Source organism: Acrocarpospora catenulata, assembly GCF_018476525.1.
Classification (GTDB): Bacteria; Actinomycetota; Actinomycetes; order Streptosporangiales; family Streptosporangiaceae; genus Acrocarpospora; species Acrocarpospora catenulata.
On sequence record NZ_JAHCST010000001.1, the window covers coordinates 1 to 57,671 of the forward strand.

Consider the following 57,671-nt stretch of genomic DNA (forward strand, 5'->3'; position numbering starts at 1 on the left):
AGTGCACTCGGAAAGTGCCTTTCGAGTTGGTGCGGACAGGACCCTCAGCAAGTCCAATCCTTCCAGCTCAAGGCACTTTTCACGTTTAACGATCGGTTCCGGCCGCTTCCCAGGCGAAAGCCCCAGGCTAGCGGCCGAGTCCGATCACCCGACGTCGCGAAGGATGGACCATGGCTGTGCGAAGCCAGGAGCGAGGCCGCAATGTCCGGGCCACCGATGAGAACCATCGGGCAACGCCCTTCGAGCTGTTTTTCGACCTGGTCTATGTCTTCGCGATCACGCGGATCACCGGCTCGATGGCGCGCGAGCACAGCGCCCTCGGCGTCGCGCAGGGGTTGCTGACGCTCGCGCTGCTGTGGGGCACCTGGTCCGGCTACACCTGGCTGGGCAACCATTCGCGGGCCGACCAGGGCCTGCCGCGGGCGGGGATGGTAGTGGCGATGGCCGCGATGTTCGTGGTCGGACTGGCCATCCCCGAAGCGTGGGCCGACGGGCCGGGAGACCTGCACGGCCCCCTCGTCCTGGTGTGCGCCTATCTGCTGGTCCGCTGGGCGCACCTCACGGTCTACACCGTGGCCGCGGCCGGGGACACCGGGCTGCGGCGCCAGATCGCGATCACCTGGCTGCCCATGCTGGCGGGTGGGGCCCTGCTGGTGTCCGGCGCGCTGGCGGGCGGCCGGCTCCAGCTGCTGCTGTACGCGGTCGCCGTGCTGGTGGACTGGGTCGGCATCTACCACACCGCCAAGCACGGCGCCTGGCAGCTGCGCAGTCCCGCGCATCTGAGCGAGCGCCATCACCTGTTCGTCATCCTGGCCATCGGCGAGTCCGTCGTCGCCGTCGGCGTCGGCACCGCCGACCTCCCCGTCAGCACGGCCCTGGTGTTCGCGGCCGTGTTCGGCGTCGCCGTCGCGGTGTGCCTGTGGTGGCTGTACTTCGACGTGATGGCGCAGGCGGCCGAGCAACGGCTGCGCCGGACCCGCGGCCAGGCGAGGGTCCGCCTGGCCGTCGACGCCTACACCTACGGCCACTTCCCCATCATCGCCGGCATCGTGCTGGCCGCCCTGGGCGTCGAAGGCGTGATCGCGCACGCGGCCGACAGCAGGCCGCTGGGCGCGTTCTCCGCGCTCGCCCTCTACGGCGGCTTCACGCTGTACCTCGGCGGGCACCTGCTGGTGGAGCGCCGTATGCACCACGCGCTGAGCCGTCCGCGGCTGCTGGCGGTCTGCGCCCTCCTGGCGGCCGTGCCGATCGCCGTCAACCTGCCGCCGCTGGCCGGACTCGCCGGACTGCTGGCCATCCTCATCACGCTGATCGTCGTCGAGACCATCCGGTACGCGAGGCCACCTGACGATCCGCAGGAAGGAAAACCATGACAACCCGCAGCACGATTTCCCTGCGCGTCAACGACGTGACGCATCGATTGTGCCTCGACCATCGCAGGACCCTGCTCGACGCGCTCCGCGAGGATCTCGGCCACACCGGGCCGAAGAAGGGCTGCGACCAAGGGCAGTGCGGGGCCTGCACCGTGCTGCTGGACGGCAGGCGGGTGGTGTCCTGCCTGACCCTGGCGGTCGCCGCCGAGGGCGCCGAGATCACCACCGTCGAAGGGCTGGCCGCCGACGGGGAGCTGCGGCCGATCCAGGAGGCCTTCGTGCGCCTGGACGGCTTCCAGTGTGGTTACTGCACCTCCGGTCAGCTGTGCTCGGCCGTCGGGATGCTGGCCGAGCGCGCGGCGGGCTGGCCGAGCGCGGTCACCGCCGACGTCTCACCCGACGGCCCCGTCGCCGAACTGGACGCGGCGGAGGTGCGTGAGCGGATGAGCGGGAACCTCTGCCGCTGCGGCGCGTACCCGTCGATCGTGCACGCGATCCTGGAGACGGCCGCTCGCGACGGGGTGACCGGATGAAGGAGTTCGCCTACCGCCGCGTGACGGAGATCCGGGACGCGCTGGCCGCCGGGCACGGCGGCGCCCGCTACCTCGGCGGCGGCACCAACCTGGTCGACCTGATGAAGTGCGGCGTCGAGACGCCCACCCAGCTGGTGGACGTGCGGTTCCTGCCGCTCGGCGAAATCCGCGAGACACCCGACGGCGGGCTGGCCATCGGCGCGACGACCACCAACAGCGACCTCGCCGCCCACCCGGAGGTGCGGCGCCGATATCCGGCACTGAGCCAGGCGGTGCTGGCGGGCGCGTCGGGCCAGCTCCGCAACATGGCCACCGTCGGCGGCAACCTGATGCAGCGGACCCGGTGCGCCTATTTCGCCGACCCGTCGCAGGCGTGCAACAAGCGGGACCCCGGCAGCGGGTGCGCGGCGATCCGGGGAGCGCACCACAACCACGCCGTCCTCGGCTGGTCGCCAAGCTGTGTGGCGACCCATGCCTCCGACATGGCGGTGGCGCTCGCGGCCTTCGACGCGGTCGTACGCTACGAGACCCTCGACGGCGGGGCGGAGATTCCGCTGGAGCGGTTCTACCCACCCGTCGGCGACACGCCCGAACGGGAGACGGAGCTGCCCGCGGGAGCGCTGATCACCGAGGTCGTCCTGCCGGGGTCGGCGGTCGCACCGCGCTCGCGCTACCGGAAGGTCCGCGAGCGCGCGTCCTATGCCTTCGCCACCGTGTCCGTCGCGGCCCATCTGGAGGTCAGCCGGGGAACCGTCCGCAGTGTACGGATCGCCCTCGGGGGTGTCGCGTCGCGTCCCTGGCGCGCCCGCGCCGCCGAATCCTTCCTGCTGGACGGCCCCGCCACGGCCGACCGGTTCCGCGCGGCCGCCGAGACAGAGCTGGCCGCCGCCGCGCCGCTGCCCGGCAACGGCTACAAGGTGCCGCTGGCGCGCAACCTCATCGCGGCCGTCCTGGCCGACCTCGCCGAGCCGTACTGAAGGGGAGATCTTCGCATGAGCATGGCCGTACACGTCGGCGCCGTCGGCGTCGCCCGCCCACGGATCGAAGGACGGGCCAAGGTCACCGGTGCCGCCCGCTACGCCGCCGACGAGCCGATACCCGATCTGGCCTACGGGGCGCTCGTCCTGGCCACGGTCGCCCGCGGGCGCGTCCGCGACATCGACGTCGCATCCGTACGGGACATGCCGGGCGTGCTCGGCGTGATCGACCACACGAACGCGCCCCGGCTCAACCCCGAAGCCGGGAACTTCTTCGGCCCCGACGGTGGGCTGCGACTGCTGCAGGACGACCTGATCCCGCACGCGGGCCGTCCCATCGCCCTGGTGGTGGCCGAGACGCCGGAGCAGGCCCGCGCCGCGGCCCAGGCACTGCCGGTGACCTATGACGAGCAACCCCACGACACGCGCCTTTTCGCCGGTCACCCGGCGGGCCGTCCCGCGTTGACGCTCTTCGACGCACCCGCCGACATCGGCGACGTGGACGCCGAGCTCGCCGCCAGCGCGGTGGTCGTCGACGAGAGGTACGGCACGCCCGAGGAGAACTGCAGCGCCATGGAGCCGCACTCGGCGACCGCGTGGTGGGAGGGCGACCGCCTGGAGGCCGTCGACAGCAACCAAGGGCCCTTCCAGATCGCGTTCACCCTCGCCACGCTCTTCCACCTGCCCCCGGAACGGGTGCGCGTCCGCGTCGACCACATAGGCGGTGGATTCGGCGGCAAGACCATGTGCGGCCCCCAGCTCATCCTGGCCGCGATGGCCGCGACCCGGTTCGGGCGGCCCGTACGCGTCACGCTGACCCGCGCCGAGGTGTTCCTGGCCACCGCGCAGCGGCCGGCCACCGACCAGCGCATCCGGATCGGCGCCGACGCCGACGGACGCCTGCGGGCCATCCACCACGACGCCACCTACGAGATCTCACCGCTCGCCGAGTACATCGAGGGCTGCACCGAGCTCACCAAGACGCTCTACGCGGCCCCCGCGATCCGCACCGCGCTCACCGTGGTCCCGCTCGACATCCTGCCGCCGTACTCCATGCGCGCCCCCGGCGCCGCGCCCGGCTCCTTCGCGCTCGAATCGGCCATGGACGAACTGGCGGAGCGGGTGGGCCTGGATCCGCTGGAGCTGCGGCTGCGCAACGAGCCCGGCGTCGGACCGGTGTCCGGGCTGCCGTTCAGCAGCAGGAACCTGGTTGCCTGCCTGCGCGAAGGAGCGCGCCGGTTCGGCTGGGCCTCCCGCGACCACCGGCCGCGCATGCGGCGAGCGGGACCACTCCTCATCGGCACCGGCCTGGCCGCCACCTCCTTCAGCACCGGCGCCTTCCCTTCCACGGCCACGATCACCGCCGAGCCGGACGGCACGTTCACCGTGGCCATCGCCGCCGCGGACCTCGGCACGGGCGCCCGCACCGCCCTGACCGCGATCGCCGCCGACGCGCTCGCGGTCGGCACGGACAGGATCCGGCTGCGCATCTCCGACAGCGCCATCGGTCCGGCGTGGGGCGCGGGCGGCTCCCGGGGGACGGCGTCCTGGGCGTGGGCGATCACCGAGGCCGCGGCGAAGATACGCGGTCCGGAGCGGCCGATGACGGCCACGGTCGACACCACGCAGTTGCTCGGCGATTTGGCGTCCCGCGAACGGCACGCCTTCAGCGCCGTCTTCGCCGAGGTCGGTGTCGACCCGGCCACCGGCGAGGTGCGCGTACGGCGGCTGCTCGGGATGTTCGCCGTGGGCCGGGTGATCAACCCGCTCATGGCGCGCAGCCAGGTCATCGGCGGCATGATCGGCGGGCTGTCGATGGCCCTTCACGAAGAAGGCGTCCGCGATCCGGTCACCGGCCGGCACGTCAACGCCGACTTCGCCGGCTACCACATCGCCGCCCACGCCGACGTTCCCGACATCGAAGCCGATTTCGTGCCCGACGACGAACCCGGCGTCCCCTGGGGGATCAAGGGCGTCGGCGAGATCGGCAACGTCGGCACCGCGGCAGCCATCGCCAACGCCGTCTGGCATGCCACCGGGGTCCGGCAGCGCCACCTGCCGATCCGTCTGGACCGCGTACTGGAGAGCTGACGACTCCGGGCTCAGCTCGGCCCCGGACGGGGCGTGGCGCGGGCGGGCAGGCGCAGGACGAACCGGGCGCCGCGGGGGCTGTCCTCGACGGTCAGGGTGCCGCCGTGGGCCTGGGCGAGCTGCCGGGCGATCGGCAACCCGAGCCCGGTGCCGCCGGGATCCCTGGCGCGGGAGGCCTCCAGGCGGGTGAACCGCTGGAAGACGGCCTCCCGCTGCTCGGGGGCGATGCCCTCGCCGTCGTCGCACACCTCCAGCACCGCGACCCCGGCCTCCAGCGTCAGGGTGACGGTGACGGCGGAGGCGGCGTGCCGTTCGGCGTTGTCCAGCAGGTTGTTCAGCAGCCGGGCCAGCTCGATCCGTGAGCCGTCCACCACCACGCCGGGCGTGAGACGGAGGCGCAGGCCGGCCTTGGCCGGGCGGCGCTCCAGCTCGCCGGTCACCAGCTCGGCCAGGTCGATCGGCTCATGGCGGCCGGTGACCCCGGCGTCCAGCCGGGCCACCTGCAGCAGGTCGCCGATCAGGGCCTGCATGCGTTCCACGCTGTCCAGCAGCGCGTCGGCGGTTTCCGGCCAGTCGGCCTGGTACGGGTCGATCAGCGCCTCCTCGATTCGGGTGCGGATGGCGGTCAGGGGACTGCGCAGGTCGTGGGAGGCGTCCGAGGCGAAGCGGAGCTGCTGCTCCACCGCCGATTGGGCGCGTTCCAGCGTGCGGTTCGCGGTCTCGGCCAGTTCCCGCAGCTCGTCGCGGTACTTCGGCACGGGCACCCGGTGCCGCAGGTCGCTGGCGGTGATCTGGGCGAGGTTGCCGCTGATGGCGCCCACCGGCTGCAGCGTCTTGCCCACGATCCGGTAGCCGCCCGCCGCGGTCGCCGCGACCAGCAGCGCGGAGCCGGCGGCGAGCGGGACGATCAGCTTGGGGCCGACGTACCAGGGGATGTCGGGGACGGCTATGTCGAGCTGCCAGACGCTGTCCTCGCGGTGGAAGGGGTAGGCGAGCACGATCATGCACCGGTGGGGGAAGACGCCCCCGTCGCAGGAGGTGGTGGTGGCGTAGGCGTCGGGATCGGGGCGCAGGTTCGTCATCGGCGGCTTGCCCACCATGTCAGGGGTGGCCGAGACCATGGTGCCGGCCGGGTCGAATACCTGGATCGCCTGCTCCGGGCCGCCCTCGATCGGATTGGGGACGCGCTGGCGCATCTGGGCGCCCAGGATCACGGCGTTGGCGAAGAGCTGCTCGGTCCGGTAGTCGACGGCCGCCTGCCGGACCATCACCACGATGAACACCGCCACGACGGTGCACAGCAGCGCCATGACGGCGCTGGCCACCACGGCCAGGCGGGTCCGGATCGAGCGACGATGCCACCAGCTCACTCTGATCATCCCCTCGTGATCAGAAGCATCGCGATACCTCCTCTACCGATCCTTACCGGTCCTGGGAAGAGCAACGACCAAAAAGTGGCAAACCCCAGCGCCGCCGAATCGGCATGGCGGACAGCGGTGACCATCCGCCGTGAAAGCGAATCGGCCGATCGGGTGATAAAGCAGTGACAGCGTTGTCGGGCGGAGGGACGTACATGGCGGGGAGGGCACCGCGGCCCGGCGGCCGGGCCTGCGTCGCGGGGTGGGTGCCGTGACCACGATGGCCTGGGCCGGGAACCCGCGCCAGGAGGTCGAGGACGCCGAGGCCATCCGCCGGTCCCTGGACGAGGCCGAATGGTTCAGCGTGATCTTCGACGGCCACTTCGCGGAGATCCACCGGTACGTCGCCCAGCGGCTGGGCCCCGGCAGCGCCGAGGACGTGGTCGCCGAGACCTTCCTGGCCGCCTTCCGCAGGCGGGCCAGGTACGACCCGGCCAGGGCCACCGTCCGCGCCTGGCTGTACGGCATCGCCACCAACGTCATCCACCGCCACCGCCGGGTGGAGGTGCGGATGTTACGCGCGCTCGGCCGCCACGGCCCCGACCCGGACCTGCCCGGCCATGAGGAACGCGTGGCCGTACGGGTGAGCGCGCAGAGCCTGCGGCCGAGCATCGCGGCGGCCGTGGCGGGCCTGGCCCAGCGGGACCGGGACGTGCTGCTGCTGGTGGCGCTGGCCGAGCTGAGCCATGAGGAGATCGCCGAGGCGCTGGGCATTCCGTACGGCACGGTGGGGTCGCGGCTGAGCCGGGCGCGGCGGAAGTTGCGCGCGGTGCTGGGGGAGCGCAATCCGATGCTCGACCGGAGGGAGGGCGAAGATGGATGAGCTCGGGCGGGTCCGCGAGTTGTACGGCGAGCCGAGCCTGGATCCGCTGGCCAGGGCCCGGGTGCGGGAGCGGCTGACGGCCGCGCCGCGCCGCCGCAGGCGCCGGCTGACGGGGATGGTGGCGCTGGCAGGGGCCGTCGCCGTCGCCGCGGCCACCCTCATCGCCCTCCCTGATCCCGAAATTTCGGGACCTGGGCGGTCGATTCTGCTGGCGGCGGCCCACAGCGCGGAGTCCGGCGGTGAGGTGTCGGGGGCGTACTGGCGGGTCAGGAAGCTGATCCGGCGTACCTATCCGGAGCGGCTCGGCAGCGGCTACTGGATGGTGGAGTCCCGGCTGGCCGAGCTGTGGGTGGCCCGCGACGGCCGGGTCTGGGCGGGAGCCAGGTCGCTGGGTGTCCGGCCGCGCACCCCGGCCGACGAGCTGGCCTGGCGAAAGGACGGGGCGCCGACCGCCTGGCCGGGGCTGCCGGGCGACCCCGGCAAGGGCACGCTGACCGCCACCGGCGGGGTGCCGTTCAGCATGGCCGGGCAGGGCATGACGATCGACCAGATCAGGGACCTGCCCGCAGATCCCGGGCGGCTGCGCGCGCTGGTGGAGCCGCTCGGCGAGGGCCTGGTGGCCGACGCGCTGAGCGGGCTGTTGTGGAGCAAACCGTCCCCGCCGGAGGTGCGGGCCGCCGCCTACCGGGCACTGGCCGACCTGCCGGAGGTGCGCTACCTCGGGGAACGCACCGACGAGCAGGGCCGCAGGGGCGCCGCGTTCTCCTTCGCGCTGCCCGACCCGCCGGGCACCCGGCGCACGCTGATCATCGATTCGGCCACCTCCCGGGTGCTCTCCTCGGTCACCGACGCCCCCGGCATCCTCAACGATCAGACCGAACTGGTCCTGGAGGCAGGCTGGACCGACCGGAAACCGGCCGCTCCCTAAACACTCGCCCGCGCTGATCGACACCTCCCGCGTTCTCTGATTTGGAGCAAACGCTTGTTTCGTCATGCCCTTTTCCGGCACCGCCCGCCGCAGGGCCCGGTCATCCCGGCCCGCTTCCCGCGCATCGAACCGGAGGAGGTGATGGCCGGGCGGGTCAGCTTCGTCGGCCTGCCCGCCGTCGAACTCGGCCGCGACATCGACTGGGCGCTCGACCCGCACCGCAACCGCTCCTGGGCGCTCAACCTGCACGCGCTGCGCTGGATGGGCGGCCTGGTGGCGGCCTTCGAACGCTCCGGCGACCGCGGCTACCTGGACCGGGCCGCCGAGATCACCGCCGACTGGGTCCGCAAGAACCCGCGCCGCGCCGCCGCCAGCCCCTGGGCGTGGGCCGAACACCCGATCGCCCTGCGCGCGCCGGCGCTGGTGCGGCTGAGCGCGCACGTGTCGGCCGGGTGGCTGTCGGCCACCCTGGCCGAGCACGGCCGGATCCTGGCCGATCCCGCCCGCTACCGCAACGGCCACAACCACGGCCTGGACCAGGACATCGCCCTGCTGGCCATCGGCGGCCGGCTGCGCCGCCGCGCCTGGGCCGAGCTTGCCGTACGGCGCATGACGGCCTCGGCGACGGCGGCCATCGACGCCCAGGGCGCGCTGCACGAACAGGCCCCCAAATACGGTGGTTACGTGCACGCCCGGCTCGGGGTGGCCCTGGAGGCGATCGAAAGGTGCGGGCTGGCGGCGCCCGCGGTGCTGGTCGAGCGGCGGCGGCTGCTGGAGAACTACGTCAGCCACGCCACCCAGCCGAACGGGCGGCTGGTCCCCATCGGCGACACCCCCGCCGACGCCGTCCCACGCGGCTTCCGGCACGAACCGGCCACGGTCGGGGTCTTCCAGGCCGGGTACGTGTTCGGCCGGACCGCCTGGGACGACCCCCGCTCGGCGTACTATTCCATCCGTTTCGGACCCGGCCGGGCGATGCACGGCCACGAGGACCATCTCGGGGTCACCTACCATGCGCAGGGGCGGGATCTCCTGGTGGAGGCGGGATTCCACTCCTATGAGGCAACGCCCTACCCGGCCTGGACCCGCTCACCGGAGGCGCACAACGTGCCGGTGGTGGAGGGAGCGGCCTTCCGCCCGGGTACGGCCACGCGGCTGGCGCACGTCTCGGTCACACCGCACCGGCAGGAGTACCGGCTCAGCGACGAGGCGTACGGGGTGGAGCGGCGGCGCAGGGTCGTGGTCGGGCACGGCGCCGAGGTGCTGGCCGTGTTCGACGAGGTACCACCCGGGTCGCGGGTGCGGACGATCTGGCATCTGGGACCGTCGCTGCGGGTGACGGAGGTCCGGGACGGGCGCGTGGTGCTGGCCTGCGGCGAATGGCGGGCCGCGCTGGTGCAACTCGCGCTGCCGTCAGGCACCCCACTGACCGGGCAGACCGTGACCGACGAGGTCATCGCGACCGGCTACCTGAAAACGACCACCACACCCACGGTGCTGTCCCCACCGGCCGAATCGATGCTGACCATACTCGTCCCCGGCACCCCAAATCCCGAAATTTCCACCCACAACGGAAAAATCATCGTCTGTACGCCCGGCGGGCCGGTCGACCTGACCTGAGTATCCGCCGCCCAACCGCCGGGCCGGCTACAGCTGGCATGCGGGGATCCCTAATCCACCTCCGCAACCGCCTGGGCGAACTGGGCCGAGTACAGCAGGGCGTAGGCGCCGTCAGCGGCCAGCAGAGACTCGTGTGTGCCCTGCTCGACGATCTGACCGTTCTCCATGACCAGGATCAGGCTTGCGTTGCGGATCGTGGACAGCCTGTGGGCGATCACGAAACTGGTGCGTCCCTCGCGCAGCGAGCTCATCGCCCGCTGGATGATCACCTCCGTCCGGGTGTCGACCGAGCTGGTCGCCTCGTCCAGGATCAGGATCGCCGGCTCGGACAGGAACGCCCGGGCGATGGTGATCAGCTGCTTTTCACCCGCGCTGACCGTCCCACCCTCCTCGTCGATCACTGTGTCGTATCCGTCGGGCAGCGTGTGCGCGATGCGATCCACGTGGGCCGCCTCCGCGGCAGCCTCGATCCGTTCGCGGGTGGCTCCTTCCGCCCCGTAACCGATGTTCTCCGCGATCGTGCCGCCGAACAGCCAGGTGTCCTGCAGCACCATGCCGATGTCGGCGCGCAGTTCCTCCCTGGACATCTCGGCGATGTCGACGCCGTCGATCGTGATACGGCCGCCGGTCACCTCGTAGAAGCGCATGATGAGGTTCACCAGCGTCGTCTTGCCCGCTCCCGTAGGGCCGACGATGGCCACCGTCTGGCCGGGCTCCACGGTCAGCGACAGGTTCTCGATCAGCGGCCTGTCCGGCGCGTAGCGGAAGGACACGTTCTCGAACGCCACGCGGCCCCTGATCCGTGCGGGCCGCGCGGGGTCGTCGGGCTCCCCGGACTGCTCCGGAGCATCCAGTAGCTCGAAGACCCGCTCGGCCGAGGCGATCCCTGACTGCACCAGGTTCGCCATACCGGCCACCTGGGCCAGCGGCTGGCTGAACTGCCGCGAGTACTGGATGAAGGCCTGCACGTCGCCCAGCGAGATCGAGCCTGAGGCCACCTTCAGCCCGCCCACCACGGCGACCAGCACGTAGTTGAGGTTGCCGATGAACATCATCGCCGGCTGAATGATCCCGGAGATGAACTGGGCCCGGAAGCCGGAGGTGAACAGGGCCTGGTTGTGCTCGGTGAAGGTCTCGGCGGTCTCCTGCTGCCTGCCGAACACCTTGACCAGCGTGTGCCCGCCGTACATCTCCTCGATGTGGCTGTTGAGCTTGCCCGTCGCCGACCACTGCTTGATGAACTGCGGTTGCGACCGCTTACCGATGGCTGCCGTGACGTAGATCGACAGCGGCACCGTGACCAGTGCGATGAGTGCCAGGAACGGTGAGATCCAGAACATCATCGCCAGCACTCCCACGACCGTCAGCACCGACGAGATGAGCTGGCTCATCGTCTGCTGCAGTGTCTGCGCGATGTTGTCGGTGTCGTTGGTGGCGCGGCTGAGGATCTCGCCGCGCGGCTGGCCGTCGAAGTAGCTGAGCGGCAGCCGCGCCAGCTTGGCCGCGATCCGCTCGCGCAGCCGGAACGCCGCCCGCTGCACGACGATCGTGGTCAGCCGGAACTGCACGATCCCGAGCAGCGCCGCCACGAGGTAGATCGCCAGCACCCAGCCCAGCACCTGGGCCAGTGCGGTGAAGTCGATGCCGTGGCCGGGCACCATGTTCATCGACGACACCATGTCGGCGAACATGCCCCGGCCCTCGGCACGCAGCCCCGCCACGGCCTGCTCCTTGGTGATCCCCTCGGGCAGCCGGGCCCCGATGATGCCAGAGAAGATCAGGTCCGTGGCGTGGCCGAGGATCTTGGGACCCGCCACGGTCAGTGCGACGCCGGCCGTACCGAGGGCCAGGACGACGGCCAGCAGCGCACGCTCAGGCCGCAGCAGCCGCAGCAGGCGGCGGAGCGAACCGCCGAAATCCAGCGCCTTCTCGGCGGGCCCGGACATCATCCGGCCCGGGCCGAAACCGGGCTGAGGGCGGCGCGAGGGCGCCTGGGTGGTCACGCCGCGGCCTCCTGTTCGGTGAGCTGGGACAGCACGATCTCCCGATACGTCGGGCAGGTGGTCATGAGCTCGGCATGATCGCCGCTGCCGACCACGCGGCCGTCGTCGAGCACGAGGATGCGGTCGGCGTCGCGGACCGTGCTCACGCGCTGGGCCACGATGACGATGGTGGCCTCTGTGATCTTCTCGGCCAGCGTGGCGCGCAGCCGGACGTCGGTGACGTAGTCGAGGGCGGAGAAGGAGTCGTCGAACAGGTAGATCCGGGGCCGGTGCACCAGTGTCCTGGCGATGGCCAGGCGCTGGCGCTGGCCGCCGGAGACGTTCGTGCCCCCCTGGGAGATCGGCTCGTCGAGGCCGCCGGGCATCGCCTCGACGAACTCGCGGGCCTGGGCCACCTCCAGGGCCTGCCACAGTTCCTCGTCGGTGGCGTCCGGCCTGCCGTACCTCAGGTTGGATGCGACGGTGCCGGAAAACAGGTAGGGCGACTGCGGGACCAGGCCGACGGCGCGGGAGAGCGCGACCGGGTCGAGGTCGCGCACGTTGACACCGTCGACCAGCACCTCGCCGGCGGTCGCGTCGAACAGGCGGGGGATGAGGTTGAGCAGCGTCGTCTTACCGCTGCCCGTGCTGCCGATGATCGCGGTGGTATGGCCCGGCCGTGCCGTGAAGCTCACGTCGCACAGCACCGGCTCCTCGGCGCCCGGGTAGTGGAAGTCCACGGACCGCAACTCCAGCTCGCCGAGGCGTCCTTCCGGGGTGACAGGGCTTGCCGGTGGACGAACTGTCGGCTCGGTGTCGAGCACCTCCTCGATGCGCTCGGCGCAGACCTCGGCGCGGGGAATCATCATGAACATGAACATCGCCATCATCACCGACATGAGGATCTGCATCAGGTACGCGATGACCGCGGTCAGTGCGCCCACCTGCATGGTCCCGTCGGCGATGCGGTGGCCGCCGAACCACACCACGGCGACACTGGACAGGTTCACCACCAGCATGACCGTGGGGAACATCAGCGCCATCAGCCGCCCGACCCGCAGCGACACATGTGTCAGCTGGTTGTTGGCCACGCCGAAGCGCTCGCGCTCGTGCCGGTCGCGGACGAAGGCCCTGATGACCCGGATACCGGTGATCTGCTCGCGCAGCACCTGATTGATCCGGTCGATGCGCTCCTGCATCGTGCGGAAGAGCGGGCGCATCCGCATCACGATCAGGCTCACGATGACGATCATCAAGGGCAGCGCGACGAGCAGCAGCGACGACAGCGCCGTGTCCTGGCGCAGCGCCAGCACGATGCCGCCGACGCACATGATCGGCGCGGCCACCGTCATCGTGAACGTCATCAGCACGAGCATCTGGATCTGCTGCACGTCGTTGGTGGTCCGGGTGATCAGAGACGCCGGGCCGAACTTGTTGACCTCCTGGGCGGAGAAGTCCTGCACGCGGTGGAAGATCGCCGCCCGCAGGTCGCTGCCCAGGGCCGTCGAAGTCCGGGCGCCGTAGTACACGGCCACGATCGAGCAGGTGATCTGGATGAGCGTCACACCGATCATCACCAGCCCGATGCGTGCGATGTAGCCGGTATCGCCCTTGAGGACGCCGCTGTCGATGATGTCGGCGTTGAGGGTGGGGAGATAGAGCGTGGCCAGCGTCTGCACGAACTGGAAGAGGACGGCGAGCGTGATCTCTTTCCCGTACGGCCTGAGCTGGACCCGCAAGAGACGGAGCAGCATTAGGAGGCACTTTCGGTCGAAGCGGTGGGGGAGGGCCGCACGAGCAGTCCATCGAGCAGAAGGGAGACGATCTCCTCGTCGTTCAGGTCGCCGAGCTCACCGCCATGCCCGAACCCGCGGTGCACGCTCACCGCGATCAGCATGAGCAGCAGCTGTGCCGTGGCCTCGGGGGAGCGGCGCAGCCGGTCACGGTCCGGCTCGACCAGGGCGGCGAGCCCGGCCGATATCCGATGCCGGCCGTCCATCATCCGCTCGCGGAACTCGGCGTCCTCTGCCATCAGCTCCCTGGGCGCGACGACGAGGTTGGCGTTGGCGCTCATCCCTGTCCGCAGCGTCGTGACCGCCTCGCGCAGCCGCGCGCGCAACTCGATCTGCGTCCCGATGGCCACCAGCGCGTCCAGCAGCGGTTGCGGGTCGAACGCGCTCATCAGCGCAGCCCGCAGCAGGGATGCCTTGTCGGGGAAGACGCCGAAGATCGTACCCTCGGCCACGCCCGCGGCCTCGGCGATCTGGCGGGTGCTCACCGCCGTGCCGTACTCCCGCAGCAGCGTCACCGTGGCGGCGATGAGTGCGCTACGGCGGTCTTCCGGTGCCATGGCCGGCACTCTCCGCCTCTTGGTCATGCGGAGGATCCTAATGAGCGAGTACTCACTCGTTCAAGTCGTCAGGTGCCGGTGCCGACCGCGGTGCCCGGTCCCAGCGGTTCGCCTTGCGTGACCTGGCACCAGGTAAGGCGCAACATGCCATGCAGCTTGCTGACAGATCACCGCCATTGTCTTGCCGCGACCTGATTCGCCAAACTCGAAGACGGAAGGCCGGGGGCGTTCTGGCAATTCATTGAGAGTGATAAATCTGTGATTCGTCATGCCTGTGCGGACTTACCAACGAGCTCGACGGTTTGGGTTCCGCTGCATGGAATTTCCATTCGTGTGGAATTCTTTGGCTGATCGCACTGCGAAGGTGGGGCTGGCGCAGTGGTCACATTCGGATTTTCATTCCAATTACGGGGGGAGATGAAGTCATGCAGAAGAAGCCGATGCCGGTGCCGCTCGATCAGGTCCCCGAGGTCGCGGAGTTCCTCACGAGGCTCCGTCTGGGGACGCTGAGGCAGGACGCGGTCTCCGGGTTCTTCGGCCGCAACGATTCCTGGGCGGGCGTGACCGATGCGGGCAACCCCGTTTTCGTCAAACAGGTCAGCGGGGAGGCGGACATGGTCCGCCGAAGGGTGGCGCGGATCAGGGCGATGGGCGCGCTGCTCGACGCGCACACGGTGATCAACACTCCCCGTTTCCTCGGCGACGACGGCGAGTCTGGCCTGGTGGCCTTCGCCCTGCTTGAGGAGGCCAGCAGCGGAGCCGACCTCGCCGCTGAGGACGGCTTCACCTGGGAGTTCGCCCACACGGCCGGGACCCAGATCGGAACGCTGCACAGCCTCCAAGCGCCGGCACCGGTAGCCGAGGACACCTCGGAACCACCGCTCCCGCCGCTTGACCGCCTGTCCGCTCTCCCCCTGGAGACCTACGCGGCGATGAGCGGGGGAGAGCTGGAGGCGTGGCGGATCCTGCACAACGACGCCGTGGTCGTCGAGGCCATGAGAAACCTGTCCCGGCGGGAGAAAGACGGTTCCCGCGCCCTGGTCCACGGGGATCTCCGGCTCGACCAGTTCCTGCACCACGACGGCGTGCTGTATCTGGCCGACTGGGAGGAGGCCAGACTGGCCGATCCCGCCCGGGACATCGGTGCCTTCGCCGGTGAATGGCTCTACCGCGGCGTGCTCGGCATGGCGAGCGACGAGGACGCCGTCGGCGACCGCGAGCTCGTGGTCAACGGCGCTCGGCGGTTCGAAGCCCTGCGCCCGTACGTCGAGGCGTTCTGGTCGGGCTATCTGGAAGCCAGGCAGGCAGCCCGCGCCGACCGCGAACTGGCGGTCAGGGCGGCGGCCTTCGCCGGCTGGCACATGTTCGATCGGCTCCTCGCCGGCGCCTTCCAGCGCGGGCGGCTGACCCCCTTGGAGCGCGCCGCGGCGGGCGTCGGGCGCAAGGTCCTGCTCAGCCCCGCCGAATTCACGGTCACGTTGGGCCTCGGAGGTGGAAGGTGAAGCAACCACTCGATCGGGTGCGAATCAGCGCTGACCTGACCTCTGCCACGGTGGATGATCGTGAGGTCACCGCCAACGGTCCCAAGGCGCTCCGGGCCGCGCTGGCGGTCGCGCTTTACGACGTGTTCCATGCCGGCCAGGAGCCCAAGGAAGGCCCGCGGCGCAAGTCGATCCGTGACCAGGGGTTCGAGCGGACTCTCCGCGAGATGGTTCCGCACCGCGACTCCCCTGTCCTGGCCCCGGTGGAACCGGGGTCGCCGGGCGTGGTTCGTCTGCACGGCGTGCGTGTGCTGGTCCCGGAGCCACGGCTCGGCGCCGAGGTCGAGACGCCCGGCGGGCTGTCGCGATGGGTCCGGCTGCCGGCCGTCCTGCCGGTGCTGTCTCCCGGCTTTCTGGTCGCCGGCGGATCGCTCGGCCTCGGCTTGGAGGCGGGCGAGTACGTGCGGGTGTATGTGGGAGCCGAAACGGCCGACGCCGCCCCCGGATTGTGGGGCGCGGTACTCGCACGGCTGGAGGAACTCCAGGTCGCCTATCGCGCCAAGGTGCTCTCCGCTCGCGACAGCCATCCGCGCCGCGACTCCATCGTCGTTTACCTCGGGCGGCGTTCATGGCATGTCGTACCGGAGATCGTCCAGGCGGCCTCCGCCGCCGGTGGGCTCCGTCAGGACCTGTCCACCTACGTCGCCGAGCTTGACCGCGGCATCGGCTGGGCCTGGGAGCCGCGTGATTCCCGGCCCGGGATGCGAGGCCTGAGTTTCGGCGAGCACCGCTCCCACGCCATCGCCACTGGACTGCTCGCCTATGCCGAACATGGCGGCGACCGGGACGAATCGGTGAACGAGGCGCTGCGGGCCGCTGGGATCGCACCCGACGCGGTCCACCGCAACCTCGACTCGCCGACGCTTCCTTTCGAGACCTCCGGATCCGAACCCGGGTCTGGATCCTTCGAGAGCAAGGAAAGGAGGTGAACACATGTCCACTGAGCTTCTGATGGAGGGGGCCGACGCCTACACCTCGCTCGCCGAGGTCGCGACGGTTTCCGGCCCCACCGCTGAACGGTGGCCCGACCAGAGCTACCTCACCAGCCCGCTCTGCCTCATCGCCTGGACCATCGATTCCAGCTGCTGATAGCCGGGGGTGAATGGCGGTGTCGCGGGCCCCGACACCGCCAAAGCCCGCTCGAGTGCTGGTGACGGATCTGAGCGGCGGTGTCACGAGGCGCGCCCGTGACACCGCTCAGGAGAGTGGAGGTGACATGGTTCCCGGGCTACTGTTCCCGGCCCAGCAGATGCATCCCGATGCGGTCGCGCCCTTCGGGGAACTGGTGATGAACCGGCTGGCGGCCCGGCTCTGGCTGGGCCAGTCCGTGATGGCCGAGACGCATCAGACCTTCGCCTACCTGGCGGGCCGGGGAATCAAAGTGCCATGCGGGCTGGGTGTGACGCTGATGCCGCTGCGGCACCCGATGGAGGCGGCGACCCAGGCGCGCAGCCTGGCGGTGCTCACCGGCAGCCCAGTGGTGGCCGGGTACGGCGCCGCCACTCCGGAGCTGGTCAGGGCGCTTCGTGGCGCGCCGTACGAGAGGCCGGCGACGGCCGCGGCCGGGTATGCCCAGGCAGTGCGCGGCATTCTCGACGGAGAGACCGCCGCGCTTCCCCCGATGAAGCACCCGCCCGTCGAAGTAGGCCTGGGCGTCATCCGCCCGGGCATGGCGCGTGCGGCGGGCGCCGTAGCGGACGTGATCATCACGTGGATGACGCCGCCCGCCTACCTCGGCGACACGCTCCTGCCCGCCATGGCCGAGGGCGCGGCGGGCCGAGCCGTGCCGCCCCGCGTCGCCGCCGTCGTGCACGTGGCGCTGGCCGACTCCGGGCGTGATCCGCGCAAGCTCGCCCACAGCGCGGCCGGGCGGCACCTGGGGGCGCCGCACTACACCGACATGCTCAGGCGGGCCGGGGTGCCCGCCGACCCGGCGGACCCGCGTGCGGGCGCCGCGGCTCTGGTCGAGGCCGGAGTTTACGTGTACGGCACACCGGAAGAGGTCGTCGAGCGGCTGCGCGGCTATCGCGAGGCCGGCGTGAATGAGATCATCCTCAACACCGCAGGCGTGGCGCGGACCGAAGGATTCACGGCGGCCCTCGCGGATGCCGAGCGGATCCTCGGCGCCATGGCGGACGCCGATGACTGAGATCGGGCGGCCCCAGAACGCGCCGCCGTTTCACGCCGAGCGCCTGCTCCTGCTCGCCACCGGGTCGCTCAGCGCCACTTTCCTTCCGTACTGGCTGAACTGGCTGAGGCTCTCCTACCACGACCTTGAACTGAGGGTGGTGCTGACCAGAAGCGCGGAGCGGTTCGTCAGCCGGCAGTCGATCGCGGCCATCATCGGCAAGCCCGTGCCCCTCGACGTCTGGGAGGACACCCCGGAGCCGGGCTCTCCCCACGTGGACTACGCCATGTGGCCCGACACCGTGCTGGTCTACCCGGCGACCTACCACTTCCTGAGCCGGTTCGCCAACGGGTTCGGCGACACCCCCATGCTGCTGGCGCTTCAGTGCACCTCCGCGCTGATCGGAATCGCGCCCGCCCTGCCCCCCGGGGCCACCGACTCCTACGCCTACCGGCAGAACCGCGCGGCGATCGAGGCCCGGCCCAACGTCGTGGTCGTCGACCCGGTGCCCACGTTGAGCGCCCACACCAGAGAACGGGACGCCATGGCGTCCGCACCGATCACCACCCTGATCGAGCGGGTGGCCATGCTGCGCGCCGACCGGGAGAAGGAGTCCCCGTGAGTGACGCCGTCAAATCCTTCGGCACGGCCTTCGTGCTCACCACGATCGTCCGCCGCCGGGACGGGGACTACCAGTGGACCCGGCGGCCTGGGCTCCACCGGGGCAGCGCGATGGGCGCCCCTGATCCCGGCGCGGCCGCGCTCATCCAGGCGACGCGGCAGGGGAGGGTCCCGCTGAGGCTTCCCGAGCGGGTGGACGAGGAGGGCGTGACCTACCGGACCAATCAGGATCACACGCTCGCGGGCCTGCTCCTCGGCACCGGAGCAGGTGCGGGCGAGCCCGTGACCGAGGTCGAGCGCATCGTCGCGGACACCCTTCTCGAGACCGGCGCGAGCCTCGCGCGGCTGCACGCCCTCCCCCTGCCGCAGACCGGCCTGCCCTCTCCCGAGGGCCCGCGGCGACTGCTCGCCTGGCTACGAAGCGGGCAGGGGCCCGGCGGCGCGCCGGAACTGCACCCACGGGCAGCGGAGATCCTGGGCGGTGATCGGATGGCCGCGGTCGCCGCGTGGTGCGCTCCGGCGGCGGGACCGGGGGCACTGCTGCACGGCGCCCCCAGCATGGGCATCCTCCTGCCCATGCTCCCCGGCCGGGACGGCTGCCTGCTGACCGGTGAAAACCTGAGCGCCGGTCCGCCGGAGTCCGACCTGGGCTGGCTCATCGGCGAACTGGTGGAGTTCCGTGAAACGAACCGGCGGTTCGGCGCGCTCCGGGACGTCGACTACGACCTGCTCATCGGCCGCGTGCTGGACGGCTACGCCGCCGCCGTGGACCACGCCGCCGTCGGCAGGGCCGCCGCGGTGCGCTTCCTGAGCCATGTCTACGACTTCGCCGCCTTCGTCAGGTGGAAGGACGTCCTCGTGGACTACCTCAAGCTCGTCGCCGACGTGATCGACGCGGCGGGCGAAGGCCGGCTGCTGCGGTCCGCCGACCGGGCGAGGCGTCCATGAGAACCGCCGAGATCACTCGCGTCACGCTGCCCAACGGGCTGCGGGTGGTCGTCGAGGACGAGCATTCGGCGCCCGTCGCGGGCGTCGCCGTGCACTACGGCGTCGGCTTCCGGGCGGAGACCGAAGGCGCTTCGGGGCTGGCCCACCTTTTCGAGCACCTGATGTTCCAGGGGGAGGCGGGCAGCGAACAGGACCATTTCCAGCGGGTCGAAAGCGTCGGGGGGTTCTGCAACGCCTCAACCCGGCAGGACTACACCGACTTCTACAACGTTGTCCCCGCCGAGGCGGTCGACCAGGTGATCGCGCTGGAGGCGGGCCGGATGCGGGCTCCCAAGATCTCCGAACGCGCCATCCGGACACAGGCATCCGTGGTGCGAGAAGAAATCCTGGGCAAGATCCGTAAGCCCTACGGCGGGTTCCCCTGGCCCAGGTTGTCGCCCGTGCTCTTCCGCGACTTCGCCAATGCCCACGATGGGTACGGCGACTACGCCGCCCTCCGGGACGTCGGCCCTGGTGACTGCGCGGATTTCTTCGACCGTCACTACAGCCCGGCCAACGCGGTGGTGACGGTGGGGGGTGACGTGCGGCCCGAGGCGGTGCTGGAGGTCGTCGAGCGCACATTCGGGGAGATCCCGCCCAGGCCCGCCCCCAAGCCCGTCGCCCGGTGGGAGCCGGAGCCGATCGGGCGATCGGAGGCCGGCTACCACGACCCACTGGCACCGCTCCCCGCCCTGGCCATCGGCCACCGGGTGCCTGATCCGGCCGCCGACCCCGGCGCCCACTTCGCGCTGTCCGCCCTCGCGGGTGTGCTGACCGGGGGCGTACGGCCACGGCTGCGCGAGCGGCTGCGACGGGAGACGGGCCAGCAGGTCACCTTGTCGGCCCGTGTCGGTCTGTTCGACTTCCTCGACGCTCGCGATCCCGACATGTGGATCCTCACTGCGATTCACCCGAAAGAACTGCCCGCCGATCGGGTACTGGCTGCCGTGGACGCCGAGTTGGCGTCGCTCGGCGCGCTGGGACCTGCCGACGAGGAACTGCGGCACCGCCGTACCCAATGGGTGAGGTCCCATCACCGATCCATGGACCACCTCGCCTACCGGATACGCATGATCGGGCGCTTCGAGTTGCTGTTCGGCACCCCTGGCCTCGTCGCGCGGCTGCCTGACCTGTGCGAGGGGGTGACCGCCGCCGATGTGGCGGCGGCCGCCCGCGGCCTGCGGCCGGATTCCCGCGCGCTGCTCACGATCGTTGCGGGGGAAACGCGATGAGGAGCGGAATCGTTGATCGCACCTTGGGGAACGGTCTGCGCGTACTGACGCTGCGGCACGGCGTCACGCCTCTGGTCGAAGTGCGTCTCCACCTTCCCGCGCCCTGTCCGACGCCGCGCGATCTTGCCGAGTCCGCGCTGCTGGCGGCCTGCCTGCCGTACTGGCAGGGGACGAACGAAGGCGTGGAGCTGAGGGCGGTTGCCGATGTCTATCGGATGACCGTCAGCGCCTGTTGTTCCGGGCACGAGATGAACGCACTCCTCCAGACGCTGGCGGAGGTGGTGCGGGGTGGTGTGCCCGCCGAGGTGGGAGCGGCGCGCGATCAGCTGATCGCGCAGCTCAGGGTGGCCAGGGCTCACCCCGAGGCCGAGGTCAGGTCCGAGCTGGCCCGGCGCCTGTTCGGCGACCATCCAGTGACCTTCCAGGCCCCCGAGGAGAAGGAACTGGCCGAGATCGCGCGATTGCGGCCTCGGCCGTTCGACCCTCGTGGCGCCCTCCTGGTGATCCTCGCACCGGACGACCCCGAGCGAATGGCGGATGCGGCGGACAGGACGCTGAGCCACTGGCAGCCGGCCGGGCGGGGCGCCCAGCCGCTGCCGCCCCTTTCCGAGATCGAGGGCGGTCAGCTGGCACTGCTGCCGCGGCCGGGCGCGCCGCAGTCCCTTATCCGGTTGCGCGCCCAGGCCGTGGCGACGGGAGACCAGCTTTACCCAGCGCTCTTCCTGGCCAGTAGCGTCATGGGCGGCTACTTTTCCTCTCGGCTGCCGAGAAGCCTGCGCGAGGACAAAGGCTACGTGTACGGCGTCAGCGCATTCTTCGACACCCGTCCCGGCAGTGGTCTTCTGGCGATCGAGGCCGACACCGCGGCCCCAACCACCGACGCCACGATGGAGGCGCTGACCGCCGAGCTGCGCCGGATGCGGACGCATCCTCCCACCAGGCAGGAGATCCACGGCGCTCGCACCTACGCCCTCGGTTCGATGGCGACGCGCCTGGCCCCGCGTCCTGCGCTCGCCTCCGCCTTCGCCGACTTGGCGGCGAAGGCCGTTGACCCCTGCTGGCTGCTCGACTTCCCGCGCCGGCTGGCCGCTGTGACGCCGGACGCCGTGGTGGCGGCGGCCGAGGAGTTCCTCGCTCCTGAGCGGTTCTCCGGAGTGGTCGCCGCGGATCCCGGAGTGCTGGGTGAATGTGGTGCGGTACTCGACCTGACGGCCGGTCGCCGACCGCACTCACCGGCGTAAAGCGTCTCGTCGGCTCCGGCGCTTCTCACTCTGGACGATCGCTCTCGTGAGGTGCGCCGGCCGGGGAAACGTCAAAGGACGGGCGGCGATCGATCCGACGGCGGACCGCATCGGATCCGAAGTGATAGTCGATGCGCCGGGTCGCCTCCGCCCACTCGTGCATCGATCGCACCGGCGACAAGGTCTCCACCACGAACGGGTCGCTCCATCTGGCGACCGCGCGTTCCCACAGCGTCACGGGGGCTTCGGTCAGCAGACTGCCGACGGTTCCTTCGTAGACGGGCATCGCGCGTACTTCTCCATCCGGCTCGATCTGCATCAGCGGGAATCCGTAATGCGCGATGAAATCGGGATGCATCATTAGCTTGAAGTTGTTCAGGGTCATGACCTGAACCGAGGCCGGTGCGAGGGATTGCAGGCGCTGGATGTTCTCGGCGCCGGTCATCGTTCGCATTTGTTCGTTCGTGACCAGCTCGTGATCGCTGAATCCCGTCCTGCTGGCCAAGCCGGCCGGCACTGCGGCGGCGAAATTGAGGAAGCGCAGCTGTGGGAACCGGGGGGCGATCGCGGTGCAGAACTCCTCCATCTGGTCGAAGTTGCTGCGCATGACCGCGCAGTCGATTCCGAACTCCACCGGCGGCTCACCTCGTTCGACGCGCTGACGGGAGAGTCCGTCGAGAATGGCCAGTGCGCGCATCGCCCGCTCGAAGGAGCCGCTCCGCCCGCGGATGCGGTCGTGTGTCCGGGCGTCGGCCCCGTCCACACTCACGGTGATCTTTTTGAACACCCGGGTCAGGTCGTCGGCCATCTGCGGGTCGAGTGTCCATCCGCTGGTGTAGAGGCTGACGCTGATTCCCGCCTGCGCGATGCGATCGGCGACCTCGAGAATCCCTTTGACCAGCAGCGGTTCTCCTCCGGCGAATTCCACCGCCTGCGGGCGCAGCGAGACGATCGCATCGGCGACACGCAGCATATCCCCGTGGCTCAGTTGCCGGGCGGGGCGTCGGCCCGATTCGGAGTAGCAGTGTGTGCAGCGGAGCGGGCAGGCGTAGGTGATGTCCCAGACGACATCGCTGGGGTGCTCGGCCTTGCTCATGGCGTGGTCCTTCCGGCGGCTGTTCGGCGGCTGAGCCGGCCGGTTTTCCGACAGCGACTCCAGGTGCGTGGATTCCAGCAGCAGGAAAGTGACTCAAGACCCCGTGCGGCCCCCGCCGTAATAAATTCGATCGCAATTCTTCTCGGGGATGGCGGGCGGTGGCAACGGTCGTCCAATGGCAGAAAGCTGCACGGCATTTTCCGCCCCTCTTCCCGTCGGCGCCCGGCTGTCGAGGCAGGTCCGCCCGGCGCCGGTCGACGCCGGCGCCTCCTGGTCGCGGTCGCCGAGCCGGCCGGTGGTAGCAGAATCGGACGATGCCTAACTAAAGTTCCGAGCCTGACAAATCATTTGGACGCCGCCTGGCGCGCCCGGTTTCCCCGGTGAGTAGGGGCATACTCATGCGCCGACGGCGGCCTTATGTTGCAATGAGCGCGAGGCTCTGGGACGCCAGGAGGACTTGCATGCCGGATTATCGAGCGCCAGGTGTCTATGTCGAGGAACTGACCGCCGCCGGACCCGTCCCCGGTGTCAGCACGAGCACCGCGGCCTTTGTCGGACCGGCACTGCGCGGGGCCACCGGAACCCCCATAAAGATCACGAACTGGACGCAGTTCACGGCCCAGTTCGGCGAGTACATCAACGCCCCGCGACGGTACCTGGCTCACGCGGTGCGCGGATTCTTCGACAACGGCGGCACCGTCGCGTACGTGGTGCGGGTCGGTACGGCCACTCGCGCGTCCCTGGAGCTGAAGGACCGGGGCACCCCGGCGGCCACCACCCTGGTCGTCCGCGCCCGGGACGACGGCGTGGCAGGCAACGCGATCAAGGTCGCGGTCCGGGCCACCCAGATCGTGGGCGACGCCAAGGTGCTTCAGGCGAAAGCCGACCACGCGTCCGCCCAGGGAAACGTGGTCACCCTGCCCACCGCGGAGGACGCCAGGCGGTTCCTCCCCGGTGACCTCGTCGACATCGACGGCACGGTCGCGGAGGTCGACCGGGTACGCGGCAGGGAACTCGTCCTCACCGCCCCCCTGGCCGGCAACGTCCAGGACAAACCGGTACGCACAGCCGACCTCAAGCCGGGCCAGCGGCGGTTCCGGGTCGACAAGCCGCGGGGCATCGAACGGGGCACCGTGCTCACCCTCAAGCAGGGCGGCACGGAGGAGTCGGTCGTCGTCGAGCGGGTGAACGGCGACGTGGTCGAGATCGGCGGGACGCTGGCCAACGCGTACCCCGCGCCGCCCGCGGTCACCTCGGCCGAGTTCTCGCTGGACGTCACGGGGCCGAACGGCGTCAAGACCTTCGAGAACCTGTCGATGGACCCGCGGCACAGCCGCTACTTCGCCGCGGTGGTGTCGTCCCCGCTGGTCGAGGTGGAACTGCCGGAGGAGCCCGGCGTCCACGCGGCGCCGGCCAACCTGCCGGCGGTCCTCACCGCGACTCAGCTGGCGGGCGGCGAGGCGGACCGGCTCGACGGCATCGAGACCTCCGCGTACGAGACGGCGCTGGCCGCGCTGGCGCGGGTCGACGACGTCACCATCGTCTGCGTGCCGGACGCGGTGACGCTGCCCACGGTGCAGCAGAAGGTGGTGGAACACTGCGAGAGGATGGGCGACCGGTTCGCCGTGCTCGACGCCCCCGACGCCGCCTCCCCGCTGGCGGAGGGCGGGGTGCTGGGACGCAGGGAACAGCTGACCTCCGAGCGCGGTTACGCCGCCGTCTACTACCCGTGGCTCGTGATCTCCGATCCGGCGGGCCGCGGCACGCTCGCGGTTCCCCCGTCGGGCCACCTCGCCGGGATCTACGCGCGCAGCGACGCCCAGCAAGGGGTGCACAAGGCGCCCGCCAACGAGCCGGTCGCCGGGGCGTTCGGCGTGACGCGGGTGCTGGACCTGGCCGAGCAGGGTGAGCTGAACGACGCCGGGGTGAACGTGATCCAGGCGTTCGCCGGAAGCGCGCGCCCGGTCGTGTGGGGGGCCCGGACCACCGCGCCCCGGCACGAGACGGCCTGGCGGTACGTCAACGTGCGGCGGTTGTTCCTTTTCGTGGAGGAGTCGCTCCAGGAGGGCCTGCGCTGGGCGGTCTTCCAGCCCAACGACCTGTCGCTGCGCAAACGCGTCGAGCGCACGGTGAGCGAGTTCCTCACCCGGGTGTGGACCGACGGGGCGCTGTTCGGCGCGACCGCCGCCGAGGCCTTCTACGTGAAGATCGACGACGAGAACAACCCGCCCGCGGTCCGCGACCTCGGGCGGCTGGTGGTGGATATCGGTGTCGCGCCGGTCCGGCCCGCGGAGTTCGTGGTGGTCCGGATAGGCATGTCGCAGGGCGGTTCTCAGGTGCAGGAAGGCTAGGCCGGGATGGCGCAGACAGGCGTGCGGATCGACCCGTATGTGAACTTCAACTTCCTGGTGGAGCTGGACGGCATCGCCCAGGCCAGCTTCATGGAGTGCACCGGCATCGAGTCGGTCACCGAGGTGATCGAGAACAGGGAGGGCGGTCACAACACCAGCGTCCGCAAAAGCCCCGGCAAAACCACCTACTCCGACATCACCCTCAAATGGGGGCTGACCGACTCCACCGAGTTGTGGGAGTGGCGGCAGGCGATCATCGAGGGGCGGGTGCAGCGCAAGAACGGGTCGATCGTCGTCTACGACCTGGCCAACCGGCGCGAGGTGGTGCGCTGGAACTTCATCAACGCCTGGCCGACCAAGTGGGAGGGCCCCGCGTTCAACGCCACCGGTCACGAGATCGCGGTCGAAACCCTCGTGATCGTGCACGAGGGCATCACCAGGGCGGGGTGAGCATGCCGGAGCACGGTTCGGTGTTCAGCACGGAGTACGAGTTCACGCTGCCGCTGGGCTATCTCGACGCCGAGGGCACGCTGCACCGTGAAGGGGTGATGCGGCTGGCGACCGCGGCCGACGAGATCCTGCCGATGAAGGATCCGCGGGTGCGGGCGCTGCCCGCGTACCTGATCGTGATTCTGCTCGCCAGGGTGGTGGTCCGGCTCGGCACGCTGCCCGGGGTGAACCCGGGGATCGTCGAGGGGCTGTTCTCCCAGGACCTGACCTACCTCCAGGAGCTCTACAACCGCGTCAACGGCCTGTCCCCGCCGGTGGTGGCGGTCACCTGCCCGCACTGCGCGGCCGGGTTCGAAATGGAGGCGCCCCTGCCGGGGGAATCCGCGGCTACCCCCTGGAACGGGTCTACCAGGAGGTCGCCCAACTCGGACGCCACGTCCACTGGACCCACACCGAGCTGATGAGCCTGGACCACGCCGAGCGCCGCCGCTGGTTGCGGACCGTGCTCGCCCAGGTCGAGAGGGGGTGACCGGCACTTGGACCGCGAACAGACGCTGGGGGAACGGCTGGCCGCGCAGGCGCGGGCGTTACGAGCCCGCCGGACGGTCGTACCGGGGTGGTTGAACGCGCTCGCCCCGGTGCTGGATCGGGAGGGCGCGCTCCCGGTGCCGGAGGCCAGCCCGCGCCACCGGGTGGAGGCCCGGGTGCCGCCGGTCGGGTACGAGCAGACGCCGCAGTGGCCCGGGTGGCCGGCGGCGGTCCCGGGTCCGCAGGGCGGGAGGGGCAGGCCGCTCCGGGGGGATCTGCGGGAGCGGCTGACCCCCGTGACGGGTCCCGTGGCGGACCGGGTGCGGATCCACGACGACGAGCACGCCGGCCGGATCGCGGCGGCGTACGGCGCGGACGCCGTCACCATCGGAGAAGAGATCTTCCTCGGGAGCCGTGCGTCCGCCGGGCCGGAGGATCTGGCGCTGCTCGCCCACGAGGTCTGGCATGCGACCGAGCCGGGCCGCACCGGAGGCGCCCCGCACCGGGCCACCTCGCGGGGCGCGGCCGAGGAGGAGCGGGTCGCCCTCGCCGTCGAGCACATGTTCCTCGACGGCGTGCCGGGCACGCCGTCCACGGTGTCGTACCCCGCCACCCCGGGCTGGTCTCCGCCGCCACCCACGCCGCCCGTATCGGCGACGCCGTCGCAACCCGCCGCGCCGGCCCCCGCCGCCGCGCCCGTAGCCCAGCCCATGGCCGCGCGTCCCGGCCGGCACGCCGAGACACCCACGGCCGCCCTGGACCCGGGGGCGCTGCGCGCGATGGTGCAGGAGGTCCTCCGCGGCGAACTGCGCGACCAGGCGGCCCGCCAGATCCGCGCCGACCTCGCGATCGAGCTGGAACGGGGGGCGTAGCGGTGGCGGTGCAACTCGCCAAGGCGCTGATCGTCGACACCCGTACCGGTGAGCGTGTGGCGGTCATGTACAACCCCGAGGAATACCGGGTCGAGCAGGGCAACGAGCTGGCCGAGATCGGCGTCCCCGGCCTGGCCGCCTCGCCCGTCCAGTACGTGCGCGGCCGCACCCGGACCCTGACGATGGACCTGTTCTTCGACACCTACGAGCAGCAGATCGACGTCAGGGCGTACACCAACAGGCTGGTACGGCTGCTGCACCCGGCGCCGCGCACCTTCGCCCCGCCGGTGTTGCTGTTCGTGATGGGCCGGTTCTCCTTCAGATGCGTGCTGGCCGAAGCCGACCAGCGGTTCACCATGTTCCTGCCGGACGGCACCCCGGTACGGGCCCGGGTGTCGGTCACCTTCCGCGAGTACACCGAGGTGGAGTTCCAGACGCAGCGGGGTTTCTTCGCCGGCCCGCCGACCGTGCACACCACCACCGACCGGGACACGCTGGCCGGCCTGGCCGCGACGTACCTGGGGGATCCGGCCCGCTGGCGGGAGATCGCCGACGCCAACAACCTGCTCGACCCGCTGCGCCTGCCGGCCGGCCGGCCCCTCGTCATTCCGGAGCGGTGACCGGTGGACACCTTCGCTCCCCGGGCCGACGTCAGGATCAGCGGTGTCACGCTCGCCGCGGACGTCAGCCGCCACCTGATCAGCGTCCGCTACGACAACTCGCTGGAACTGGCCGACATGTTCACCGTCGTGCTGGACAACAGCGGCAACCGGTTCACCGACTCCCCGCTCTTCGACCTCGGCAAGAACGTCGAGATCCACCTCGGCTACGGCGACCGGCTCACGCCGATGATGCTGGGCGAGATCGCCTCGATCGAGCCCGACTTCCCCGAGTCGGGCGCGCCGACCTTCACCATCCGGGGGTACGACAAGTCACACCGGCTACGGCACGAGATGCCGGACCGCCCGGCGTTCCGCTTCACCAACGACAGCGCGATCGCCGCGCAGATCGCGCTGGAGGCCGGCCTGATCCCGGTGGTCGACCCCGCCCCCTTCTCGCACACCGTGCTGCACCGGGCCTCCACCGACATGGCGCTGCTCAAGGAGCGCGCGGCCGCCAACTTCTTCGACGTGTACGTGTGGTGGGACAAGCTGTACTTCCGCTTTCCCCGCCCCCAGACGGAGGCGACGGTGCTGGAGTGGGGCGCCAACCTGTCGTCCATCAGCCCCCGGGTCACCAACTCGGGCATGGCCGGGCTCCAGGTGGTGCGCGGCTACAGCCAGGAGCTGGCGCAGAGCATCGTCGGCGTGATGAGCGCCACCGCGCTGGACCTGGACGCGATCATGGAACGGCTGGGCAGCGCCGCCCTGGGCGCGTTGACCGCGCTGGGCCGGCGGGTGGTGCGCGGCAGGCCGGTCACCACCCCGCTGGACGCGATCGCCCTGGCCAAGTCGCTCCTGCAGCAACTGCTCGAGGGCATGTACGAGGCGACGGGCACCTGCATGGGCCTGCCCGAGCTGCGGGCGGGCCGGTTCGTGGCGGTGCGCGGGGTGGGCCGGCGGTTCAGCGGCATGTACCGGCTCAAACGGGTGGTTCACACGCTGGACGCGCGCGGCTACCGCACCGAGTTCGAGGTGACCCAGAAGGCGGGGGCCCACGTGGTCCAGCTGCTGCGCAGGGCGCTCTCGGAGGACCCGCCGCCGGACCGCGGCGAGTCCCCGCAGGGTGTGGTGGTGGCGGAGGTGGTCGCCGCCGACCCCGTCCGGTACGAGGTGGCCATCCGCTTCCCCTGGTTCTCCGACATCCCGGACGTGGTGGCGGCGCCGGTCGCTACCCCGATGGCGGGGGTGGCCGCGGGCCTGTTCTGCCTGCCCGACCCTGGCGACCAGGTGCTGGTGGCGTTCGAGCACGGCGATTTCAACCGCCCGTACGTGATCGGCTCGCTGTGGAGCACCACCACCCCCAAGCCGGTGATCGCCCCGCCGGGGGTCAACACGGTACGCAAGATCAGGACCCCGGGCGGCCACAGCATCACCCTCGACGACACGCCGGGCTTGGAGAAGGTCGTCGTGGAGCACCGGATGGGCAGCTCACTCACCTTCACCCCCACCGGCGACATCGAGATCGTCGCCAACAACGTCCGGGTGAAGGTGATGGGCACGATGGATGTGAGCGGGCCGATATGAGCGTGCTGACCACGTCGAGCGCCTTCACGTGCGACCACCTGGGAGCGGCGACCCCCGCGGCGGCGCACCGCCTGACCGTCGGCGGGGCCGCCGTGCTGACCAGGGCCGACCTGCTGGCCGCCATGGTGTCCGGGTGCGCCCAGCCGGACCAGGCGGGACCGCCGGTGACCCGAAAGTGCCGGAAGGTGCTGCAGGTGAACGGCGGCGACGCGACCCGGCTGACCGTCGACGGCGTCCCGGTCCTCACCACGACGGGCTTCGCCGCGCTGACCGACGGCCAGAACGCGCAACCGGCCGTACCGCCGTTGGTGCCGCCCCCTGTGCCGCCGGCTACGCAGCTCTCCCCGCCCCTGACGGCGGACGCGAACCAGATCTGGCTGAGAGGGGCGTGAACGTGGACGGCAGGGGTGTGGCGTACCCGGTACGCGTGGACGACACCGGGGGGATCGCCGAATCCGCCGGAGTGGAGCGGATCCGGCAGTCGATCCTGGTCATCCTGGGCACCCGGCCCGGGGAGCGGATCATGCGCCCGGACTTCGGCTGCGAACTGCACAGCCTGGCCTTCGCGCCCAACACCCCATCCACCGCCAACCTGGCACGTCACTACGTCGAGTCCGCGCTGGCCAGGTGGGAACCGAGGATCGAGGTCACCGGGGTCAGCGTCGGCAACGACCTCCAGGCCGCCGCGCTGGTGATCGTCATCGCGTACCGGATCCGGGGCGTCGGCGACGAGCGGACCCTCACCCTGCCGTTCCCGCTGGAGCAGCCGTCGTGAGCGGGGACCGCGGCCGGCCGGTGCCGCCGAACCTGGACGACCGGCGCTGGGCGGACCTGGTCGAGGAGGCCACGGAGCTGATCGGCCACTACGCGCCGCAGTGGACCGACCGGAGCCCCGGCGACCCCGGCATCGCGCTGGTCGAACTTTTCGCCTGGCTCGTCGAAGGGCTCATCTACCGGCTCAACCAGGTGCCGGAGAAGAACTACGTCGCCTTCCTGAACCTGCTCGGCATCACCCGCCTGCCCGCCACCCCCGCCCGCACCCTGCTGACGTTCACCGCCCAGACCGGCCAGACCGCCCTCGTGCCCGCCGGGACCCGGGTGCAGACCATGGGCAGCGAGTCCCAGGCGCCGGTGGTCTTCCAGACCGAGGCCGAACTGCTGGCCCTCTCCGCGGGGCTGTCGATGATCGTCCGGTACGACGCGCCGCCCGCGGCCGCCGCCACCGCCGCGGACGTCACCAACACGGCGGCCGGGTACGAGCTGCGCGTTCCCGACGGCGGCACCGGCTACCTGCTGCTCGGCTTCGACCCCGCCTTCACCCAGCCCGCCGAGCGCCTGGAGCTGTACGCCGAGCCCGACCAGGCGGCGACGGGCGAAACGGCCACGGTGAGCTGGGTGTTCTCCGCCGCCGGCACCGACCCGGCGAACTGGCCGGCGCTGACCGTCGAGCGGGACACCACGCACGGCCTGACCCAGGGCGGGCAGGTCCGCCTGAAGCTGCCCGCCACCCCCCAGTGGGCCGCCGTGGACCCCGCGGGCTGGCCGTTCCCGCCGGCCGGCCCGAGTCCGGAGCCCGGCCGGGCACGCCGGTGGGTCGGGCTGAAGCTGCGCAACGAGAAGGAGCCGGACGACCCGGCACGGGACGCCCTGGTCGAGGTACGCCACCTGCTGCCGAGCACGGTCTCGGCCACCACCGCGCCGACCGCGGGCCGGGACGCGCCCGAAGTGCTCGGCACGGCCGGGCGCGCCCCCCGCCAGGTGTTCGAGTTGCGCAACCGCCCCGTGTACCGCCAGCCGGGACTCTCTCCGTACGGCCACGTCAAGGTCATGGTGGACGACGAGGTCTGGGTACTCGCCGAGGAGCGGGCGGAAGGGCGGGACAAGGCCGTCCGGCTGGACCCGGTGACCGGCGAGGTGATCTTCGGCGACGTGGGGGCCGTGCCGCCGCAGGGCGCCTCGATCACCGCCGTCTACCGGCACGTCGCCGCGGGCGCCGTGGGGAACGTGCGGCCGGGGACGGTCACCACGCTCGCCGAGGGCGTGCCGGGCATCGTCTCGGTGAGCAACCCGGTGCCGGGCGCCGGCGGCGCCGACGAGGAACCGATCGAGGAGGCCAAGACGCGGGCGCCGCTGCTGCTGCGCACCCGCGACCGGGCGATCACCGTCGAGGACTACGAGTTCCTCGCCCGCCAGGTGCCGGGCGTTCGGATCGCCCGCTGCCTGGCCCCCCGGGCACAGGACAAGGACGGCCCTGGCGGCAGGTGGCTGAAGGGTGACCCCTGGACGTTCGCTTCGATCTCCCGCGCCCCCGGACACGTGAACCTGATCGTCGTGCCCGATCTCGGCCTGGCCGACCCGCAGCCGAAACCACCGGTCTCGCTCGTCCAGGACGTGATCGCCGCCCTGGACCCGCGCCGTGAGGTGACCGCCCTGCTGCAGGTCCACGTCCCCCGCTACCTGCCGGTCGAGGTCACGGCGGAGCTGAGGATCTTCAAGCGGGCCATCGACATGCAACTGGCCGGCGGTCTCGCGGCGGAGAAGGAACGGCTCAAGGAGAGGATCGCGAAGTTCCTGCACCCGGTGCACGGGGGACCCGGCGGGCGCGGCTGGCAGGTCGGCCAGAGCCTCTACCTGCCCGACATGTACCAGGCGGTGCAGCCGGACGGCGAGATCGGCTACCTCGCCGACCTGCGGATGCGGCCGGTCCAGACGCCCCCGTACCACCCGGCGGGCGAAGCGTGGAACAACGACGTCCACCGGCCGTTCCGGCTGCCGGACACGCACGGTCCCCAGGTCCGGGTGACCGACTACGAGCTGATCTGCTTCAGCGGCGTCTGCGAGGTCACGGGGGTGGAGGAATGAGCGGCTACCTCGACCACCTGCCCGCCGTACTGCGGTCGCGGGACCTGGGCGACCTGCTGATGATCTTCGAGAAGATGCTCGACGGGATCGACGACGGTGTCGCGACGCCCGCCACCCCGCTCGCACGGCTCATCGACACCCTGCCCGACCTGTACGACCCGGCCCGCACTCGGCAGGAGTTCCTCCCCTGGCTGGCCGGGTGGCTGGGGTTCGAACTGCCGACCGGCTGGAGCGTGGCGCAGCAGCGGCGGGTCGTCGCCGGGATCATGGGCCTCCACCTGCTCCGGGGAACCCGCCAAGGCCTGGCCGAACTGCTCGGCCTGGCCGCGCCCGTCGCGGAACGGCAGCGGATCACCGTAGATTCCGGGGCCAAGGTCCTGTTCGCCCGGCCGATTCCCGACGGGCAGGCGCGGGTGCACGCCCTGCTCTCCCAAGGGCCGTACATCCGGCCGGCCCCGAACCGCACGCTCGCCTACTCCGGCCTGGTCAGCCCGCAGTGCCTGGCCCTCACCCCGGACGGTGACCTCGTCGTCGGCGACGCGGGCGGCATCGGCGGCAAGCCCGCGCCGGGCGTCTGGCGGATCACCCGGACCGGCGCCTACGCCGACCAGACCGGCGGGCCGCCCGTGCCGCGCCCGCTCGGCTCCGCCGGCTGGAACCTCACCGCGCCGGTGGCCGTCGCGATCGACCCCACACCCCCCGGCTGGAAGCTGTACGTGCTCGACGTGCAGCAGACCGGGTTACGACTGTCCCGGATCACCACGGCCAACCTGTTCCAGGAGGAAACGGTGCAGGTGCACGCCTCCGTGCGGAATGTCGTGGATGTCACGGGGGCCGTCTTCGACCGCGGGCACCTGCTCATTCTCAACAGGAGAGACAAGCGCATTGTCGACATCGACCTCGCCTCCCCGGCGGCCGAGCCGCGCACGATCCCGCTGCCCGGGCTGACCGCTCCCCGCTCGCTGATGGTCGACTCCGACGACCGCCTCATCGTCGGCGACACCCGCCCGGAGACACCGGCCGAGCTGTTCCGCGTCGACCTGACCGGCGCCGCCGCCCCGGCGCCGCTGCTCGCGGCCGTTCTCGCGGCCGGCAACCCGCTGCTCGCGCCGTACGCGGTGATCCGGGAGGATGCCCGCGTCCTGCTCGTCCTCGACGTGGGGCTCCAGCCCGACCAGGACCCCGCCCGCCCCTACCTGCGCCGTACGCTCCGCCCGGCCACCCTCTACCGGATCGACCTGCGGGTGAACCCGCCGCGGGTGACCCTGGCAGGCGAGCCCGGCGCCCTGGTCTTCCCCCGCGGCATGGTGCGGCACGAGGGCACCGTCTACCTGTGCGACGGCGGCGAGCCGCTCAGCCGCAACGAGACCGGTCCCAACGGCGTCCCCCGGCGCAACCTCCGGGCGTCCGCCAACGAACTCGCGGTGATCGTGCACTTCGTCCGCACGGGGGCGACCGTGGGGGACCAGCGTGCCGCCCTGCGGAGCATCGGCGACGCCCTGGACCGGGAACGGTCCGCGGCCGCCCTGCCCACCCTGCTCTCCGCCATCGGCACCGACTAGGAGCGCCGCATGCCCGAACGGCTGATCCGTACGAGCTACCTGGACCCGACGGTCAACCCGCCCGAGCCGCGGCAGGGCGACACCGGGCTGCACGAGAGCCGGCAGGACCAGGAGGGGTACTTCGAGCCGCTGCACCGGCTGCACGGTGCCACCCTGCACGGCTGGGGGGTGGCCTCCGGGCTCCAGGTGGCCGCCACGTTGGGACAGCCGGGGCTGCGGGTGCTGCCGGGGGCGGCGCTGGACGGGAAGGGGCGGTTGATCTCCCTGGCCGCGGGCGGTCACGCGAAACTGCCGGACGAGGAGCTGGTGCCGGTGACCGAGACCGGAGTCCGCCTGCCCACGACGGGGGTGACCGGTGAGCGGTACGTCACGATCGGCTGGGGGGAGGCGTTCGACTACACCGGGGTGGGCTCTGGCGTGTTCAACACCGAGACCACGCCCGTGTTCCGGCTGCGTGACCTCGCCTCCTACGCCTACGACGGAGAGCAGATCATCATCGCCCAGGTCACGTTCGACCAGGGCAAGGTGATCGCCCTGCGGGAGGGCCGGCAGGCCACCGGCATCTCCCTGGAACGGATCGACCTCCTGCGACCGGCCGTGACCAGGTCGGGCGCCGAATCGGTGCTCGGCCACGAGACGGCGGCCGCGCTGCGGGCGGCGCGTGACGGCGGACTGGTGCTGGACGCCCAGAAACTGGTCGTGCACCACCAGGGCGGTGTCACGCCGATGCTGTGGCTGGACGCCGCCTCCCGGCGGATGGGCGTGGGAACCGCCGAACCGGCGGCCGACCTCGACGTCCGCGGCGTCTCCGTGTTCCGCGAGGGGGTCGGCATCGCAACCACCACCCCGGAGGCGACGCTCGACGTCAACGGCACCACGGTGGTCCGCAACGGGGCGATCATGCCATCGGCCGGCAACAGCGAGTCGGCCGGCATCCTGTTCCCGCGCGACCCCGGCGGCGGCGCCGCCGACCGGGCGTACATCCGCTACTTCCCGGTCAGCGGGGAGAACACCAAACTGGTGATCGGCAATGACAACGATCCCGAGGACGCGATCGCCTTCCGCCAGGGCGATGTCGACCTGATGCTCATGGTCCGCGGCAATGTCGGCATCGGCACCGACAATCCGGTCGCCAAGCTGGAAGTGCGCCAGTGGGAGTCGGACAGCACCGCGGTGATCGGCCAGTCGTACGACTCCTTCGGCGTCATGGCGATCAGCGACCACGGTCCCGCCCTGTACGCCTCCGGCTATCCGGCCGCCCGCTTCAACGGGGACGTCCACATCACCGGGCGGCTGGTCGGCGGTTACGGCGTGTCCACGATCGACCATCCGCTTGATCCGGCGGGCCGCTACCTGAGCCACAGCGCCGTCGAGAGCGACGAGATGAAGAACGTCTACGACGGCGAGGCCGTCCTCGACGAGAACGGTACGGCCGAGATCACACTGCCGGACTGGTTCGAGGCCCTGAACGGGCGGTTCCGCTACCAGTTGACCCCGATCGGCGGCCCCGCCCCGAACCTGCACGTGGCCCGGAAGTTGTCCGGCAACAGCTTCACCGTCGCCGGGGGAGAGCCGGGCAGCGAGATCTGCTGGCTGGTGACGGGTCTCCGGCAGGACCCGCACGCGCTGGCCAATCCGCTGGTCGTGGAGAGCGACAAGGCAGGCGAGGAGCACGGCAGGTACCGGCATCCGGAAGCGTACGGCGCCGATTCCTCCCTCGGCATCATGGCGGCCGGCCCGCGGCCCGCCTTCGGGACCGCACAGGAGTGACGCATGGCCGAGAGACTTGTCCGCACGAGCTACCTGGACCCCACGGTCAATCCGCCCGAGCCGCGGCAGGGTGACACCGGGCTGCACGAGAGCCGGCAGGACCAGGAGGGGTACTTCGGGCCGCTGCACCGCATGCACGGCTCGGAGTTGCACGGCTGGGGGGTGACGTCGGGGCTGGGCGTATCGGCCACGATCGGCGCCGCCGGGTTGCGGGTGCTGCCGGGGGTGGCGCTGGACGCGCAGGGGCGGCTGCTTCCGCTGACCCCGGGCGGCCACGCCAAGCTGGGCGACGGCACGCTGGCGCCGGTGTCCGAGGGCGGGGCGGCGCTGGCCACGGCAGGGGTGGGCACGGAGGCGTACGTCACGATCGGCTGGGGGGAGACGTTCGACCACACCGGTGTGGGCGCGGGTGTGTTCAACACCGAGACCACTCCGATTCTGCGCCTGGTGCCCACCGCCGGATTCGCGCACGAGGGGGCGGAGATCGTCCTGGCCAGAGTCGCCCTCGACGCGGCCGGCCGGGTGACGGCGCTGGACCAGGGTCTCCGCCGGGTCACCGCGATCTCGGTGGACCGGGTGGAGTTCCGGCGTCCGAAAGCGGTCAGGTCCGGCGACGCTGTCACCGTCGCCCATGAGCCGTCCGCGGAGTTGCGTGCGCTGCGTGACGGCGGGCTGGTGCTGGAGGCGCAGCCGTTGGCGGTCCAGCCTCTGGGCGGCGGTGATTCGACGCTGTGGGTGGACCCCGCCTCCGGCCGGGTGGGCATCGGGACCTCCAACCCGAAGGTGCCGCTCGACGTCAACGGCGGTGCCGTGGTCCGTGACCGGCTCCGCGTCGGGCAGACACTCGGTACGGTGCCACTGCCCGACATCGATCTCGACCCCCACGTCTTCCGCCCGAAGGTCTCCGGCGGTGCCTTTGTCGTGCACACCGAGGCACTCGGCCGGGTGCACGCCATCGACGCGGGCGGCTTCGGCTTCGAGAACCCCGATGGCACGTCGAAGACCGGCAACGTGCCGCTGCTCGCGCAGTCCGACTCCACGGCGATCGGGATACTCAACGGCAGCGGGCGGCAGGCGTTCGCGATCAACATCGACGCCAACGCCGGCACCGCTGCCGGGCGCGGCGTTCCCACGTTCTACGACAAGTACGACGGCAACTGGCACCCGGCGATCAGCCTCAAGAACGGCAATGTCGGCATCGGAACCTACCACCCCGGCACGAAGCTGGAGGTGTACAGCGAAGAGCCGAACACCGCGGCGGTGTTCGCCACGTCCATCCGCAACAGCGGCGTCTACGCGCACAGCGCGGAGGGCACCGGCCTGGTGGCGAGCGGTGCGATCAGGGCCGCTCTGTTCTGGGGCAACGTCGAGGTCCAGGGAAGGCTGACCAAGAGCGATCTCCAGTTCAAGATCGACCATCCACTCGATCCGGAACGGCGGTACCTGAGCCACAGCGCCGTCGAGAGCGACGAGATGAAGAACGTCTACGACGGCGAAGTGGTCCTGGACGAGAACGGCGCGGCCGAGATCGTCCTGCCGGACTGGTTCGAGGCGCTGAACGAGCGGATCCGCTACCAGTTGACCCCCGTCGGCGGCCCCGCCCCGAACCTGCACGTGGCCCGCAAGCTGTCGGGCAACAGCTTCGCCATCGCCGGGGGAGAGCCGGGCAGCGAGGTCTGCTGGCAGGTCACCGGGGTCAGGCACGATCCGTACGCGCTGGCCAACCCGCTGTTCGTGGAGACCTCCAAGGAAGGGGAGGAGCAGGGCAGGTATCTGCATCCGGAACCGCACGGCAAGGCCGCCGACCTCGCCCTCGGCATGCTCGCGGTGGGCCGGGAACTCGCCTTCAGGACCGCACAGGAGTGACGCATGGCCGAGAGACTTGTCCGCACGAGCTACGTGGACCCCACGGTCAACCCGCCCGAGCCGCGGCAGGGTGACACCGGGCTGCACGAGAGCCGGCAGGACCAGGAGGGGTACTTCGAGCCGCTGCACCGCATGCACGGCTCGCAACTGCACGGCTGGGGGGTGGCCTCCGGGCTGGAGGTCACCGCCACGATCGGCGCGACCGGGCTGCTGGTGCTGCCGGGGGTGGCGCTGGACGCGCGGGGCCGGTTGATCCCGCTGGTCGTCGGCGGCCACGCCAAGCTGGAGCAGGAGATGCTGGTCCCGGTGACCGGAGCCGGGGTGGCGCTGGCCACGGCCGGCCGGTCCGGGGAGCATTACGTCACGATCGGCTGGGCGGAGACGTTCGACTTCACCGGGGTCGGGTCGGGCGTGTTCAACACCGAGACCACCCCCCTGCTCCGGCTGCGCGCGACCTCCGCCGTCCCCGACGACGGCGAGGAGATCATCCTGGCCTGGGTGGACCTCGACGGCGGCGCGGTGACGAACACGGCCGTGGACAACCGGCGAGCCACCGGGATCTCGGTCGACCGGATCGAACTGCTCAGTGGCTTCGACAACATGGACGCCGACCCGGGAACCCCGGTCAGCGTCCGCCACGGACGAGCCGCCCGATTGCGCGCCTTCGGCGGCGGCGCGGTGAGCCTGGAGACGCCCCAGCTCTCCGTTCGCAACGCGACGAGCTCGCCGTTCCTCACCGTGAACACGGCCACCGGCCGGCTGGGCGTGAACACCACCGCGCCGAGGGCCACCCTCGACGTGGACGGCACGACCGTACTGCGGGACAACTCCGTACCGCCGCCGTCGGCAGCAGAGGGGACGCTGCACGTGATCGGCCGCACCGTACTGCAGCCGGCCGACCCGTCGGTCCCCCAGAACACCCTGGACGTGCGGGGCTTCGCCCTGGTCCGGGGCTTTCTCGGCATCGGCAAGGCGACGCCGCCGGAGACCACCCTGGACGTGAACGGCGGCGCCTTCATCCGGGGACCGGTGGGTGTCGGACGGTCCCAGCCGCTGGCCCAGGTGCACGCCGTCGACCAGGGCGGCTTCGAGAGCGAGGACCCCCAAGGCTTCCTCAACGCCAGCAACATTCCGTTCCTCGCCCATGCCAAGAGCGACGGCCAGACGGCGTTCGGCGCGGTCAACGCCAGCGGCCGGCCGGCGTTCGCGATCAGCATCGACCACGACGCGGGCACCCCCGCCGCCCGCGGCGTACCGGCGTTCTGGGACAAGTTCAACGGCGCCTGGCACATGGCGTTCAGCATCAAGAACGGCAACCTCGCCGTCGGCCACAAGGAGCCCGCCGCGCGGCTGGACGTCCTGGGCGGACCGACGCAGAGCGACATCGCGATGCGGGTGTCGTCGGACAAGGGCGTCGGCATCCACGTGTTCAGCGAGGTCAGCGGAATCCCCCTGATCATCGGCGGCCGGAAGTGGGCGGCCTGGCTGAACGGGGACGTCGACCTCAAGGGCACGTTGTTCAAGACCAATCTCCAGTTCAAGATCGACCATCCGCTCGACCCGGCGGGCCGGTATCTCAGCCACAGCGCCGTCGAGAGCGACGAGATGAAGAACGTCTACGACGGCGAGGTCGTCCTGGACGGGAACGGCGTGGCCGAGATCGTGCTGCCGGCCTGGTTCGAGGCGCTGAACGAGCGGTTCCGCTACCAGTTGACCCCCATCGGGCGCCCCGCCCCGAACCTGCACATCGCCCGGGAGCTGTCGGGCAACAGGTTCGCGATCGCCGGAGGCGATCCCGGGACCAAGGTCTGCTGGCAGGTGACCGGGGTCAGGCACGATCCGTACGCGCTGGCCAACCCCCTGGTGGTGGAGAGCGACAAGGAGGGCGAGGAGCACGGCCGCTACCGGCACCCGGAGCCACACGGTGAGACCTCCGACCGGGCAGTCGACTACGGCATGTACCGCCAGCCATGACGAGGGAACGCGTCCGTCCGACCGCGGATGACCTCGCGCCAGAAGGGTCCGCCGAGCGGATTCTGGGCTGCCTGGAGCGGCTGGACGTCCGGCTGGCCGAGGCGGTCGCGGCGGCGCAGGCGTCGTACGGACCCGAGGCCGGGCGGGACGCCTTCCGCGGCATGCACATCGGCGCCGACGAGGTGACCCGGGTGCTGCGGCGTGCCCCCGCCGCGTCGCCGATCGGGCCGGGGACCGTCGCCGACGTCCCCGGGCTGGGCTGGCTGGCGGAGCGGTACGAACTATCGGAATTCGAGCTGAACGTGCTGCTCGTGGCGCTCGCCCCGGAGGTCGACCTACGGTACGAGCGGCTGTACGGCTACCTCCAGGACGACGTGACCCGGCGTCGGCCGACCGTGGAGCTGACGCTCAACCTGTTGTGCCGGGGCGTCGCCGAGAAGCTGCGGCGGCGATCCGACTTCGCCGCCGACGCGCCGCTGCTGCGGCACCGGCTGGTGCGGCTGGTCGCCGACCCCCACCAGGTGGAGCCGTCGCTGCTGGCCCGGTACGTCGTGCCGGACGAGCAGATCGTCGATGTGCTCCTCGACGCCTCCGGCCTGGACCACCGCCTGGCCGCCTGGTGCCGGCTGGTCCACGCCGCCGGGAACCCGGGCTGGGGCGCGGACCGGGTGGCCGAACTACGGGACCTGCTCTTCGCGGGCCAGCGGCTCTACCTGCGCGGCCCGCCCGGCTCCGGGCGCGGCCAGGTCACCCAGGCGGCCGCCGCCGGGCTGGGCAGGCCGCTCCTCCACGGCGACCTGGCGCTGGCCCCGGCCGACCCGGCGGCGTTCGACGAAGCCGTGGCGTGTTACCTGCGCGAGGCCGAACTGTACGGGGCGGTGCCCTACCTGGACCGGGCCGACACGCTCGACGGGCATCGGCGCGACCTCATGGCCCGCGCCCTGGCCGAGGCGCCAGGGCCGGTCGTGCTGGCCGGGACCACGCCGTGGCCGCCCACCCCTGCTCCGCTGGCCGTACGGACCGTGGAGTTCGCGCCACCGGAGGCGGCCGAGCGGCGCTCATGCTGGGCGTCCGCCCTGGCCGGACGGGCGGTGGCGGCCGGCGACCTCGACCTGCTGGCCGAGCGCTTCCCGCTCACCCCTCGCGCGATCATGGAGGCGGCCACGGTGGCAGGCGGCGACACGCTGGCCGAGCTGTCGGTCGCGGCACGCGGCGCGGCCGGGCACGAGCTCGCGGAGCTGGCCGACCGGATCGAGCCCCGGGCGGCCTGGGCCGACCTGGTGCTGCCCGGGGACGAGGTCGCCGCGCTGCGGGAGATCTGCGCGCGGGTGGCGGGGCAGGGCCGCGTCCTGCGCGACTGGGGGTTCGGGCGCAAGATCGCCAGGGGCACCGGCATCGGTGCGCTGCTGGCCGGCCCGCCGGGGACCGGCAAGACCATGGCCGCCGAGGTCATCGCGGGCGAGCTCCACCTGGACCTGTACCGGATCAACCTGGCCGCCGTCGTCAGCAAGTACATCGGCGAGACCGAGAAGAACCTCGACCGGATCTTCGGCGCCGCCGAGCGGGCCAACGCCATCCTCCTGTTCGACGAGGCCGACGCCCTGCTCGGCAAGCGCAGCGAGGTACGGGACGCCCACGACCGCTACGCCAACATCGAGGTGGCGTACCTGCTCCAGCGGATGGAGGCCTACCAGGGCGTGACCCTGCTCGCCACGAACATGCGGCACAACCTGGACGAAGCGTTCACCCGCCGGCTGGCGTTCACGGTCCGGTTCCCGTTCCCGGACCAGGGGAACCGCGCCCTGATCTGGCGCGGCATCTGGCCGGAGGACGTCCCGCTCGCTCCCGGCGTCGACGCCGACGCGCTGGCCGAACGCTTCGCGCTCAGTGGCGGCCACATCAAGAACATCGCCCTGGCCGCCGCGTTCCTGGCCGGGCCGGGGCCGGTGACGATGGCCCACGTGCTGCACGCGGTGCGCCGCGAGTACCAGAAGATGGGCAAGGCTCTCACCGACGACGACCTGCTCGGGGTGGGCGATGGCTGACCCGGCGGTGAAGACCGCGAAACCCGCCAAGACCGACACCGCCACCCCGGGCGGCCCGGTGGCCGAAGCCGCCAAGGCGCCGTCCGGCCCCGGCGGCGATCTGCTCGACGTCGGGCGGGCCGCCGGCAACCAGGCGGCCAATCAGGTCGCCGCCGCGCAGCAACCGGAGCCGTCCGGCGTGCTCGGCTTCCTGGCGAGTGCCGCCGTCAACCTGTTCATCCGCCAGCTCACCGGCTCCGGCCCGCAGCAGCGCATCGCCGCGGCGGCCATCCGGGGGTTCGTCTTCACCCTGGCCAAGGAAGTGTCGGCGGAGGGGGTGCGGGCGGGCCTCAAGGAACTCGCCGCGCCCAAGAACATGACGGAGTTCGCCCTGGGCTATGAGGCCGGGCTGATCCTGGGCTTCGTCAGCCCGGTCACCGACCTGTTCGGCATCGTCGTACTCGCCGAGCAGATGCAGATGATGGCGGCCCAACTGGGGCGTGCGGCCTGGGAACACCCCGAAAAGCTGATCGCCGAGGCCGGCGCCCTGAAAACCGACTTCCTCAACTTCCTGACCACCGCGCGGACGAAGCTCACTGCGGCCGAGCTGCTCAAACACATTGACGAGGTGACCGCCGCCGCGGAGAAGGCCGCGGGCACGGCGGGCAGCCGTGCCGCCCATGCCGTGGTCCTGCATTTCTCCGGCAAGGAGGACGAGCAGGCCATGCGGCCCGGCGCGGCCCCGGCCGGACCGGCAGCCCAACTTGAGCACTGGGCCACCGAAACCCGCAAGAAGCTGACCAGCACGCAGTGGTCCAGGCTCGGCTACAACGTCGGCTACGACGTCGGGTTCGTGGTGAGCAACACGCTGCTGTTCGTCTTCAGCATGGGTGCCGGGGAGGCGGTGGCCGCGATCGGCGCGAAACTGGGCCAGCTGGGCGGCCTGCTCGCCCGTGCCGGGAACACCGTCGAGAAGCTGGCCGAGGGAATCAAGGCCATCGAGGCGCTGATCGGGGCCCTGGTGAGCAAGCCCATGAAGTGGCTTGAACCGGTCATGGAGCCGTTCTTCCGGTTGCTCGAACGCCTGCGGGGCTTTCTCCGGGAACTCCTCGGCTTCGCCGAGCGGGGCGCCGCCAAGGCCGCCGTCACCGCCGTGGAAAAGGGCGCCGCCAAGGCCGCCGCCCCCAAACCGCCCGCTGCCAAGCCAACCCGCACCGCCAAGACAGAGCCTTCAGTACGCAAACGCGTCGCCACCGAGAAACCGAAGGTGCGCGTCGCCACCGAGGAGCCCGAATCGGCGGCATTGGGCGCGTTCGAACCCGAGCCTGCCGTCCCGCTCAAGAAGAGGCCCGCACTCACCGCCACGCCCCCGCCCAAGGCCGCCGCGATGACCCCACCCGAATCCGCACCCAAGACACCGATCACGACTCCGCCCAAGCCCGCAGCGGCCACCCCCAAGCCCGCGCCTTCCCCCAAAAAGGCGCCCAAGAAAGTCAGGAAGCCGGAACCCGAGACGCATACAGAAGACCTGCTGATCGAGGACGCCGAAGTGCTGGCACAGCCGGGAATGAGCAAGAAGAAACCGGTCGATGAGCTTCTGCAGGAGGCGGCCGAGGGGAGGAAGTTCGAGAATCGCCTGGCTTCACCACAGCGCCATAGCCAGGTTCCCATCTATGACAAGCGGGGGCGCCGCAACCGGCTCGACTACTACGACGACACGGCAGGCGAAATCATATCCGTCAAGAGCCTGGCCAGCGCGAACGGTCAGATCGCCTTCGTGGACGAGTTCACCATGCTGAATCACTTTCAGGAATTCGCCCTCAAGTATCCGACTGGAGCACGAGTCGTAGAGGGCAAGCTGGCCGGAAAAACCGTGACGGGCCGCTACATACTCGAAGTCCCGCCGCAGATCTATCCGATCCCGGATCGGATAATGGAGCTGGCTCGCGCAAGCCGAGTAACAATTCGCGACACAACCGGAAAGGTGTGGCAGTAGATGAACCGGCCGGCCGCGGAAGCGCCATGATCGAGCACATCGACCGCATGCTGCGGCATCTGCTGATCTCACGAGTGGACCACCTGACCGACGAGACCCAGGTGCGGTTCCAGCCGCCGGATGAGGACTGGCGGACGTTCGTCACCAACCTCTCCCGGCTGGCGCTCAACGTCTACCTGGTGGAGCTGCGGGAGAACAGACGGCTGCGTACCAACGAACGCTTCCGTACCGAGGTCGCGGGACTGGCGCTGAGCGAGCTCGCGCCGCGCCGGGTCGACCTGCACTACCTGGTCACCGCTTGGAGCCCGGCGACGCCGAACCAGGCGATCGAGCCGACCGTCGACGAACACGCACTCCTCTACCGCGTCGCCGCCGTCCTGCTCGCCGCCGAGCCACTGAAGCCGGCCGAGATCTATGGCCGCGGTTCGCTGCCTCCCGCCTTCCCTCCGCTCCTCGCGGAGGCCGAACTACCGACCAGCGTGCTCCCGGACGACGGCTTCCCCAAGTACGCCGAGTTCTGGGGCACGATGGGGGGCCGCCAGCCGTGGCGCCCCGCGATCCACCTCACCGTCACGGTGCCGGTCACCTTCGACCCCGACGAACTCGGCCCGCTGGTCACCACCCAGATGACCGGCCTCGGCCGGCCAGAAGCAGCCGACATCAGAATCGTGACCTGGATCGGCGGCACCGTGCGGGACGCGTCCGGCGCCCCGATACCCGGCGCCTGGGTACGCATCGAGACCCCGGACGGCTCTCCAGTACACACCGCGGAGACCACGTCCCAGGGCCGCTACACCGTGGACCGCCTCCCCGCCGGCCGCTACAGATGCCGGGTCCGGGCCACCGGCCTGGGCGAACGGGTACGCGAGATCGACATCCCCGGAGCCACCGACGACTACGACGTCACCTTCGACTGACCCCCAGACAGCGAACCATCGCGGAACGCCCCGGAGCCGTGGACGTCGCCGATTCCCTCCACCTAGAACTCGGCGCGCAGACCCCATCGCGGCAGGTCGCGGGTGGCGGATGGGTAGGTGTCGTCTGCCCTGCTCGACTTGCTGGTGCCGTTCGTCCCAAGCGGCACCCGTTACCGCGCGAGTAGCGGGAGCGCTGGGAAGGTGTAGTCCTGCCACAGCAGTCGTGAGGTCTCTTCCGGGTAGGCGGTGACCGTCGACGGTGTGTCGAAGAGCTGCGCGAGGCGATGGTCGGTGTCGTACGGAGGCCAGCCCGGGTCGCCGTGCGCGGCGAACGCCGTCCACGCCGTGCGGATCCGTGCGGACAACTCCTCCGCCTCCGGGGAGGGCGGGTCGCCGATCAGCATGGCGGGCTGTCCGCTGGTCAGGTTGCCGAAGACGAGCGGTACGTCCAGGCCGTGGCAGGCGCCGAGGGCGCCGCCCAATCCCGGGGCGGGCCAGGTCAGTTCGTAGAGGTGGGCCTGGCCGCCGCCGGCGAGCTGCGCGTCGGCGAGGTGGAGGCTTGGCATGCGGAACAGCCAGTCCGCGTTGACCAGTTCGTACAGCTCCTCATCGGCCGTGGCAGGGAACGCCTCTCGGTATCGGCGTGCGCCGTCCGGGCCGGGGGCGAGCATGTGCAGAGCGGTCTCGGTCTGCTCGTGTGTGACCTGGCCGAGTACGCCGTCGATCAGGCTGAACAACCGGTGCTCGTCACGAGTGTGCCCGACGAGAAGTGCGACGTCCCGGGCGGCGCCGTCAGCCAGCGCCTGCCAAGGGGTCGTCGGCAGGACGTCACCGTCGACAACCGGTGCGAACGGGATCGGCCGGTGGGTGATCTGCCCCCAGCGCTCCCGCCACTGGACCGTTTTGGCGTGGATCGCGTCGCCGGCGGCGGGCAGCAGAGCCGGGGCCACCGCCGACAGGCCGGACACCGTGGGCCGTACCCCCAGCTCGGCGGCGAAGGCGGCGGCGATGTCGGTGGCCAGTTCGAGGGAGAAGAACGTCCCCGGCACGCTCTGCGCGACCGCCCGGCGGAAGAGCCCGGCGGCGCGCGGCATGGCGAGCAGCGCGGCGACCGATCCGCCACCCGCCGACTGGCCGAAGATCGTGACCTGGTCCGGGTCACCGCCGAACACCCGGATGTTGTCCCGCACCCACTGCAAGGCCGCGACCTGGTCGAGCAGTCCCCGGTTGGCCGGGGCTCCGTCGATCTGCGCGAAACCCTCGATACCCAGACGGTAGTTGAGGGTCACGACCACGGTTCCGCTTCCGGCCAGGCGCCCGGCGTCGTATTCCGGGAGGCTGGAGTTGCCGATGGCGTAAGCGCCGCCGGGGATCCACACCATCACCGGGAGCGCTGCCGCCGGATCCGGTTCCGGTGTCCAGACGTTGAGCGTCAACCAGTCGTCGCCGGCGTCGTCCTGGGACGCCCCGAGCACGCCGGCCTGCGGGGGCGGCGGGCCGAACGCGAGCGCAGGGCGCACACCGTCCCAGCCGCGCACCGGCTGCGGCGCGGCGAAACGGAGGGCGCCGACCGGCGGCTCGGCGAACGGGATGCCGCGAAAGACCGCCAGCCCCGCCTCCCGGCCGCCGCGGAGGACGCCGGCCGCCGTGCGGACTTCCGGCTCTGACTCAGACGACTTGCTGGATGCGCTGACAGCCATTTTGCGGTCCTCTCCCCGTTCCTGCTGAGCCGAGGATCGCAATGCGCGCCATCTACGGGCAAACCATTTATGAGCGCGCATTCCTCGACACGTGAGCGCTGTGCGCCCGGGCCAGTTCCATCAGCGGGGAAAGCGCGTCCCGGGTGACGACCTCGACGTGGTGTTCGAAGTAATGGCCGGTCGGCTGCCCGCTGTCCGCCTGCGGCACCCCCTCGTTCCACGGCGCCGCCCCGGCGTCTCTCGCTTGCCACGACCCAACCTTCTCCCAGGTTCAGGTCTCCGCACTGTGAGGGGAAGCTGCCGACACGGCGGTGATCTTGGCCGGGTTCATCATCCACAGCACATGGTCGATGCCCTGTGCCGAGGCGTCGACCGTGAGGACCGTGAACACCTTTCCGTCGCGGCTCAGCAGAGCGGAGGTTTGCCCGTTCGTGTTCGCGTACCGTACGTCGACTCCGGCCCAGAAGTGGTGCGCGAACGCCTTCACGTACCTGGCCACCCGCGACGCGCCCGCCACGGGGAAGCGAGAGGCGCGCACGGCGCCGCCGCCGTCCGAGTAGCTGGTCACGTCCGCGGCGAAGAGTTCTTCCAGAGCGGTCAGGTCACCGGAGCGGGCAGCGGCGACGAAGGCCGTCAGCAGCCTGCGTTGTTCGGCTCTGGTCACACGCGTGCGACGTTCGGCGAGCACGCGCTTGCGGGCCCTGCTGACCAGCTGGCGTACCGCCGCCTCGCTGACCTGGATGATGTCGGCGATCTGCCGGTAGGGGTAGTCGAAAGCGTTCCGCAACACGTATGCCGCGCGCTCGGTCGGCGAGAGCCGCTCCAGGAGAAGCAGGACCCCGAACTCCAGAGCCTCACCCCGCTCGGCGCCGAGGTACGGGTCCGCGCCGGTGTCGACCGGTTCGGGCAGCCATGGACCGACTTAGGTCTCGCGTCGCACCCGAGCGGACTGGCCCGCGTTGATGGCCAGCCGTGTGGTCGCCGTCGCCAGGAACGCGGCGGGGTTGCTCACCGTGGCGCGGTCGGCGGTCTGCCAGCGCAGCCAGACGTCCTGCACCAGATCCTCGGCTTCGGTGACGCTGCCCAGCATCCGGTAGGCGATGCCGAACAGCCGCGGCCGTACACCCGCGAACACCGCGGCGGCCTGTTCAAGATCCTCCGGCCCGCCGGATTCGTCCGCCGCCCCGGTATCGGCCACTGTCGCCGCCCCCTGCCCAAGCGATCCCGCTGCGCCGGGTCCCATCCTTGCACCCTGGAAGATCCCCTCCGGCGGAGGCGCCCAGGCTCCCAGCGACGACATCCGAACCATCCGCGGAAAAAGAAATTTCGCGGCGGGCTGTCACAAACCCTGAGGCTGCCCTGTCTTGGCTGGTGACCGGTTGGCACACAGGTGCCCCGGGAAACGGAGGGTTTGTCATGAAAATCGTAGTAGTCGGCGGGACTGGGCTCATCGGGTCGAAGCTGGTGGCGAAGCTGGGTGAGCACGGTCACGAGGCGGTGCCGGCGGCGCCGAACACCGGCGTCAACACCCTCACCGGGGAGGGGCTGGCCGAGGTGCTGGCAGGCGCGTCGGTGGTGATCGATGTCTCGAACTCGCCGTCCTTCGAGGACGCTGCGGTGCTGGAGTTCTTCGAGACCTCCACGCGCAATCTGCTCGCCGCGGAGGCGGCGGCCGGCGTCGGTCACCACGTCGCGGTGTCGGTGGTGGGGACGGAGCGGCTGCCTGAGAACGGCTACTTCCGGGCGAAGATCGCCCAGGAAAAGCTGATCGAGAAGTCGTCGATCCCGTTCTCGCTCGTGCACTCGACCCAGTTCTTCGAGTTCGTCCGGGGCATCGCCGATGAGGCCACGGACGGCACCACGGTGCGGATCGCGCCCGTGCTCTTCCAGCCCATCGCGGGCGATGAGGTCGCGCAAGCGGTCGGCAGGGTCGCGGTGGGGTCGCCGTTGAACGGCCGGGTCGAGATCGCCGGACCCGAGCAGTACCGGATGGACGAGTTCTTCCGCGACGCGCTGGCCGGTTGGGGGGATCCGCGTCAGGTGGTCACCGACCCGCACGCGCGCTACTTCGGAAGCGAGCTGAGCGAGGGGACGCTGGTGCCGGATGCCGGCGCCACCCTGGGCAAGATCCGCTACCGCGACTGGCCCGGCCGGAACGCGGCCGGAAAGTAACCTCGAGGTCGAGGCGCACACCGAACAGGACGCCTCCTACGAGCGGGTCTATCCCGGTACGCAGGCAGCGGCCGGGATCCCGCTCTCGTCCTGGCTCGACAGCCGTTCGTGGGGGGCCTGGCCGACTACGGCGCCGGCTCGAGCCCGGCCATTAGGCTCTGCTGGTCCTGGCGCATCTACGCAACGCGGTCATTCGGCTCCGTCTGTCGCGATCGGACGGGCTTCGGCGCGGAGCCCGGAGGGCTCGTACTCATGAGCGGAGGTAGTGGGAGTTCACGGCGGGTTGGCCGGTGTAGTTGGGGCCGGCGTGGTCGTCGCTGCCCAGGTAGGTATAGGGGAGGGTGAGATCGCGGCGGGCGGGGCAGGTGATGCGGCGGGTTCTGGAGTTGTAGGTGAAGCCCGTGGCCCGGAGGTCGCGGGTGAGGCGGGGGCCGAAGGGCGTGCCGGAGTCGTCGCGGATGGCGTGCGGGTCGAAGTTGGCGATGAAGAGGCCGTCTGGGGCCAGCCATGTTGCGGCTTTGGTGAGGATGGCGAGTTTGTCGCCGATGTAGTGGAGGCCGTGCACGCTTGTGATCAGGTCGAAGGGGGCGTCGGGGGTCCAGGTCGTGATCGAGGCGGTGATCAGCTGGAGGCGGGGTGGGGTGGGCGGACCCGCGAAGAAGTCGACCAGGTCGACGCCGACGAGTTCGAACTCGCCGGGGATGGTGCGGGCGGCCTCGAAGAGGGCGTTGGCCGTGCCGCAGCAGAGGTCCAGCCATCGGGGGACCGCACCCGCCGAGATCCGGTCGCGGAGGAACCGGGCGATGTCCAGGCCCAGCTCCCGGCGGTAACCGGCCAGCCGACGCTCCCGGTTCATGGCGTTGTTGGCGACGACCGGAGAACGTTCAAGCTCGGCATCGCCGAGCAGGCCCAGGTTCACGGATGGAACTCACGGACTGAACTCATGTGCGACCTCGACTAAGCCGAACTCATGGACGGAACTCATGGACGACCTCGATCTGGCCGACGATGTTGGCGTTGAACTCGGGGAGTTCCTCGGCGGGGACCCAGAGTTCGAGGACGGTCTGGCCGCCCACCTGTTGTACGGGGTAGCGCTCCAGGAAGTCGGAGCGGACCTCGAAGCGGGTGACGTAGCCGACGCCGGAGCGGGGGACGTTCCAGTCGCGGGCGATCTTGATGGCGTAGTCCTCGTTGAGTACGGGGTAGAAGATCGGCTGGTCGGGGAGGCGGGGTGGCCAGGCTCGCCAGTCGGAGTCGCGGACCAGGTCGAGTTCCTCTGGGCCGGTGGGGCGCCATAAGGTCGTCGTCTTCATGCTCGTATTGTCGGGCATGTCGGGCGGCTGGGTGGATGGCGCCGAGTGGGGGTTGCGTTGCCTACCATGTTGCGGTGATTACGCTCGAGCGGTGGGAGTGGGAGGCCAGGGCGCAAGCCCATCGGGGGCGGGTGGATGCCTGGATTGTGCCGCATCTGGAGCGGCGGCGGAGTGGGGCCGCTCATCCGGTTGAGGACTTTCTGTTTAGCTATTACGGGTATCGGCCGAGCAAGCTGCGCCGGTGGCATCCGGGTGCAGGCGTGGTGCTCGGCGGGGCCCGGGAATTCGGGTCCGGATATGTCGTGACCGACGCGGGCATGACGTTGGACGTGCCGGCGTTGGTGGCGCGCCGCCGGGAGTCGATCGAGTGGATCGCGGCCCTGCTTGGCGCCACGGCGGGGCGGGCGGGGCAGTTCGGGTGTTTCGGTATGCACGAGTGGGCGATGGTCTACCGGGTGCCCGCCGAGCAGGTCCGGCACACCGCGCAGCCGCTGCGCATGCCGTTGGACCAGGTGGCCACCGTGGTCGAGGAGCGCACGCTGCGCTGCACCCATTTCGACGCGTTCCGCTTCTTCACCGAACGGGCACGCCCGCTCAACCTCACCCAGCTCACCCGCGAACGGCAGATCACCTCGGAACAGCCCGGGTGCCTGCACGCCAACATGGACCTGTACAAATGGGCGATCAAGCTCTCCCCGCTGGTCCCCGGCGAGTTGGTGGCCGACTGCTTCGAACTGGCCCGCGACATCCGCGCGGTCGACATGCGCGCCAGCCCGTACGACCTGAGCCACCTCGGCTACCAGCCCATCCCCATCGAAACCGCCCCGGGCCGGACCGAGTACGCCGTCGCCCAGCGCACCTTCGCCGAACGCGCCGCCCCCCTGCGCCAAGCCTTGCTCACGGCCTGCCAGGGACTCCTCCAGGACGACGGCGGATAATTCGGGGACTCTATGTCGTCAGGCGCCGGACCAGTTCCGGTACGGCCTCGCCGATCGGTTCCCGGATCACCTCGTCCGCCAGTTGGTCGTACGGCGTGGGGTCGGCGTTGACGATGAGCAGCCGCGCCCCGGACCGCACGGCCAGCCGCACCAGGCCGGCGGCGGGTTGCACCTGCAACGACGTGCCGACCGCGACGAAGACCTCGGACCGTTCGGCGGCGTGTACCGCCTCGGTCAGGGTCTGCTCGGGCAGGGACTCGCCGAACATGACGGTGGTGGTCTTCAGGATGCCGCCGCAGGCGGGACAGGCGGGGTCGGGGTGGCCGGCGTCGATGCGGTCGAGCGCGGCCCGCAGGGTGGACCGCGCCGCACAGTCCACACAGATCACGCCGAACATGTTGCCGTGCAGTTCCAGCACCCTGCCGGGGTCGGATCCCGCCTTCTGGTGCAGGCCGTCCACGTTCTGGGTGATCAACCGGTCCAGCCGCCCGGACTTCTCCAGCTCCACCAGGGCCAGATGGGCCGCGTTGGGTACGGCCTGCCAGGCCGGGCTGGCCCGGCGATACTCCCAGGAACGGCGGCGGATCGCGGGGTCGCCCAGGTAGTAGTCGATGGTGACCAGCTTCTGGTAGTCCGGGTCGGCCCGCCACAGACCGTTCGCTCCACGGTAGTCGGGAATGCCGGACTCGGTGGAGATCCCGGCGCCGGTCAGGAAAGTGATCACCTTGTCACCCCTTTCGCGTGGGCGGCCCAGCCCGCCAGCGCCCCCACCGCGTACCAGAACAGGTCAGGCGCGTTGAACGTGCTCCCCAGCACCAGACGGGCCAGCACGCTCTGCTCGGACAGCGCCGCCGGAACCCCGGTGAGCTGGGCGAACTCCACCATCCAGCTGATCGTGAGCGCCGCCGCGGCCACGGCGACCGGCCGGGCTCTCGGCACGATGGCGACGATGACCGCGTACAGGAGAAGGGTGTACAGGGCGTCCCCCGCGTACTTCGCGAAAGGGCCCGCGCCGAACGCCCGTACCCCCAGCCCTGCCGCGACAACCACCAAGGCAGCCGACGCCGCGAACAGTCGAACCCGCAGAACATCACGGACACTCACAACACGGACACTATCGAGCGGCCCGAGCGGAGGCGCCCGCAGGCGAGGGCCGCTGGGAAAAACCCGTACCGTGGATGTCCGGTCGGGGGAGACGGCCTCGACGTCTCCGGTGAGCGGCACCGACGCCGCCCAAGGAGAGGAGCGAACCGTGAAGTACATGATCATGATGTTCGGCACCCAGCGGGACTACGACGTGCTGACCGGCAAGCCCGGCGACGGGCCGGCCTGGTCCCCCGAGGAGGTCGGGGCGATGCACGCGTTCATGGCGAAGTGGAACAACGACCTGGTGGAGTCCGGGGAGTTCGTGGACGCCCAGGGGCTGAGCGCGCCCGTGCACGCCCGCCGTGTCGAGCTCCGCAACGGAGTGCCCGTGGTCACCGACGGGCCCTACCCGGAGACCCAGGAGGTGCTCGCCGGATACACCATCGTGGACTGCGCGAGCTTCGACCGGGCCACCGAGATCGCCGCCCGCCTGGCGGACACCCCGCACCCGGCGGGGGCCGTCCTGGGCCACGAGTGGTACGTCGACATCCGGCCCGTCGTCGACGGCATGCAGGAGCTGTAGCCCGGTGACCGGCACCGACATCGAGGGCCTGCTGCGCGAGCTGGCGCCGCGGGCCCTCGGTGCGGTCGTCCGCCGGTACGGCCACTTCGACACCGCCGAGGACGCGGTGCAGGAGGCCCTGCTGGCCGCCGCGTTGCGGTGGCCGTCGGACGGGCTTCCCGATCATCCCCTCGGCTGGCTGGTCACCGTCGCCGCGCGGCGGCTCACCGACCTGCTCCGCGCCCAGCAGGCCCGCCGCGACCGCGAGGACACGGTGGCCAGGTGGACCCCGGTCGACGCCCGGCACGCACCGCCCGCCGACCGGACGCCGGCGGACTCCGACGACACGCTGATCCTGCTCTTCATGTGCTGCCACCCCTCGCTCTCCCCGGCCTCCCAGATCGCGCTGACCCTGCGCGCGGTGGGCGGCCTGACCACGGTGGAGATCGCGCGGGCCTTCCTGGTGCCGGAGTCGACCATGACCCGGCGCATCACCCGCGCCAAGCAGCGCATCAGGGACAGCGGGCTGAGGTTCGGGCTGCCGTCCCCCGAGGAGTGGGCGGAACGGCTCGACGTCGTCCTGCACGTGCTGTATCTGATCTTCAATGAGGGGTACGCGAGCACCTCGGGCCCGGGCCTGCACCGGGCGGAGCTGTCGGCCGAGGCGATCCGGCTGGCCCGCATAGTCCACCGGGCGCTGCCGGAGGACGGCGAGGTGGCCGGGCTGCTGGCGCTGATGCTGCTCACCGACGCCCGCCGGGCGGCCAGGACCGGGCAGGACGGCACGCTGATCCCGATGGCCGAGCAGGATCGCGGCCGGTGGAACGCCGAGCTGATCGCCGAGGGGGTGCGGCTGGTCTCCGCGGCGCTCCCGCGCGGCCCCGTCGGGCCGTACCAACTGCAGGCCGCCATCGCCGCCGTGCACGACGAGGCGCCCAGCGCGGCCGAGACCGACTGGCCGCAGATCATGGCCCTGTACGAGGTGTTGCTGCACCTGTCCGGCAACCCCCTGGTGGCGCTCAACCACGCGGTGGCGGTGGCGATGGTCCGCGGCCCGCGCGCGGGTCTGGATCTGGTGGCGAAGCTGGAAACCGACGGCCGGATCGCGGGGGACCACCGGCTGCACGCGGTACGGGCCCACCTGCTGGAGATGGCCGGGGACGGATCCGCCGCCCGGGAGGCGTACCTGACGGCGGCCGGGCGCGCCATGAACCCGCCGCAGCAGCGCTACCTCTATGGCCGGGCCGCCCGGCTGGACGCCCGGGACTGACTCCGGGCTCACACGGGGGAGTCCAGCGGGATCAGGCCGCCCGAATGCGGCCTGATCACGGCGCTGGCGCCTCCGGCGCGGGTCACGCCTGCTTGCGGCGCCTGGTGGTGGCCTTCGACGCGGTGGCCTTCGGCGCGGTGACCGGCGACGTGCGGCGCTCTGGCGGCATACGCTCCCCGGCGGGCCTTCTCGCGGCGGCCCTGGCGCGCGACGCGAGCATGGTTCCCACGCCGATCGCGGCCGCGACCGGCCACTCGATGGCGCCGATGACGGCGAGCGCGCCGAGTCCGCCGTAGTAGATCAGCCGCTCTGGTGGCGGCATCGCCTTACGGCCCGTCTCCATCGCCCGCTCGGCCCACGAGGTGTCCATGTGCGGCATGTGCGGCCGGTGCACCTGGAGGCTGACCATCGGCAGGTTGAGCGCCAGCAGTTCTTCTTCCTCCATCGCCGCGGTCTTCCCGGCGGTGCCCTTCGCGGGCTGGGTCTTGGTTTCGGTGACAGTCATGGGCCCCCTTCTTCCCATCAATATGACCGTGCGCCCCGTGCGCCCCCTGCGCCACTTTGGGCGCGTCCCGAACGTGTAGCAGCCCGGGAACTGCGATTTTGCGATCATTCCCGCCAGGACCAGGCAGAAGCATGGCGGACATTAACTTTGAGGCCGTATATGCCGAAACGTCAGGGTCCAATGACCTGGGGCCGACCGGGGCCCTGGCGGTCGGACGGTGATCAACCTGCTCGTGAGCAGGGACAACCTGACCAAGAGGTCATCTGTAGTTCACCGGACGTACAGCAGCAGGAAGTCTATGTATCTAAGGGTGGTCTGTGGTAGAAAATGGCAAATCGTCTGTGTGAGGTACCTAATGCCCAGTTTCCTTGGTTCGCTGCTCGCCAAAGCGGCGGTCCTCGCGGTTGAGGCGCTCGTCGCCCACCTGGTCCAGGTGGTGATCGAGGTCGTCACCCGCAAGTTCGCCCCGCAGAGTGGCTACGCGACGGCCTGAACACGCTGTCACGATCTCCGCTTCAACGGCATGGGTGACAAGCGTCATCATTGTGCTAACCCAGCCAAAATCGGCATGTAGAACCCCCAACCGCTTCCCCGCATGACCTAGCATCAGAGCACCTTCCCCCGAAGCAAGGCACCGGTGTCTATGTGGGGGATCGCGCCATGTTCGGGCAGATGCTGGCTCTGGCCACGGGGATGATTCGATGCTTGCCGCTTCCCGAGCTGGTCCGGACCGATACCGGCAGGCACGAGGTGGCCGATCCCCCGGAACTCCCCCGCCCGTTGCGCCGGCGGCGGAGCTGGCCGACCGGCGAGGACGGCCTCAGCATCGAGGTGCGCGGACTGCACCTGCCCGGCATGGAGGCTCCCGCCGAGACCCTCGAACGGCGCCTCATGGGGGTGCACGGAGTGACCCGTACGGAGGTCAACCGGGCCCTGGGCTACGTCTACCTGGCGGGTCAGGCGCTCGACGAGGACGCTCTGGTCACGGTGATCGAGCACCTGGAGAGCGAGCACGACCTGGGCGGCAAGCCGTACGCCGGCGAGGTGACGCTGCCCGACGTGCCGGCCGCGCTGGTCGGATTCGGGGTACGGCTGGCCGGGCTCGGCGTGTCGGCGGCCGGTCGCCTGGCGGGACTGCGCGGGCTGCCCCCGGCCACACCGCTGCTGGTCACCCTGGCCGACTCCTACCCGCGGCTGCGCAGCGCGGTGACCCGGCGGATCGGCGAGCCCGCCACCGAGGCCCTGTTCGGGCTCTCCACCACGATCACCAACGTGCTGTCGTTCCGCCCGCTGGGCCAGCTGATCGACACCGCCTGCGCCGGGGTCCTGCTGGCCGAGTCCCGCGCCCACCACCACGCCTGGAGCAGGGCGAACGCCGGCACGACCACGCACAGGTCCGCCCCGATCGTGCGGTTCGAGCGCCCGGTTCCGCTGCCGGGCGGGCCGATCGAGCGCTACTGCGACCGGGCCGTCCCGGTCGTGCTGGGCGCGTACGGCGTGCTCACCGCCGTCGGCCGCACCCGGGAGCGTGCCCTGAGCTTCCTGGCGGCGGCGACCCCGAAGGCCGCGCGGCTGGGCCGGGAGGCCTTCTGCGCCGAGCTCGGCCGGGGCCTGGCCCAGCGGGACGCGCTGGTGCTCAACCATCGGGCGCTGCGCCGTCTGGACCGGATCGACACCGTGGTCGTCGACGCCGGCGCGCTGCTGACCGGGCGTTGGACGGTCCAGCACATCGACCCCGTCAGCGAACTCGGCTCCGCCGAGGATCCCGCGGAGGTGCACGCGATCGTCCACGAGCTGGTCGACCCGGCCGATCCCTGGCAGCGGCGCGAGCAGGCGGCCTGGGCCGTCGAGCCGTACCGCGTCGAGGACGGTACGCTCACGCTCTCCAGGGACGGGCGCGTGGTCGCCCAGGTGACCATGATCGCCGAGCTGGATCCCCTGGCCAGGCCGCTGATCGAGGCGGCCGCATCGGCGGGCGACGTCCTGCTGGCCGGCGGGCCGCGGGACGTGGGGCGGCGCCTGGGCGTGACGGGCATGATCCCCGGTGGGCGGCGGCTCGCCACGGAGGTGCGCGCGCTGCAGAGCGACGGGCACGGCGTGGCGGTGGTCTCGGCCTCCGGCAAGGCGGCGCTGGCCGCCGCGGACCTCGGCGTCGGCCTCGGCACGGCCCAGCGCAAGCGGTGGACCGCCGACGTGAGCTGCGACCTGGCCGGCGCGGTGCTGCTGCTGCGCGCGGCCGGGGCGGCCCGCGTCACCAGTCGGCGCAGCGCGCAGTTGGCCTTCGGCGGTTCGTGCTGCGCGGCGCTGCTGGCCCTGGCCACGCCCGTCGCCTCCCGCACCGCGTACGTGACCGTGAACCTGGCGGCGGGAGTGGCGCTGGTGGCGGGCACGTGGACGGCCAGGGCCGTGCTCCAGCGTCCCGCGCCGATCCCGTACGACCCCACCCCCTGGCACGCCATGCCCGTATCGGCCGTGCTCGACCGCCTGGAGTCGAGCCTGGACGGGCTGTCCGACGGCGAGGCGGACCGCCGCCGTACCGCGGTTCCCTCCGCCGAGGGTCCCCCGGGCCTGTTCAAGCTGTTCCTCATGGAGCTGGCCAACCCCCTCACCCCGGTCCTGGCGGCCGGGGCGGCCGTCTCCGCCGTGGTGGGCGCGGCGCCGGACGCCGCGCTCATCGGGGGCGTGCTCGGTGTGAACGCGCTGATCGGCGGCGTGCAGCGGCGGGGCGCCGACCGCGCCCTGCACGGTCTGCTGGCCGCCACCGCCGTCCAGGCGCGGCTGCGCCGCGAGGGCCAGGTGACGGAGACGGCGGCCGAGCAGCTGGTGCCCGGCGACGTGATCGAGCTGGCGGCGGGCGACGTCGTCCCCGCCGACTGCCGGCTGATCGAGGCCGACAACCTGGAGGTCGACGAGTCCTCCCTCACCGGGGAGTCGCTGCCGGTGCTCAAGACCGTCCGCCCGGTGGCCGCCGACACCGTGGCCGACCGGCGTTCCATGGTCTACCAGGGCACGATCATCGCGGCCGGCGCCGGAGACGCCGTGGTCGTGGCCACCGGGGCGGCGACCGAGGCGGGCCGCAGTGCCAGGACGGCCGAGGACGGCCCGCGGGCCGGCGGCGTGGAGGCCCGGCTGCAGGAGCTCACCCGGCGCATCCTGCCGCTGTCGATCGGCGCCGGGGGCGTGCTGATCGTGCTGGGCCTGCTGCGCGGGCGCACGCTCGGCGCCACGCTGGGCGAGGCGGTGAGCCTGGCGGTCGCCGCCGTGCCGGAAGGGCTGCCGTTCGTCGCCACGGTGGCCGAGCTGGCCTCGGCCAAGCGGCTGTCCAAGCGCGGGGTGCTGGTGCGCAACCCCGGCACGATCGAGACGCTGGGCCGGGTGGACGTGCTGTGCTTCGACAAGACCGGCACCCTCACCGAGGGGCGCATCCGGCTGCGCCAGATCAGCGACGGCCGGGTCGACGCGCCGGTCGACGCGCTCACCCCGGAACTGCGCCGCGTGCTGGTCACCGCCGTACGGGCCTGCCCGACACCCGGCGAGGCGCTGCCGCACCTGACCGACCGCGCGGTGGTGGACGGCGCGGCCCGCGCCGGCGTCGGCACCGGCCACGACAACGGCGCCTGGCGGCTGGTCGACGAGCTGCCGTTCGAGCCCGGGCGCGGCTACCACGCCGCACTCGGCCGGGTGCCCGGCGGGCAGCGGCTGAGCGTGAAGGGCGCGCCCGAGATCGTGCTGGAGCGGTGCGCGAGCTGGCAGATCGACGGCGCCGAGGCGCCGCTGGAGGAGAAGACCCGCGAGGAGGTCTTCCAGAAGGTGGACCAGCTGGCCC

The 57,671-nt window shown here is 71.1% G+C and carries 51 protein-coding genes (1 of these 51 running past the window's edge); 38 read left to right on the top strand and 13 right to left on the bottom strand.

The window, feature by feature from the left end:
• Nucleotides 1-170: 170 nt before the first annotated feature.
• The 4 genes from KIP79_RS00005 to KIP79_RS00020 are packed head-to-tail and all read left to right on the top strand — an operon-like array spanning nt 171 to nt 4,974.
• The gene (locus tag KIP79_RS00005; protein ID WP_214102557.1) at nt 171-1,373 is read left to right on the top strand and encodes a low temperature requirement protein A; all 1,203 of its coding nucleotides are present in this window, start codon (nt 171-173) and stop codon (nt 1,371-1,373) included.
• Nucleotides 1,370-1,906, top strand: a complete 537-nt coding sequence (locus KIP79_RS00010) for a (2Fe-2S)-binding protein (protein ID WP_214102558.1) — start codon at nt 1,370-1,372, stop codon at nt 1,904-1,906. The genes KIP79_RS00005 and KIP79_RS00010 overlap by 4 nt, the downstream gene beginning before the upstream one ends.
• The gene (locus KIP79_RS00015) at nt 1,903-2,883 is read left to right on the top strand and encodes an FAD binding domain-containing protein (protein WP_214102559.1); all 981 of its coding nucleotides are present in this window, start codon (nt 1,903-1,905) and stop codon (nt 2,881-2,883) included. Before KIP79_RS00010 ends, KIP79_RS00015 begins: the two co-directional genes overlap by 4 nt.
• Nucleotides 2,884-2,898: 15 nt before the next feature.
• A complete protein-coding gene (locus KIP79_RS00020; RefSeq protein ID WP_250212467.1) occupies nt 2,899-4,974 on the top strand; it encodes a xanthine dehydrogenase family protein molybdopterin-binding subunit in 2,076 nt (691 codons plus the stop codon).
• 11 nt (nt 4,975-4,985) lie between these two features.
• Here the strand turns inward: KIP79_RS00020 and KIP79_RS00025 are convergent, their stop codons facing one another.
• Nucleotides 4,986-6,344, bottom strand: a complete 1,359-nt coding sequence (locus KIP79_RS00025; RefSeq protein ID WP_214102560.1) for a sensor histidine kinase — start codon at nt 6,342-6,344, stop codon at nt 4,986-4,988.
• A gap of 268 nt (nt 6,345-6,612) precedes the next feature.
• Here KIP79_RS00025 and KIP79_RS00030 point away from each other — a divergent pair, with 268 nt between their 5' ends.
• From KIP79_RS00030 to KIP79_RS00040, 3 genes are read left to right on the top strand one after another with little or no spacing between them, the layout of a single operon-like run.
• A complete protein-coding gene (locus tag KIP79_RS00030) occupies nt 6,613-7,215 on the top strand; it encodes an RNA polymerase sigma factor (RefSeq protein ID WP_214102914.1) in 603 nt (200 codons plus the stop codon).
• The gene (locus KIP79_RS00035; RefSeq protein WP_214102561.1) at nt 7,208-8,143 is read left to right on the top strand and encodes a CU044_5270 family protein; all 936 of its coding nucleotides are present in this window, start codon (nt 7,208-7,210) and stop codon (nt 8,141-8,143) included. Before KIP79_RS00030 ends, KIP79_RS00035 begins: the two co-directional genes overlap by 8 nt.
• A 54-nt stretch (nt 8,144-8,197) precedes the next feature.
• Nucleotides 8,198-9,763: a heparinase II/III domain-containing protein gene (locus KIP79_RS00040; RefSeq protein ID WP_250212468.1), complete on the top strand. Its 1,566-nt coding sequence runs from the start codon at nt 8,198-8,200 to the stop codon at nt 9,761-9,763.
• Between the two features lie 50 nt (nt 9,764-9,813).
• On the opposite strand, the gene KIP79_RS00045 is transcribed toward KIP79_RS00040, so the two are convergent.
• The 3 genes from KIP79_RS00045 to KIP79_RS00055 are packed head-to-tail and all read right to left on the bottom strand — an operon-like array spanning nt 9,814 to nt 14,122.
• A complete protein-coding gene (locus KIP79_RS00045) occupies nt 9,814-11,766 on the bottom strand; it encodes an ABC transporter ATP-binding protein (RefSeq protein ID WP_308169478.1) in 1,953 nt (650 codons plus the stop codon).
• Entirely contained in the window at nt 11,763-13,499 is a 1,737-nt protein-coding gene (locus KIP79_RS00050; protein ID WP_214102562.1) for an ABC transporter ATP-binding protein, read from the bottom strand. Before KIP79_RS00050 ends, KIP79_RS00045 begins: the two co-directional genes overlap by 4 nt.
• Nucleotides 13,499-14,122, bottom strand: coding sequence for a TetR/AcrR family transcriptional regulator (locus KIP79_RS00055; RefSeq protein ID WP_214102563.1), 624 nt, complete (start codon nt 14,120-14,122; stop codon nt 13,499-13,501). Before KIP79_RS00055 ends, KIP79_RS00050 begins: the two co-directional genes overlap by 1 nt.
• A gap of 398 nt (nt 14,123-14,520) precedes the next feature.
• On the opposite strand from KIP79_RS00055, the gene lxmK reads away from it, so the two are divergent.
• The 8 genes from lxmK to KIP79_RS00095 all read left to right on the top strand — a co-directional run bounded on the left by lxmK (nt 14,521) and on the right by KIP79_RS00095 (nt 21,845).
• Entirely contained in the window at nt 14,521-15,597 is a 1,077-nt protein-coding gene (lxmK, locus tag KIP79_RS00060) for a class V lanthionine synthetase subunit LxmK (protein WP_214102564.1), read from the top strand.
• A 17-nt stretch (nt 15,598-15,614) separates the two neighbouring features.
• Nucleotides 15,615-16,565, top strand: coding sequence for a T3SS effector HopA1 family protein (locus KIP79_RS00065; RefSeq protein WP_214102565.1), 951 nt, complete (start codon nt 15,615-15,617; stop codon nt 16,563-16,565).
• 4 nt (nt 16,566-16,569) lie between these two features.
• Entirely contained in the window at nt 16,570-16,725 is a 156-nt protein-coding gene (locus KIP79_RS00070; RefSeq protein WP_214102566.1) for a hypothetical protein, read from the top strand.
• 127 nt (nt 16,726-16,852) lie between these two features.
• Nucleotides 16,853-17,785, top strand: coding sequence for an LLM class flavin-dependent oxidoreductase (locus KIP79_RS00075; protein WP_214102567.1), 933 nt, complete (start codon nt 16,853-16,855; stop codon nt 17,783-17,785).
• Complete coding sequence (locus KIP79_RS00080) at nt 17,778-18,386, top strand: flavoprotein (RefSeq protein WP_214102568.1); 609 nt, start codon at nt 17,778-17,780, stop codon at nt 18,384-18,386. The genes KIP79_RS00075 and KIP79_RS00080 overlap by 8 nt, the downstream gene beginning before the upstream one ends.
• Nucleotides 18,383-19,333, top strand: coding sequence for a hypothetical protein (locus KIP79_RS00085; protein ID WP_214102569.1), 951 nt, complete (start codon nt 18,383-18,385; stop codon nt 19,331-19,333). Before KIP79_RS00080 ends, KIP79_RS00085 begins: the two co-directional genes overlap by 4 nt.
• A complete protein-coding gene (locus tag KIP79_RS00090) occupies nt 19,330-20,604 on the top strand; it encodes a M16 family metallopeptidase (protein ID WP_214102570.1) in 1,275 nt (424 codons plus the stop codon). Before KIP79_RS00085 ends, KIP79_RS00090 begins: the two co-directional genes overlap by 4 nt.
• Nucleotides 20,601-21,845, top strand: coding sequence for a M16 family metallopeptidase (locus KIP79_RS00095; protein ID WP_214102571.1), 1,245 nt, complete (start codon nt 20,601-20,603; stop codon nt 21,843-21,845). The genes KIP79_RS00090 and KIP79_RS00095 overlap by 4 nt, the downstream gene beginning before the upstream one ends.
• Before the next feature lie 25 nt (nt 21,846-21,870).
• Here KIP79_RS00095 and KIP79_RS00100 read toward each other — a convergent pair whose 3' ends face one another.
• Nucleotides 21,871-22,941: a radical SAM protein gene (locus tag KIP79_RS00100; protein ID WP_214102572.1), complete on the bottom strand. Its 1,071-nt coding sequence runs from the start codon at nt 22,939-22,941 to the stop codon at nt 21,871-21,873.
• 461 nt (nt 22,942-23,402) lie between these two features.
• On the opposite strand from KIP79_RS00100, the gene KIP79_RS00105 reads away from it, so the two are divergent.
• The 17 genes from KIP79_RS00105 to KIP79_RS00180 are packed head-to-tail and all read left to right on the top strand — an operon-like array spanning nt 23,403 to nt 44,299.
• The gene (locus KIP79_RS00105; protein WP_214102573.1) at nt 23,403-25,292 is read left to right on the top strand and encodes a phage tail sheath subtilisin-like domain-containing protein; all 1,890 of its coding nucleotides are present in this window, start codon (nt 23,403-23,405) and stop codon (nt 25,290-25,292) included.
• Between the two features lie 6 nt (nt 25,293-25,298).
• Complete coding sequence (locus tag KIP79_RS00110) at nt 25,299-25,742, top strand: phage tail protein (protein ID WP_214102574.1); 444 nt, start codon at nt 25,299-25,301, stop codon at nt 25,740-25,742.
• Nucleotides 25,743-25,744: 2 nt separating this feature from the next.
• Complete coding sequence (locus KIP79_RS00115) at nt 25,745-26,203, top strand: hypothetical protein (protein WP_214102575.1); 459 nt, start codon at nt 25,745-25,747, stop codon at nt 26,201-26,203.
• Nucleotides 26,137-26,271 (top strand): DUF6760 family protein, encoded by a 135-nt coding sequence (locus KIP79_RS49960; protein WP_372453507.1) that lies wholly within the window; start codon nt 26,137-26,139, stop codon nt 26,269-26,271. Before KIP79_RS00115 ends, KIP79_RS49960 begins: the two co-directional genes overlap by 67 nt.
• A 7-nt stretch (nt 26,272-26,278) precedes the next feature.
• Nucleotides 26,279-27,142 (top strand): eCIS core domain-containing protein, encoded by an 864-nt coding sequence (locus KIP79_RS00120; RefSeq protein WP_214102576.1) that lies wholly within the window; start codon nt 26,279-26,281, stop codon nt 27,140-27,142.
• A gap of 2 nt (nt 27,143-27,144) precedes the next feature.
• Nucleotides 27,145-27,762, top strand: a complete 618-nt coding sequence (locus KIP79_RS00125; protein WP_214102577.1) for a CIS tube protein — start codon at nt 27,145-27,147, stop codon at nt 27,760-27,762.
• A gap of 3 nt (nt 27,763-27,765) precedes the next feature.
• Entirely contained in the window at nt 27,766-29,328 is a 1,563-nt protein-coding gene (locus tag KIP79_RS49090) for a phage baseplate assembly protein V (RefSeq protein ID WP_214102578.1), read from the top strand.
• The gene (locus KIP79_RS00135; protein WP_214102579.1) at nt 29,325-29,720 is read left to right on the top strand and encodes a hypothetical protein; all 396 of its coding nucleotides are present in this window, start codon (nt 29,325-29,327) and stop codon (nt 29,718-29,720) included. Before KIP79_RS49090 ends, KIP79_RS00135 begins: the two co-directional genes overlap by 4 nt.
• Nucleotides 29,721-29,722: 2 nt before the next feature.
• The gene (locus tag KIP79_RS48075; RefSeq protein WP_214102580.1) at nt 29,723-30,103 is read left to right on the top strand and encodes a GPW/gp25 family protein; all 381 of its coding nucleotides are present in this window, start codon (nt 29,723-29,725) and stop codon (nt 30,101-30,103) included.
• Nucleotides 30,100-32,190, top strand: coding sequence for a putative baseplate assembly protein (locus KIP79_RS00145; protein ID WP_214102581.1), 2,091 nt, complete (start codon nt 30,100-30,102; stop codon nt 32,188-32,190). The genes KIP79_RS48075 and KIP79_RS00145 overlap by 4 nt, the downstream gene beginning before the upstream one ends.
• Nucleotides 32,187-33,752: a phage tail protein gene (locus KIP79_RS00150; protein ID WP_214102582.1), complete on the top strand. Its 1,566-nt coding sequence runs from the start codon at nt 32,187-32,189 to the stop codon at nt 33,750-33,752. The genes KIP79_RS00145 and KIP79_RS00150 overlap by 4 nt, the downstream gene beginning before the upstream one ends.
• Nucleotides 33,753-33,761: 9 nt before the next feature.
• A complete protein-coding gene (locus tag KIP79_RS00155) occupies nt 33,762-35,522 on the top strand; it encodes a hypothetical protein (RefSeq protein WP_214102583.1) in 1,761 nt (586 codons plus the stop codon).
• Between the two features lie 3 nt (nt 35,523-35,525).
• The gene (locus KIP79_RS00160) at nt 35,526-37,388 is read left to right on the top strand and encodes a hypothetical protein (RefSeq protein ID WP_214102584.1); all 1,863 of its coding nucleotides are present in this window, start codon (nt 35,526-35,528) and stop codon (nt 37,386-37,388) included.
• A 3-nt stretch (nt 37,389-37,391) separates the two neighbouring features.
• Nucleotides 37,392-39,362, top strand: coding sequence for a hypothetical protein (locus tag KIP79_RS00165; RefSeq protein WP_214102585.1), 1,971 nt, complete (start codon nt 37,392-37,394; stop codon nt 39,360-39,362).
• Nucleotides 39,359-41,407, top strand: a complete 2,049-nt coding sequence (locus KIP79_RS00170) for an ATP-binding protein (protein ID WP_214102586.1) — start codon at nt 39,359-39,361, stop codon at nt 41,405-41,407. Before KIP79_RS00165 ends, KIP79_RS00170 begins: the two co-directional genes overlap by 4 nt.
• Nucleotides 41,400-43,382, top strand: a complete 1,983-nt coding sequence (locus KIP79_RS00175; protein ID WP_214102587.1) for a hypothetical protein — start codon at nt 41,400-41,402, stop codon at nt 43,380-43,382. Before KIP79_RS00170 ends, KIP79_RS00175 begins: the two co-directional genes overlap by 8 nt.
• Before the next feature lie 26 nt (nt 43,383-43,408).
• Complete coding sequence (locus KIP79_RS00180) at nt 43,409-44,299, top strand: Pvc16 family protein (RefSeq protein WP_214102588.1); 891 nt, start codon at nt 43,409-43,411, stop codon at nt 44,297-44,299.
• Nucleotides 44,300-44,469: 170 nt separating this feature from the next.
• Here the strand turns inward: KIP79_RS00180 and KIP79_RS00185 are convergent, their stop codons facing one another.
• From KIP79_RS00185 to KIP79_RS46275, 3 genes are all read right to left on the bottom strand, one after another.
• The gene (locus KIP79_RS00185; protein ID WP_214102589.1) at nt 44,470-45,999 is read right to left on the bottom strand and encodes a carboxylesterase/lipase family protein; all 1,530 of its coding nucleotides are present in this window, start codon (nt 45,997-45,999) and stop codon (nt 44,470-44,472) included.
• A 271-nt stretch (nt 46,000-46,270) separates the two neighbouring features.
• Nucleotides 46,271-46,909, bottom strand: a complete 639-nt coding sequence (locus KIP79_RS46270) for a sigma factor-like helix-turn-helix DNA-binding protein (protein ID WP_308169518.1) — start codon at nt 46,907-46,909, stop codon at nt 46,271-46,273.
• A gap of 12 nt (nt 46,910-46,921) precedes the next feature.
• A complete protein-coding gene (locus KIP79_RS46275; protein WP_250212469.1) occupies nt 46,922-47,242 on the bottom strand; it encodes a sigma factor in 321 nt (106 codons plus the stop codon).
• Nucleotides 47,243-47,415: 173 nt separating this feature from the next.
• Between KIP79_RS46275 and KIP79_RS00195 the strand changes: the two genes are divergently transcribed.
• Nucleotides 47,416-48,171, top strand: a complete 756-nt coding sequence (locus KIP79_RS00195) for an SDR family oxidoreductase (RefSeq protein WP_214102590.1) — start codon at nt 47,416-47,418, stop codon at nt 48,169-48,171.
• A 250-nt stretch (nt 48,172-48,421) separates the two neighbouring features.
• Here the strand turns inward: KIP79_RS00195 and KIP79_RS00200 are convergent, their stop codons facing one another.
• Together KIP79_RS00200 and KIP79_RS00205 are read right to left on the bottom strand one after the other, a co-directional pair.
• Nucleotides 48,422-49,090, bottom strand: coding sequence for a class I SAM-dependent methyltransferase (locus KIP79_RS00200; RefSeq protein WP_308169479.1), 669 nt, complete (start codon nt 49,088-49,090; stop codon nt 48,422-48,424).
• 49 nt (nt 49,091-49,139) lie between these two features.
• Nucleotides 49,140-49,484, bottom strand: a complete 345-nt coding sequence (locus KIP79_RS00205; protein WP_214102591.1) for an ADP-ribosylation/crystallin J1 — start codon at nt 49,482-49,484, stop codon at nt 49,140-49,142.
• Nucleotides 49,485-49,558: 74 nt separating this feature from the next.
• Between KIP79_RS00205 and KIP79_RS00210 the strand changes: the two genes are divergently transcribed.
• Nucleotides 49,559-50,422: a 3-methyladenine DNA glycosylase gene (locus KIP79_RS00210; RefSeq protein ID WP_214102592.1), complete on the top strand. Its 864-nt coding sequence runs from the start codon at nt 49,559-49,561 to the stop codon at nt 50,420-50,422.
• Nucleotides 50,423-50,432: 10 nt separating this feature from the next.
• Here the strand turns inward: KIP79_RS00210 and KIP79_RS00215 are convergent, their stop codons facing one another.
• Together KIP79_RS00215 and KIP79_RS49095 are read right to left on the bottom strand one after the other, a co-directional pair.
• Entirely contained in the window at nt 50,433-51,146 is a 714-nt protein-coding gene (locus KIP79_RS00215) for an SIR2 family NAD-dependent protein deacylase (protein WP_308169480.1), read from the bottom strand.
• Nucleotides 51,143-51,472, bottom strand: a complete 330-nt coding sequence (locus tag KIP79_RS49095; protein WP_214102593.1) for a ribosomal maturation YjgA family protein — start codon at nt 51,470-51,472, stop codon at nt 51,143-51,145. Before KIP79_RS49095 ends, KIP79_RS00215 begins: the two co-directional genes overlap by 4 nt.
• 211 nt (nt 51,473-51,683) lie before the next feature.
• Here KIP79_RS49095 and KIP79_RS00225 point away from each other — a divergent pair, with 211 nt between their 5' ends.
• Nucleotides 51,684-52,091 carry a YciI family protein gene (locus KIP79_RS00225; protein WP_250212499.1) on the top strand — a complete coding sequence of 136 codons (408 nt, stop codon included), beginning with the start codon at nt 51,684-51,686 and terminating at the stop codon, nt 52,089-52,091.
• Between the two features lie 4 nt (nt 52,092-52,095).
• Complete coding sequence (locus KIP79_RS00230; RefSeq protein WP_214102595.1) at nt 52,096-53,340, top strand: RNA polymerase sigma factor; 1,245 nt, start codon at nt 52,096-52,098, stop codon at nt 53,338-53,340.
• A gap of 82 nt (nt 53,341-53,422) precedes the next feature.
• Here the strand turns inward: KIP79_RS00230 and KIP79_RS00235 are convergent, their stop codons facing one another.
• On the bottom strand, nt 53,423-53,845 hold the full coding sequence (locus KIP79_RS00235; RefSeq protein WP_214102596.1) for a hypothetical protein: 423 nt from the start codon (nt 53,843-53,845) through the stop codon (nt 53,423-53,425).
• Between the two features lie 355 nt (nt 53,846-54,200).
• On the opposite strand from KIP79_RS00235, the gene KIP79_RS00240 reads away from it, so the two are divergent.
• Both KIP79_RS00240 and KIP79_RS00245 read left to right on the top strand, forming a co-directional pair.
• Entirely contained in the window at nt 54,201-54,338 is a 138-nt protein-coding gene (locus KIP79_RS00240; protein WP_214102597.1) for a hypothetical protein, read from the top strand.
• A gap of 212 nt (nt 54,339-54,550) precedes the next feature.
• Nucleotides 54,551-57,671 carry the 5' portion of a cation-translocating P-type ATPase gene (locus KIP79_RS00245; protein WP_214102598.1) on the top strand. The gene runs 1,145 nt beyond the window's last position, so 3,121 of the gene's 4,266 nt are visible here — the first part of the coding sequence; the start codon lies at nt 54,551-54,553; its stop codon lies beyond the right edge, outside the window.

Excerpts from the sequence above, each read along its gene's own strand:
- KIP79_RS00005 (WP_214102557.1), top strand. The coding sequence starts at position 171 with ATGGCTGTGCGAAGCCAGGAGCGAGGCCGCAATGTCCGGGCCACCGAT.
- KIP79_RS00010 (WP_214102558.1), top strand. The coding sequence starts at position 1,370 with ATGACAACCCGCAGCACGATTTCCCTGCGCGTCAACGACGTGACGCAT.
- KIP79_RS00015 (WP_214102559.1), top strand. The coding sequence starts at position 1,903 with ATGAAGGAGTTCGCCTACCGCCGCGTGACGGAGATCCGGGACGCGCTG.
- KIP79_RS00020 (WP_250212467.1), top strand. The coding sequence starts at position 2,899 with ATGAGCATGGCCGTACACGTCGGCGCCGTCGGCGTCGCCCGCCCACGG.
- KIP79_RS00030 (WP_214102914.1), top strand. The coding sequence starts at position 6,613 with ATGGCCTGGGCCGGGAACCCGCGCCAGGAGGTCGAGGACGCCGAGGCC.
- KIP79_RS00035 (WP_214102561.1), top strand. The coding sequence starts at position 7,208 with ATGGATGAGCTCGGGCGGGTCCGCGAGTTGTACGGCGAGCCGAGCCTG.
- KIP79_RS00050 (WP_214102562.1), bottom strand. The coding sequence starts at position 13,499 with ATGCTGCTCCGTCTCTTGCGGGTCCAGCTCAGGCCGTACGGGAAAGAG.
- KIP79_RS00055 (WP_214102563.1), bottom strand. The coding sequence starts at position 14,122 with ATGACCAAGAGGCGGAGAGTGCCGGCCATGGCACCGGAAGACCGCCGT.
- lxmK (WP_214102564.1), top strand. The coding sequence starts at position 14,521 with ATGCAGAAGAAGCCGATGCCGGTGCCGCTCGATCAGGTCCCCGAGGTC.
- KIP79_RS00070 (WP_214102566.1), top strand. The coding sequence starts at position 16,570 with ATGTCCACTGAGCTTCTGATGGAGGGGGCCGACGCCTACACCTCGCTC.
- KIP79_RS00075 (WP_214102567.1), top strand. The coding sequence starts at position 16,853 with ATGGTTCCCGGGCTACTGTTCCCGGCCCAGCAGATGCATCCCGATGCG.
- KIP79_RS00080 (WP_214102568.1), top strand. The coding sequence starts at position 17,778 with ATGACTGAGATCGGGCGGCCCCAGAACGCGCCGCCGTTTCACGCCGAG.
- KIP79_RS00090 (WP_214102570.1), top strand. The coding sequence starts at position 19,330 with ATGAGAACCGCCGAGATCACTCGCGTCACGCTGCCCAACGGGCTGCGG.
- KIP79_RS00095 (WP_214102571.1), top strand. The coding sequence starts at position 20,601 with ATGAGGAGCGGAATCGTTGATCGCACCTTGGGGAACGGTCTGCGCGTA.
- KIP79_RS00100 (WP_214102572.1), bottom strand. The coding sequence starts at position 22,941 with ATGAGCAAGGCCGAGCACCCCAGCGATGTCGTCTGGGACATCACCTAC.
- KIP79_RS00105 (WP_214102573.1), top strand. The coding sequence starts at position 23,403 with ATGCCGGATTATCGAGCGCCAGGTGTCTATGTCGAGGAACTGACCGCC.
- KIP79_RS00110 (WP_214102574.1), top strand. The coding sequence starts at position 25,299 with ATGGCGCAGACAGGCGTGCGGATCGACCCGTATGTGAACTTCAACTTC.
- KIP79_RS00115 (WP_214102575.1), top strand. The coding sequence starts at position 25,745 with ATGCCGGAGCACGGTTCGGTGTTCAGCACGGAGTACGAGTTCACGCTG.
- KIP79_RS00135 (WP_214102579.1), top strand. The coding sequence starts at position 29,325 with ATGAGCGTGCTGACCACGTCGAGCGCCTTCACGTGCGACCACCTGGGA.
- KIP79_RS00150 (WP_214102582.1), top strand. The coding sequence starts at position 32,187 with ATGAGCGGCTACCTCGACCACCTGCCCGCCGTACTGCGGTCGCGGGAC.
- KIP79_RS00155 (WP_214102583.1), top strand. The coding sequence starts at position 33,762 with ATGCCCGAACGGCTGATCCGTACGAGCTACCTGGACCCGACGGTCAAC.
- KIP79_RS00160 (WP_214102584.1), top strand. The coding sequence starts at position 35,526 with ATGGCCGAGAGACTTGTCCGCACGAGCTACCTGGACCCCACGGTCAAT.
- KIP79_RS00165 (WP_214102585.1), top strand. The coding sequence starts at position 37,392 with ATGGCCGAGAGACTTGTCCGCACGAGCTACGTGGACCCCACGGTCAAC.
- KIP79_RS00170 (WP_214102586.1), top strand. The coding sequence starts at position 39,359 with ATGACGAGGGAACGCGTCCGTCCGACCGCGGATGACCTCGCGCCAGAA.
- KIP79_RS00175 (WP_214102587.1), top strand. The coding sequence starts at position 41,400 with ATGGCTGACCCGGCGGTGAAGACCGCGAAACCCGCCAAGACCGACACC.
- KIP79_RS00180 (WP_214102588.1), top strand. The coding sequence starts at position 43,409 with ATGATCGAGCACATCGACCGCATGCTGCGGCATCTGCTGATCTCACGA.
- KIP79_RS00185 (WP_214102589.1), bottom strand. The coding sequence starts at position 45,999 with ATGGCTGTCAGCGCATCCAGCAAGTCGTCTGAGTCAGAGCCGGAAGTC.
- KIP79_RS46275 (WP_250212469.1), bottom strand. The coding sequence starts at position 47,242 with ATGGGACCCGGCGCAGCGGGATCGCTTGGGCAGGGGGCGGCGACAGTG.
- KIP79_RS00195 (WP_214102590.1), top strand. The coding sequence starts at position 47,416 with ATGAAAATCGTAGTAGTCGGCGGGACTGGGCTCATCGGGTCGAAGCTG.
- KIP79_RS00205 (WP_214102591.1), bottom strand. The coding sequence starts at position 49,484 with ATGAAGACGACGACCTTATGGCGCCCCACCGGCCCAGAGGAACTCGAC.
- KIP79_RS00225 (WP_250212499.1), top strand. The coding sequence starts at position 51,684 with ATGATCATGATGTTCGGCACCCAGCGGGACTACGACGTGCTGACCGGC.
- KIP79_RS00235 (WP_214102596.1), bottom strand. The coding sequence starts at position 53,845 with ATGACTGTCACCGAAACCAAGACCCAGCCCGCGAAGGGCACCGCCGGG.
- KIP79_RS00240 (WP_214102597.1), top strand. The coding sequence starts at position 54,201 with ATGCCCAGTTTCCTTGGTTCGCTGCTCGCCAAAGCGGCGGTCCTCGCG.